The 57,671-nt window shown below is 41.9% G+C and carries 67 protein-coding genes and 1 other RNA gene (1 of these 68 running past the window's edge); 20 read left to right on the forward strand and 48 right to left on the reverse strand.

What is annotated here, in order from left to right:
• From TI10_RS25840 to TI10_RS04955, 6 genes are all read left to right on the forward strand, one after another.
• Positions 1-961: phage tail protein (locus TI10_RS25840; RefSeq protein WP_244161517.1), on the forward strand; the 961-nt coding region annotated here is incomplete at its 5' end.
• A gap of 351 nt (positions 962-1,312) precedes the next feature.
• A complete protein-coding gene (locus TI10_RS04935) occupies positions 1,313-2,140 on the forward strand; it encodes a phage tail protein (protein ID WP_049582181.1) in 828 nt (275 codons plus the stop codon).
• Positions 2,141-2,195: 55 nt separating this feature from the next.
• Positions 2,196-2,630, forward strand: coding sequence for a tail fiber assembly protein (locus TI10_RS04940; protein ID WP_049582182.1), 435 nt, complete (start codon positions 2,196-2,198; stop codon positions 2,628-2,630).
• A 576-nt stretch (positions 2,631-3,206) separates the two neighbouring features.
• Positions 3,207-4,025, forward strand: a complete 819-nt coding sequence (locus tag TI10_RS04945; protein ID WP_049582183.1) for a phage tail protein — start codon at positions 3,207-3,209, stop codon at positions 4,023-4,025.
• Between the two features lies 1 nt (position 4,026).
• A complete protein-coding gene (locus tag TI10_RS04950; protein WP_049582184.1) occupies positions 4,027-4,461 on the forward strand; it encodes a tail fiber assembly protein in 435 nt (144 codons plus the stop codon).
• A 346-nt stretch (positions 4,462-4,807) separates the two neighbouring features.
• A complete protein-coding gene (locus tag TI10_RS04955) occupies positions 4,808-5,635 on the forward strand; it encodes a phage tail protein (protein ID WP_049582185.1) in 828 nt (275 codons plus the stop codon).
• A 119-nt stretch (positions 5,636-5,754) separates the two neighbouring features.
• Here TI10_RS04955 and TI10_RS26780 read toward each other — a convergent pair whose 3' ends face one another.
• Complete coding sequence (locus TI10_RS26780; RefSeq protein ID WP_155416462.1) at positions 5,755-6,030, reverse strand: hypothetical protein; 276 nt, start codon at positions 6,028-6,030, stop codon at positions 5,755-5,757.
• On the opposite strand from TI10_RS26780, the gene TI10_RS25845 reads away from it, so the two are divergent.
• Positions 6,029-6,859 (forward strand): phage tail protein, encoded by an 831-nt coding sequence (locus TI10_RS25845; protein WP_244161518.1) that lies wholly within the window; start codon positions 6,029-6,031, stop codon positions 6,857-6,859. The genes TI10_RS26780 and TI10_RS25845 overlap by 2 nt on opposite strands.
• 580 nt (positions 6,860-7,439) lie before the next feature.
• Entirely contained in the window at positions 7,440-7,700 is a 261-nt protein-coding gene (locus TI10_RS04970) for a YfhL family 4Fe-4S dicluster ferredoxin (protein ID WP_049582186.1), read from the forward strand.
• A gap of 2 nt (positions 7,701-7,702) precedes the next feature.
• Here the strand turns inward: TI10_RS04970 and acpS are convergent, their stop codons facing one another.
• From acpS to rpoE, 11 genes are all read right to left on the reverse strand, one after another.
• Positions 7,703-8,083 carry a holo-ACP synthase gene (acpS, locus tag TI10_RS04975; RefSeq protein WP_049582187.1) on the reverse strand — a complete coding sequence of 127 codons (381 nt, stop codon included), beginning with the start codon at positions 8,081-8,083 and terminating at the stop codon, positions 7,703-7,705.
• On the reverse strand, positions 8,083-8,814 hold the full coding sequence (pdxJ, locus tag TI10_RS04980; RefSeq protein WP_049582188.1) for a pyridoxine 5'-phosphate synthase: 732 nt from the start codon (positions 8,812-8,814) through the stop codon (positions 8,083-8,085). Before pdxJ ends, acpS begins: the two co-directional genes overlap by 1 nt.
• Positions 8,815-8,883: 69 nt before the next feature.
• On the reverse strand, positions 8,884-9,609 hold the full coding sequence (gene recO / locus TI10_RS04985) for a DNA repair protein RecO (protein WP_049582189.1): 726 nt from the start codon (positions 9,607-9,609) through the stop codon (positions 8,884-8,886).
• 10 nt (positions 9,610-9,619) lie between these two features.
• A complete protein-coding gene (gene era, locus TI10_RS04990) occupies positions 9,620-10,528 on the reverse strand; it encodes a GTPase Era (protein WP_049582190.1) in 909 nt (302 codons plus the stop codon).
• A complete protein-coding gene (gene rnc / locus TI10_RS04995) occupies positions 10,525-11,205 on the reverse strand; it encodes a ribonuclease III (RefSeq protein ID WP_049582191.1) in 681 nt (226 codons plus the stop codon). Before rnc ends, era begins: the two co-directional genes overlap by 4 nt.
• Before the next feature lie 176 nt (positions 11,206-11,381).
• Complete coding sequence (lepB, locus tag TI10_RS05000; RefSeq protein ID WP_049582192.1) at positions 11,382-12,362, reverse strand: signal peptidase I; 981 nt, start codon at positions 12,360-12,362, stop codon at positions 11,382-11,384.
• A gap of 20 nt (positions 12,363-12,382) precedes the next feature.
• Entirely contained in the window at positions 12,383-14,179 is a 1,797-nt protein-coding gene (gene lepA, locus TI10_RS05005) for a translation elongation factor 4 (RefSeq protein WP_049582801.1), read from the reverse strand.
• A 193-nt stretch (positions 14,180-14,372) separates the two neighbouring features.
• On the reverse strand, positions 14,373-14,837 hold the full coding sequence (gene rseC, locus TI10_RS05010) for a SoxR-reducing system protein RseC (protein WP_049582193.1): 465 nt from the start codon (positions 14,835-14,837) through the stop codon (positions 14,373-14,375).
• Positions 14,837-15,793, reverse strand: a complete 957-nt coding sequence (rseB, locus tag TI10_RS05015) for a sigma-E factor regulatory protein RseB (protein WP_049582194.1) — start codon at positions 15,791-15,793, stop codon at positions 14,837-14,839. Before rseB ends, rseC begins: the two co-directional genes overlap by 1 nt.
• A gap of 5 nt (positions 15,794-15,798) precedes the next feature.
• Positions 15,799-16,449 (reverse strand): anti-sigma-E factor RseA, encoded by a 651-nt coding sequence (gene rseA, locus TI10_RS05020; protein WP_049582195.1) that lies wholly within the window; start codon positions 16,447-16,449, stop codon positions 15,799-15,801.
• 39 nt (positions 16,450-16,488) lie between these two features.
• Complete coding sequence (gene rpoE, locus TI10_RS05025) at positions 16,489-17,058, reverse strand: RNA polymerase sigma factor RpoE (RefSeq protein WP_049582196.1); 570 nt, start codon at positions 17,056-17,058, stop codon at positions 16,489-16,491.
• Positions 17,059-17,261: 203 nt separating this feature from the next.
• Between rpoE and nadB the strand changes: the two genes are divergently transcribed.
• The gene (gene nadB, locus TI10_RS05030) at positions 17,262-18,866 is read left to right on the forward strand and encodes an L-aspartate oxidase (RefSeq protein WP_049582197.1); all 1,605 of its coding nucleotides are present in this window, start codon (positions 17,262-17,264) and stop codon (positions 18,864-18,866) included.
• Positions 18,867-18,935: 69 nt separating this feature from the next.
• On the opposite strand, the gene trmN is transcribed toward nadB, so the two are convergent.
• Positions 18,936-19,685, reverse strand: coding sequence for a tRNA(1)(Val) (adenine(37)-N(6))-methyltransferase TrmN (trmN, locus tag TI10_RS05035; protein ID WP_049582198.1), 750 nt, complete (start codon positions 19,683-19,685; stop codon positions 18,936-18,938).
• Positions 19,686-19,823: 138 nt separating this feature from the next.
• Here trmN and srmB point away from each other — a divergent pair, with 138 nt between their 5' ends.
• Positions 19,824-21,161 (forward strand): ATP-dependent RNA helicase SrmB, encoded by a 1,338-nt coding sequence (gene srmB, locus TI10_RS05040; RefSeq protein ID WP_049582199.1) that lies wholly within the window; start codon positions 19,824-19,826, stop codon positions 21,159-21,161.
• A gap of 444 nt (positions 21,162-21,605) precedes the next feature.
• Here srmB and TI10_RS05045 read toward each other — a convergent pair whose 3' ends face one another.
• The 3 genes from TI10_RS05045 to TI10_RS05055 all read right to left on the reverse strand — a co-directional run bounded on the left by TI10_RS05045 (position 21,606) and on the right by TI10_RS05055 (position 24,418).
• Complete coding sequence (locus tag TI10_RS05045; RefSeq protein ID WP_049582200.1) at positions 21,606-22,403, reverse strand: hypothetical protein; 798 nt, start codon at positions 22,401-22,403, stop codon at positions 21,606-21,608.
• A 395-nt stretch (positions 22,404-22,798) separates the two neighbouring features.
• Positions 22,799-23,386 carry an ankyrin repeat domain-containing protein gene (locus TI10_RS05050; protein ID WP_049582201.1) on the reverse strand — a complete coding sequence of 196 codons (588 nt, stop codon included), beginning with the start codon at positions 23,384-23,386 and terminating at the stop codon, positions 22,799-22,801.
• Positions 23,387-23,401: 15 nt separating this feature from the next.
• Complete coding sequence (locus TI10_RS05055) at positions 23,402-24,418, reverse strand: phospholipase (RefSeq protein WP_049582202.1); 1,017 nt, start codon at positions 24,416-24,418, stop codon at positions 23,402-23,404.
• Between the two features lie 646 nt (positions 24,419-25,064).
• On the opposite strand from TI10_RS05055, the gene ung reads away from it, so the two are divergent.
• The gene (gene ung / locus TI10_RS05060; protein WP_049582203.1) at positions 25,065-25,745 is read left to right on the forward strand and encodes a uracil-DNA glycosylase; all 681 of its coding nucleotides are present in this window, start codon (positions 25,065-25,067) and stop codon (positions 25,743-25,745) included.
• Positions 25,746-25,796: 51 nt separating this feature from the next.
• Here ung and grpE read toward each other — a convergent pair whose 3' ends face one another.
• On the reverse strand, positions 25,797-26,378 hold the full coding sequence (grpE, locus tag TI10_RS05065; RefSeq protein WP_049582204.1) for a nucleotide exchange factor GrpE: 582 nt from the start codon (positions 26,376-26,378) through the stop codon (positions 25,797-25,799).
• 125 nt (positions 26,379-26,503) lie between these two features.
• Between grpE and nadK the strand changes: the two genes are divergently transcribed.
• The 3 genes from nadK (at position 26,504) to bamE (ending at position 29,594) form a co-directional block, all read left to right on the forward strand.
• On the forward strand, positions 26,504-27,382 hold the full coding sequence (gene nadK / locus TI10_RS05070; RefSeq protein ID WP_049582205.1) for an NAD(+) kinase: 879 nt from the start codon (positions 26,504-26,506) through the stop codon (positions 27,380-27,382).
• Positions 27,383-27,471: 89 nt separating this feature from the next.
• Positions 27,472-29,133 (forward strand): DNA repair protein RecN, encoded by a 1,662-nt coding sequence (gene recN / locus TI10_RS05075; protein WP_049582206.1) that lies wholly within the window; start codon positions 27,472-27,474, stop codon positions 29,131-29,133.
• Positions 29,134-29,246: 113 nt separating this feature from the next.
• Positions 29,247-29,594 (forward strand): outer membrane protein assembly factor BamE, encoded by a 348-nt coding sequence (bamE, locus tag TI10_RS05080; protein ID WP_049582207.1) that lies wholly within the window; start codon positions 29,247-29,249, stop codon positions 29,592-29,594.
• Between the two features lie 59 nt (positions 29,595-29,653).
• On the opposite strand, the gene TI10_RS05085 is transcribed toward bamE, so the two are convergent.
• Complete coding sequence (locus TI10_RS05085) at positions 29,654-29,947, reverse strand: RnfH family protein (protein ID WP_049582208.1); 294 nt, start codon at positions 29,945-29,947, stop codon at positions 29,654-29,656.
• Complete coding sequence (locus TI10_RS05090; protein WP_049582209.1) at positions 29,940-30,374, reverse strand: type II toxin-antitoxin system RatA family toxin; 435 nt, start codon at positions 30,372-30,374, stop codon at positions 29,940-29,942. The genes TI10_RS05085 and TI10_RS05090 overlap by 8 nt, the downstream gene beginning before the upstream one ends.
• Positions 30,375-30,530: 156 nt before the next feature.
• Here TI10_RS05090 and smpB point away from each other — a divergent pair, with 156 nt between their 5' ends.
• The 3 genes from smpB to TI10_RS05105 all read left to right on the forward strand — a co-directional run bounded on the left by smpB (position 30,531) and on the right by TI10_RS05105 (position 32,550).
• On the forward strand, positions 30,531-31,013 hold the full coding sequence (smpB, locus tag TI10_RS05095; protein ID WP_015833415.1) for an SsrA-binding protein SmpB: 483 nt from the start codon (positions 30,531-30,533) through the stop codon (positions 31,011-31,013).
• A 50-nt stretch (positions 31,014-31,063) separates the two neighbouring features.
• Positions 31,064-31,427, forward strand: a transfer-messenger RNA (tmRNA) gene (gene ssrA / locus TI10_RS23475).
• 838 nt (positions 31,428-32,265) lie between these two features.
• On the forward strand, positions 32,266-32,550 hold the full coding sequence (locus TI10_RS05105) for a SymE family type I addiction module toxin (RefSeq protein ID WP_112876389.1): 285 nt from the start codon (positions 32,266-32,268) through the stop codon (positions 32,548-32,550).
• Between the two features lie 138 nt (positions 32,551-32,688).
• Here the strand turns inward: TI10_RS05105 and TI10_RS05110 are convergent, their stop codons facing one another.
• The 5 genes from TI10_RS05110 to TI10_RS05130 are packed head-to-tail and all read right to left on the reverse strand — an operon-like array spanning position 32,689 to position 36,678.
• Positions 32,689-33,144 carry a tail fiber assembly protein gene (locus tag TI10_RS05110; RefSeq protein ID WP_049582211.1) on the reverse strand — a complete coding sequence of 152 codons (456 nt, stop codon included), beginning with the start codon at positions 33,142-33,144 and terminating at the stop codon, positions 32,689-32,691.
• Positions 33,145-34,488, reverse strand: coding sequence for a phage tail protein (locus tag TI10_RS23135; protein WP_053093421.1), 1,344 nt, complete (start codon positions 34,486-34,488; stop codon positions 33,145-33,147).
• Positions 34,475-35,080 (reverse strand): DUF2612 domain-containing protein, encoded by a 606-nt coding sequence (locus TI10_RS05120; protein ID WP_049582212.1) that lies wholly within the window; start codon positions 35,078-35,080, stop codon positions 34,475-34,477. Before TI10_RS05120 ends, TI10_RS23135 begins: the two co-directional genes overlap by 14 nt.
• Positions 35,081-36,322 carry a baseplate J/gp47 family protein gene (locus TI10_RS05125; RefSeq protein ID WP_049582213.1) on the reverse strand — a complete coding sequence of 414 codons (1,242 nt, stop codon included), beginning with the start codon at positions 36,320-36,322 and terminating at the stop codon, positions 35,081-35,083.
• The gene (locus TI10_RS05130; RefSeq protein WP_049582214.1) at positions 36,322-36,678 is read right to left on the reverse strand and encodes a hypothetical protein; all 357 of its coding nucleotides are present in this window, start codon (positions 36,676-36,678) and stop codon (positions 36,322-36,324) included. Before TI10_RS05130 ends, TI10_RS05125 begins: the two co-directional genes overlap by 1 nt.
• Positions 36,679-36,761: 83 nt before the next feature.
• Between TI10_RS05130 and TI10_RS05135 the strand changes: the two genes are divergently transcribed.
• Complete coding sequence (locus tag TI10_RS05135; RefSeq protein WP_049582215.1) at positions 36,762-37,064, forward strand: type II toxin-antitoxin system HigB family toxin; 303 nt, start codon at positions 36,762-36,764, stop codon at positions 37,062-37,064.
• 3 nt (positions 37,065-37,067) lie between these two features.
• A complete protein-coding gene (locus tag TI10_RS05140; protein ID WP_049582216.1) occupies positions 37,068-37,439 on the forward strand; it encodes a helix-turn-helix domain-containing protein in 372 nt (123 codons plus the stop codon).
• Positions 37,440-37,495: 56 nt separating this feature from the next.
• Here TI10_RS05140 and TI10_RS05145 read toward each other — a convergent pair whose 3' ends face one another.
• The 22 genes from TI10_RS05145 to TI10_RS05255 form a co-directional block, all read right to left on the reverse strand.
• A complete protein-coding gene (locus TI10_RS05145; RefSeq protein WP_049582218.1) occupies positions 37,496-37,951 on the reverse strand; it encodes a hypothetical protein in 456 nt (151 codons plus the stop codon).
• A gap of 4 nt (positions 37,952-37,955) precedes the next feature.
• Complete coding sequence (locus TI10_RS05150; protein ID WP_074524842.1) at positions 37,956-38,648, reverse strand: Gp138 family membrane-puncturing spike protein; 693 nt, start codon at positions 38,646-38,648, stop codon at positions 37,956-37,958.
• Positions 38,620-39,504: a baseplate hub protein gene (locus tag TI10_RS05155; RefSeq protein WP_049582219.1), complete on the reverse strand. Its 885-nt coding sequence runs from the start codon at positions 39,502-39,504 to the stop codon at positions 38,620-38,622. The genes TI10_RS05150 and TI10_RS05155 overlap by 29 nt, the downstream gene beginning before the upstream one ends.
• Positions 39,501-39,806: a phage baseplate plug family protein gene (locus TI10_RS05160; protein ID WP_049582220.1), complete on the reverse strand. Its 306-nt coding sequence runs from the start codon at positions 39,804-39,806 to the stop codon at positions 39,501-39,503. Before TI10_RS05160 ends, TI10_RS05155 begins: the two co-directional genes overlap by 4 nt.
• The gene (locus TI10_RS05165) at positions 39,803-40,624 is read right to left on the reverse strand and encodes a phage baseplate protein (RefSeq protein ID WP_049582221.1); all 822 of its coding nucleotides are present in this window, start codon (positions 40,622-40,624) and stop codon (positions 39,803-39,805) included. Before TI10_RS05165 ends, TI10_RS05160 begins: the two co-directional genes overlap by 4 nt.
• On the reverse strand, positions 40,624-42,759 hold the full coding sequence (locus TI10_RS05170; protein WP_049582222.1) for a lytic transglycosylase domain-containing protein: 2,136 nt from the start codon (positions 42,757-42,759) through the stop codon (positions 40,624-40,626). Before TI10_RS05170 ends, TI10_RS05165 begins: the two co-directional genes overlap by 1 nt.
• A 208-nt stretch (positions 42,760-42,967) precedes the next feature.
• Positions 42,968-43,375, reverse strand: a complete 408-nt coding sequence (locus tag TI10_RS05180) for a hypothetical protein (protein ID WP_049582224.1) — start codon at positions 43,373-43,375, stop codon at positions 42,968-42,970.
• Positions 43,375-43,812: a phage tail fiber protein gene (locus TI10_RS05185; protein WP_036770760.1), complete on the reverse strand. Its 438-nt coding sequence runs from the start codon at positions 43,810-43,812 to the stop codon at positions 43,375-43,377. The genes TI10_RS05180 and TI10_RS05185 overlap by 1 nt, the downstream gene beginning before the upstream one ends.
• A complete protein-coding gene (locus TI10_RS05190) occupies positions 43,812-45,299 on the reverse strand; it encodes a DUF3383 domain-containing protein (protein ID WP_049582225.1) in 1,488 nt (495 codons plus the stop codon). The genes TI10_RS05185 and TI10_RS05190 overlap by 1 nt, the downstream gene beginning before the upstream one ends.
• Positions 45,280-45,822, reverse strand: a complete 543-nt coding sequence (locus TI10_RS05195; protein ID WP_080984995.1) for a phage neck terminator protein — start codon at positions 45,820-45,822, stop codon at positions 45,280-45,282. The genes TI10_RS05190 and TI10_RS05195 overlap by 20 nt, the downstream gene beginning before the upstream one ends.
• 2 nt (positions 45,823-45,824) lie before the next feature.
• Positions 45,825-46,193, reverse strand: coding sequence for a hypothetical protein (locus TI10_RS05200; protein WP_049582226.1), 369 nt, complete (start codon positions 46,191-46,193; stop codon positions 45,825-45,827).
• On the reverse strand, positions 46,190-46,648 hold the full coding sequence (locus tag TI10_RS05205; RefSeq protein WP_049582227.1) for a hypothetical protein: 459 nt from the start codon (positions 46,646-46,648) through the stop codon (positions 46,190-46,192). Before TI10_RS05205 ends, TI10_RS05200 begins: the two co-directional genes overlap by 4 nt.
• Positions 46,648-47,097 (reverse strand): DUF4054 domain-containing protein, encoded by a 450-nt coding sequence (locus TI10_RS05210; protein WP_049582228.1) that lies wholly within the window; start codon positions 47,095-47,097, stop codon positions 46,648-46,650. The genes TI10_RS05205 and TI10_RS05210 overlap by 1 nt, the downstream gene beginning before the upstream one ends.
• 4 nt (positions 47,098-47,101) lie before the next feature.
• A complete protein-coding gene (locus TI10_RS05215) occupies positions 47,102-47,428 on the reverse strand; it encodes a hypothetical protein (RefSeq protein ID WP_049582229.1) in 327 nt (108 codons plus the stop codon).
• Positions 47,429-48,463, reverse strand: a complete 1,035-nt coding sequence (locus TI10_RS05220; RefSeq protein WP_049582230.1) for a major capsid family protein — start codon at positions 48,461-48,463, stop codon at positions 47,429-47,431.
• Positions 48,463-48,939 carry a structural cement protein Gp24 gene (locus tag TI10_RS05225; protein WP_049582231.1) on the reverse strand — a complete coding sequence of 159 codons (477 nt, stop codon included), beginning with the start codon at positions 48,937-48,939 and terminating at the stop codon, positions 48,463-48,465. The genes TI10_RS05220 and TI10_RS05225 overlap by 1 nt, the downstream gene beginning before the upstream one ends.
• A 2-nt stretch (positions 48,940-48,941) precedes the next feature.
• A complete protein-coding gene (locus TI10_RS05230; RefSeq protein WP_049582232.1) occupies positions 48,942-50,267 on the reverse strand; it encodes a DUF2213 domain-containing protein in 1,326 nt (441 codons plus the stop codon).
• A gap of 17 nt (positions 50,268-50,284) precedes the next feature.
• Positions 50,285-50,977 carry a phage head morphogenesis protein gene (locus TI10_RS05235; protein ID WP_049582805.1) on the reverse strand — a complete coding sequence of 231 codons (693 nt, stop codon included), beginning with the start codon at positions 50,975-50,977 and terminating at the stop codon, positions 50,285-50,287.
• 58 nt (positions 50,978-51,035) lie between these two features.
• The gene (locus TI10_RS05240) at positions 51,036-52,793 is read right to left on the reverse strand and encodes a DUF1073 domain-containing protein (RefSeq protein ID WP_240000890.1); all 1,758 of its coding nucleotides are present in this window, start codon (positions 52,791-52,793) and stop codon (positions 51,036-51,038) included.
• On the reverse strand, positions 52,793-54,028 hold the full coding sequence (locus TI10_RS05245; protein ID WP_049582807.1) for a PBSX family phage terminase large subunit: 1,236 nt from the start codon (positions 54,026-54,028) through the stop codon (positions 52,793-52,795). The genes TI10_RS05240 and TI10_RS05245 overlap by 1 nt, the downstream gene beginning before the upstream one ends.
• Before the next feature lie 11 nt (positions 54,029-54,039).
• Positions 54,040-54,756, reverse strand: a complete 717-nt coding sequence (locus tag TI10_RS05250; RefSeq protein ID WP_049582233.1) for a terminase small subunit — start codon at positions 54,754-54,756, stop codon at positions 54,040-54,042.
• Between the two features lie 78 nt (positions 54,757-54,834).
• A complete protein-coding gene (locus TI10_RS05255; RefSeq protein ID WP_049582234.1) occupies positions 54,835-55,152 on the reverse strand; it encodes a hypothetical protein in 318 nt (105 codons plus the stop codon).
• A gap of 300 nt (positions 55,153-55,452) precedes the next feature.
• On the opposite strand from TI10_RS05255, the gene TI10_RS05260 reads away from it, so the two are divergent.
• Positions 55,453-56,556 (forward strand): beta family protein, encoded by a 1,104-nt coding sequence (locus TI10_RS05260; RefSeq protein ID WP_049582235.1) that lies wholly within the window; start codon positions 55,453-55,455, stop codon positions 56,554-56,556.
• Here the strand turns inward: TI10_RS05260 and TI10_RS05265 are convergent.
• Positions 56,516-57,094: a sce7726 family protein gene (locus TI10_RS05265; protein WP_049582237.1), complete on the reverse strand. Its 579-nt coding sequence runs from the start codon at positions 57,092-57,094 to the stop codon at positions 56,516-56,518. The genes TI10_RS05260 and TI10_RS05265 overlap by 41 nt on opposite strands.
• Positions 57,095-57,601: 507 nt before the next feature.
• Positions 57,602-57,671 carry the final stretch of a lysis protein gene (locus tag TI10_RS24850; RefSeq protein WP_049582808.1) on the reverse strand. Its footprint extends 392 nt past the window's final position, so the window shows 70 of its 462 coding nt (coding positions 393-462); its start codon lies beyond the right edge, outside the window; its stop codon occupies positions 57,602-57,604.

Raw genomic sequence — 57,671 nt, forward strand, 5'->3', positions numbered from 1 at the left:
TATTATTCAGCTTACAGATGTGGTTGGTAATAGTAATTCACTCGCTGCAACTCAAAAGCTTGTTTCTGATGTCAATGATAATGCTAACAATAGATTAGCCAAAAACCAAAATGGGGCGGATATTCCCAATAAAAATGAGTTTGTGAAAAATCTCGACTTATTGGAAACCGTCAATTTGGCGAAAAATGCTGTGCCGAATAGTAGGACAATTAATGGTAAATCGCTGACTGGAGATATCAATTTAGGGGCTGGCGATGTGGGAGCATTTAGGCTCGGATTAACAGGAAAATATTCTGTTGATAACCAAGTCCCGTGGAATGTAGATTCAGGATCATATGACCTACTGCATCCGAAATTTAGTGATCATGTTGTGCACTTCTATAATGGCGTTGGAAGTTGTCCGGCTTTTCAGTTGAAAGTGCATTACAAAAACGGCGGTATTGCTTATCGCTCGGCGCGTGATAATTATGGATTTGAAGAAGATTGGACTAGCATTTATACAACCAAAAACAAACCTACTGTAAATGAACTTGGTTTATCAGAAACCGTAGCATTGGCGAGAAATGCGGTTCCTAATAGCAGGAGAATTAACGGCAAAGCGTTAACTGAAGACATCAATCTGGTAGCCGGAGATGTGGGGGCGTATTCACGTGCGGAAGTTGACGAACGATATCAAAAGAAAGGCTCTAATCAGAGATGGCAGAAAATAGGAACCAGCAGAGATAGCGGAAGTAGCATATTACTAAGTCAGGACATAAGAGGAAGATGTATATATTTACGTACTGGTAACCCTGGTATATTTTTACCTTTACAAATGCCTCCGATCGATAATATTTTGGTTGGTACTGGATATGGATCAAAAGGGTGGCTTGTTGTGCATTCGTCAGATGGCGGATTGAGATTATCTATAGTAAACAAAGAAGATTGCCCTGATATCATAGAAATTTATATTGCTGACTAGAATTATGGGCTGCATGGCAGCCCTTTTCCCATTTATTTTTTAGGAGATAATTTATCCCCCTATTTGATAAAGATATTTATCGAACAAACACAAAACAAATATAACAATCCAAATAAGATAAAATAATTTCCAAATGTAAAATATAAACATTTCGAATATGTTTTAGATTACAAGATGTTAAGCGATTTATTGCCAGCAATTATACACAAATAATTAATCATTTGATTAATATAATCTTACCATCCTCTTTTTGGGGTAGACTATAATTGAAATTAATCTCGATAAATTACCTGTACTATAACTCAACATGTTAATTACAGAAGAATATTATTTTACTTAAGGAAAGTACATATGAATCTAAAGAATGATTTTAAGGCGTTTTCTATTGGTAATAACGCTAATGTAGTGAGCCAAGAAAGATACGAAGAAAGTCAGAATTTACAAACTGGGTTTCCCCCAGAAAATATTACCACTCATATATTAAATAAAGCATTACGCCAGTCGTCCACAATAGCCTCTGTTGTAGCTGATTTTATTGCGACAGAATCTGGCAGTGATGTCTTAGATGATGGTAATACAGCCAAACTTACTACACAATTAAATAAAGCGTTAGAAAAAAAAATTACCACAAAAATTCCCGATGCCTCATTAACACAGAAAGGTGTTGTTCAGCTTACCAATGTGGTTGGCAATAGTAATACACTGGCTGTAACTCAGAAGCTTGCCTCCGATATAAATGATAATGCTAATAAAAGACTAGAGAAAACGCAAAACGGCGCAGATATCCCCAATAAAAATGCATTTGTGAAAAACCTGGGACTAAATGAAGCCGCAAAACGGGAAGTGGGAACTGGAGTTAATCAAATTCCAGATATGTCGTCTTTCGGCGCAAACTTGGTTCAGAATGGTTGGCAAAAATTACCTTCAGGTTTAATTGAAATGTGGGGAATAGCACTAGTTTCTCTCGGTGGAAATCCTAATGGCGGATATGTTAATAACTTTCCAATACCATTCCCAAATAAATGTTTTAGCATCACATTAACTCACAATGATTGGGACCCCGGAGCAGCAGGAATATTCGGGGCATCTGTAGTAAGTCAGAGTCAGTTCAAATGTTACAGAAGTTCTACCCCTCATACGCCTAATGTTTATACCTATTTTAGGGCAATAGGATATTAATTAAAAAAAATTAATTTACCATAATGATTATTTAACTAAAATTGGCAAAAAAATCATGAACGATAAAAACTATGTATTCAGTGCATTAAATAAAGCATTTTACCCACTATCATTACAACAGGATTATATTCAAGCAGGTTCATGGCCAAATGATCCTATATCTGTAACTGATGACATATTCCATCAATTTTCAGGAATACCGCCAGAAGGAAAAATACTTTCTTCTGGCGAAGATGGTCTTCCTTGTTGGGAAGATATCCCACCTCCAACAAAAGAGGAATTGATATCGATAGCAGAAGCCCAAAGAGCACAATTCATATCTCTTGCAAATGAGAAAATAACGCCGCTGGCCGATGCTGTCGAACTTGATATAGCTACAAATGAAGAAACACTATTACTTAAAGAGTGGAAAACATATCGTGTGATGCTTAATCGAATTGATACTTCAACAGCCGCGGAAATTGATTGGCCAATTTTACCATTATCGTAATTAACAAAAAGGCCGGGAATAGGATAATACCCGGTCTTTATCATTTTATTGATTCTGGTATTTTATAGCCACTCAATATCAACAATCATTAAAATATTAAACCAATTCAGTCATACCACATAACGCCCCAGAGAATAAATGAGATTTTATTTATTAAAACATTTATTTTAGCCTCCTCAATAAGATATAACCCAATATTGAACCCCAGGAAGCATAGCGAACTATGTAATCAGGGTGAGCGAGAACAGCCAACAAAGAAGCAACTTGAAAGATGACGGATATACAAATAATTAGAACAAATAGACTTAAATAATAACAATCACTCAACCTTCTCAGACCATAAATTAAATTAATAAAAATCATTTTCAAATATAAAATGCAAACATTTCAGATTACAAATCATTAACATATTCATTACCACCAATTATATAAAAATAGTTAACCCTATAAGCTATAAGAATATTCCATTATTCTTTTTTCTAACTAAACTGTAGCTGGCGTGAATAGGGAAAAATTATTTTTATAAAAATTCACTATATTGTTTATAAAATGCAGTACTTAATTGGAGAAAAATATATGAGTCAAAAGAATGATTTTAAGGCTTTTTCTGTTAGTGACAATGCAAATATAGTGAAGCAAGAAGCATATGAAAAAGAACAAAAATTGCAAACTGGGTTTCCAACAGGAGATATTACCGCTGAACTATTAAATAAGGCATTACGTCAGTCGTCAACCATATCCACTGTCGTCGCTAATTTTATCGCAACACAATCTGGCGAAGACGTTCTGGATAATGGGGATATAGACAAACTAACCACCCAATTTAAGAAATCCTTAGAACAAAAAAACACAACAGAAATTCGAGATGCCTCATTAACAGAAAAAGGAATTATTCAGCTCACAGATCAAATAGGCGACAGTAATACACTCGCTGCAACTCAGAAGCTTGTTTCTGATGTAAGTAATAATGCTCTGGCAAAAGACCAAAACGGCGCAGACATTCCTAATAAAGCTGAGTTTATAAAGAACCTTGGTTTATCAGATTCAACAAATATAACAATAGGGAATGGTGAAAATCAGGTACCTAATATGTCGTTTTTCACCTCTAACCTGAATCAGGTCGGATGGCAGAAATTACCTTCAGGTTTAATTGAAATGTGGGGAATAGCATCAGTTAAAGGCAATGCTTATGCCGAATCTGGTGCTTTAAATCACTTTCCAATCCCATTCCCGAATAAATGTCTCAACGTCACGTTAACTCACGTTGGTAATGCACCTCAACATGCCGGCATATTTTCAATAATGACGGTCAATAATAGCCAATTCCAATGTTTTAGCAGCATTCCAAATTTACAAATTCCTGTAGCAGCATTTTATAGAGCAATAGGGTATTAATATGAATGATAAAAACTATGTATTTAGCGCATTAAATAAAGCATTTTATCCGCTATCATTACAGCAGGATTACATTGAAGCAGACTCATGGCCAAACGATCCCATATCTGTAACTGATGACATATTCCATAAGTTCTCTGGAATACCACCAGAAGGAAAAATACTCTCCTCTGGCGAAGATAGTCTTCCTTGTTGGGAAGATATTCCACCACAGACAAAAGAGGAATTGATATCTATAGCCGAAAGCCAAAAAGCGCAATTTATATCTCTTGCAAATGAAAAAATAACGCCGCTTGCTGATGCGGTCGAACTTGATATAGCAACAGACGAAGAAATGCTATTACTCAAAGAATGGAAAAAATACCGCGTGATGCTTAATCGGGTTGATACGTCAAACGCACCAGAAATTGACTGGCCAATTACGCCATTATCGTAATTAACAAACAGACCGGGATTCAGGCAGAACCCGGTCTTTATCATTTTATTATTGCCAATACTACAGCGGTAAATATCCTGTCATCATATAAGCTATCCTCCGCCAATATTTTTTAGCTTATGCGATATTAGTGAATCATATGTCATTGAAATTTACTTTCCAGAACAAACCTTTCAACATGGAAATTATTTATTACTAAAATATATGAAAAATAATTAACCCCATAAGATATAAAAACATTTAATTATTATTTTTTATCTCTAGACTATGAGCGATAGTAAATTATCTTTACAATAATTTAAAAAATCACCTATAAAACCCACTATTGAATTTTAGGGAAATATATATGAATCTCAAGAATGATTTTAAAGCGTTTTCTGTTAGAGATGGTGCTAATGTGGTGGCTCAAAATTTATATGAAGAGCTTCCAGAATTACAGTCTGGATTTCCGCCAAGAGATCTTACCACTCATATATTAAATAAGGCATTACGTCAGTCATCAACAATATCATCGGTTGTAGCTGATTTTATTTCAACAGAATCTGGTAGTGATGTTTTGGATGATGGTAATATCGCCAAACTCACGGCACAATTAAATAAAGCATTAGAGAAAAAAATCACAACAAAAATTTCTGATGCCTCATTAACACAAAAAGGTATTGTTCAACTCACAGATGGAATTGGCAATAGTAATACATTGGCTGCAACACAGAAGCTTGTCTCCGATATAAATAATAATGCCAATAACAGACTAGAAAAAACGCAAAACGGCGCAGATATTCCTGATAAAAATGAGTTTGTGAAAAACTTAGGTTTAGATAAAGCTGCAAACCTGAAAGTAGGCAATGGAATTAATCAGATTCCAGATATGTCGTTTTTCACCGCAGACTTGGTTAAGAATGGCTGGCAAAAATTGCCTTCGGGTTTAATTATCATGTGGGGATTAGCACAAGTTTATAACCATAGCAGCCCTCAATCTGGGTATTTAAATAACTTTCCAATCCCATTTCCAAATCAATGCGTTAGCATCACATTGACTCACCGTGGTAATGATCCTCAAGCAGCAGGTATATTCTCATCAACGATAGAAAATAAGAATCAGTTTCGGTGTTATAAAAATCTTAATTACCATAAACTCACTACTTTTACATTTTTTATGGCAATAGGATATTAATTAAAAAAATTATTTTTATTATTTAATTAAAACTGGCAAAGAATTATGAATAACAAAAACCATGTATTCAGTGCATTAAATAAAGCATTTTATCCGCTATCATTACAGCAAGATTATATTCAAGCAAGCTGATGGCCAAATGACCCTATATCTGTAACTGATGATATATTCCATAAGTTCTCAGGAATACCGCCAGAAGGAAAAATACTCTCCTCTGGCGAAGATAATCTTCCTTGTTGGGAAGATATTCCACCACCGACAAAAGAGGAATTGATATCCATAGCATAAAGCCAAAAAGCACAATTTATATTTCTTGCAAATGAAAAAATAACGCCGCTTGCTGATGCGGTCGAACTTGATATAAACAAAACATTAAATATTAGGAAAATTGACATGAGTCACAAGAATGATTTTAAAGCATTTTCTATTAAAGATGGTGCTAATGTGGTGGATCAATATTTATATGAAAATAGTCCAGAGTTGCAGACTGGATTTCCACCAGATGGTTTTATCCCCCATATATTAAATAAGGCATTACGTCAGTCATCAACAATATCATCTGTTGTAGCTGATTTTATTGCGACAGAATCTGGCAGTGATGTTTTGGATGATGGTAATATCACCAAACTCACTGCACAATTAAATAAAGCATTAGAGAAAAAAACCTCAACAAAAATTCCTGATGCCTCATTAACACAAAAAGGTATTGTTCAATTCACAGATATCATTGGCAATAGTAATACACTGGCCGCAACTCAGAAACTTGTTTCCGATATAAATGATAATGCTAACGGCAGATTGGCCAAAAACCAAAATGGCGCAGACATTCCTAACAAAAATGAGTTTGTGAAAAATCTCGGTTTATTGGAATTATTATTGGCAGGTACTCCTTTGTTTACACAAGGGGATAATTTTATGACCTTTAAAATTCCATTTTTTAGTGGATTAAAAAGAAAATATCTCTTATTCCAATCTGTATATGCAAAGGCTCCAAATTTAGCTAACGAGGGGAAATTCACTATCACATACCCAATTGCATACTCTTATGAACCTCATGCTATACTTTCCAGCATGGGAGGATATATCAGTGGCGGTAACTATGGCGAAGGAGCTGATATATTAAAAATCAACAAAGAAAATCTAGTAATAATATCACATTGGCAGTCTCGCAATACAACCTTTCCGCCTGTACGCATATTTGTAGTAGGGGTATCAGATAATTAACTTTCAACATTCATAGTTGTTATCTATCTCAGATTTTAGAATTATTTTGATAAAGCATCGGAATTTGATTGGTCAATTGCGCCATTATCGTAATTAACAAAAAGACCGGGATTAAAGTAATACCCGGTCTTTATCATTTTATTTATTCTAATACTATATATCCTTCATCTTTCAAGTTTCTGCTTTGTTGGCTGCTTTCACTTACCCCAGTCACATAGTTATCTATGCTCCTGGGGATGCGTTCACTTGCCGCCGCGCTGCAAATTGAAATCTATTGGGTATAGGTTGTAAATATTCTGTTACTATTCAAGCTATTTTCTCTCAAGACCTATTAACTACATAATATTGGAAATTTTACACGTCCTCGACATATTTCCTATATAGCTAACTGAATAATAAAGTTCACATATAAGCGTTTTCTAAGATAGAAAAAATTTCATATATTATGGTTTTTTATTGCCATATTTAGTTTTTCAATGTAGTTTATGCCGTATAAAAATACAATAGGTGTGTAAGAGTAAGAAATTAAAACTGACGATAACACACTGGTATAAAATGAAAAATAAACTAAGTTATTAAAATGTCGTTATTAATCAAAAAGAGCTGTATCAATTGTGATATGTGTGAACCCGAATGTCCCAATCAGGCGATATCGATGGGAGATGAAATTTATGAGATTGATGCCGACCGTTGTACTGAATGCATCGGTCATTATGATACGCCAACCTGTCAATCAGTCTGTCCGATAAATAATACTATTATCACCGATCCAGACCGACAGGAAACAGAAGAACAATTGTGGGATAAATTTGTATTACTGCATCATGCAGATAAAATCTGAAATTAACGCTCAAGAATAACAGTCGCACAGGCATAGCGGCGCTCATCGGCCAATGTCACATGCAAGGAGGTCGCCCCTAATTGCTTTGCTAACGCGGCCGCCGCGCCATAGAGCCGCAAAATCGGTTTTCCCAGTGCGTCATTGACCACTTCAAATTGGTTAAATGCCAGCCCATTACGGATACCGGTTCCCAATGCCTTTGCTGCGGCTTCTTTTACCGCAAAACGTTTAGCCAAAAAACGAACCGGTTTTTCATGTTGCTGATATTGTTCCCATTCTAATTCACTGAGAATGCGTTTTGCCAAGCGCTCGCCTGAGCGCTCGACAACCCCTTCAATACGGGCAATTTCAACAATATCTGTACCTAACCCAATAATAGCCATTAACGGCGAGCTTTCCGCATTTGAGTTTTCATATCTGCCACAGCCGCAGTCAAACCACTGAATACCGCCCGTCCAATAATGGCATGACCAATATTCAACTCATAAATTTCTGGCAGAGCAGCAATACGTTGTACATTATGATATGTCAGCCCATGACCGGCATTAACCGTCAACCCAATACTCGCTGCATAAGTCGCGGCGTCTTTAATACGATGAAATTCTTTTTCCTGTTCTACTTCATTTTCTGCATCGGCATAAGCACCTGTATGAATTTCAATGAAAGGTGCGCCAACTTCACTAGCCGCATCAATTTGTCGATGTTCCGCATCAATAAATAGCGAGACAAGAATACCCGCATCAGATAGACGCTTAACCGCCGCAGCAACCTTATCTTTCTGACCAATAACATCTAAGCCCCCTTCTGTTGTCACTTCCTGCCGTTTTTCAGGCACCAAACAGCAAAATTCAGGTTTAATACGACAGGCAATATCTACCATTTCATCTGTCACGGCCATCTCAAGATTCATCCGAGTCTGGATGGTTTTTTTCAACAGTTCTACATCTCGATCGGTAATATGACGGCGATCTTCACGTAAATGAATGGTGATACCATCTGCTCCCGCCTGTTCCGCAACAAAAGCCGCTTGAACCGGATCAGGATAATTGGTGCCGCGCGCATTGCGCACCGTCGCAATATGATCGATATTCACGCCTAATAATACTTCAGCCATATTTATCTCCTGTAGTCATATTAGAATATGACAAGTTTACACTTTCCATCTTGAAGAGAAACAAATTCATTAGTTTTCTTTCTGCTCTGGCTTCTGGCGTACAAGCTGCCGGAATAATTCGCGACTTTTTAGCGGTTTACCACCGAGATAAGGTTTTAATGCAATTCTCGTGAAGCGCTTTGCTGCCTTTAATGTCGCAGAATCAGGAAATTCACGGGTCGCCAATGATTTTAATTCGCGCCCGGTAAAACTGTAATGATCAACAACCAAGCTAGCGATAAAACCTTTTTCTTCTCTATAACGGTAGGTCATCATGTCAGCTACAGGTTCACCACTGCCCGCACAATGAAGATAATCAACGCCATAACCAAGATTTGCCAGCAACGCCAGTTCAAACCGACGTAATGCATATTCCGGCGTATGTTCACTGGCAGCAAGAACCTGCAAACATTGGAGATAATCAAAGAATAAGGCGGGATAAGCCGTTCCTTGTTCAAGCACTCTTGACAACAATTCATTGATATATAAACCGCTGTACAACACACTGCCGGTAAGAGGAAGGGCCAGAGAGATAGGATCTGCATCACGCAGAGTTTTAATTGCCCCTCGCCCACTCCAACGAACCAGCAATGGAGTAAAGGGCTGCAAGCAGCCTTTCAAATTGGAACGACGGCTACGCGCGCCTTTTGCCAACACGCTAATTCGCCCTTCATTTTCAGTGAACAGATCCAGTAACAGGCTGGTTTCACTGTAAGGACGCCCATGCAGAACAAAAACACGTTGCCAACCGTCCACAGGTGATGCCTTATTTCAAATCATCGACGTAGCCCAAGCTACGTAACGCTCGCTCATCATCAGCCCACCCCGCTTTAACTTTAACCCACAGTTCTAAGTGGATTTTTACATCAAACAGCCTTTCCATATCCTGACGGGCTTCAATACCAATGGTCTTGATCTTACTGCCTTTATTGCCAATAACCATTTTCTTCTGGCCTTCACGCTCAACCAGAATCAAACCGTGGATCTTGTAACCACCGCGCTCATTCGCCACAAACTGCTCAATTTCAACCGTGACAGAATACGGCAGTTCATCACCAAGAAAACGCATAAGCTTTTCTCGGATAATCTCAGAAGCCATAAATCGCTGAGAACGGTCAGTAATATAATCTTCCGGGAAATGGTGAGTCGCTTTCGGGATATATCCGCGCACAATTTTGGCAATCGTATCGACATTCATGCCTTTTTCAGCGCTCATCGGGACAACATCAAGAAAACTCATCTGTTTACTGAGAAAACCAATATGCGGCAACAAACTGGTTTTATCGGTTACGTTATCTACTTTATTGATAGCCAGTAAAACCGGACAACGCAGATTACGCAATTTGTTCAGTACCATTTCGTCATCCGGGGTCCAATGAGTCCCTTCGACAACAAAAATAACTAACTCCACATCACCGATAGAACTGCTAGCTGCCCGGTTCATCAGCCGGTTAATCGCCCGTTTTTCTTCAATATGTAATCCAGGCGTATCCACATAAATAGTCTGATACGCACCTTCTGTATGGATACCCATAATACGGTGACGAGTCGTCTGCGGTTTACGGGAAGTGATAGATACTTTCTGACCTAAAAGCTGATTTAGCAGCGTGGATTTCCCCACATTAGGCCGTCCAACTATTGCAACGAATCCGCAATAGGTTTCTTGTTCGCTCATTCAAGCTCCAGTTGTTTTAATGCTTGCTCAGCCGCTGCCTGTTCCGCTTTGCGGCGGCTGGAGCCTGTTCCTTTAACCGGCTGATCAATACCACTCACTTGACAGTGAATAGTAAACTCTTGGTCGTGAGCTTCACCACGAACCATAACAACCAGATATGATGGCAGGGGCAGATGATGCCCTTGCAAATATTCCTGTAAACGAGTTTTTGGATCTTTCTGTTTATCACCAGGACTGATTTCATTTAGGCGGGTTTCGTACCATCTCAAGATAATTCTTTCAACCATCTGGATGTCGCTATCAAGGAAAATCGCGCCAATCAGCGCTTCAACCGTATCAGCCAGTATTGATTCACGACGGTAACCGCCGCTTTTCAATTCTCCCGGCCCCAGGCGAAGGCATTCACCTAATTCAAATTCCCTTGCCAACTCAGCCAGCGTATTACCACGCACCAATGTGGCACGCATGCGGCTCATATCTCCCTCATCAACACGAGGAAAACGATGATACAACGCATTGGCAATAACAAAACTCAGGATTGAGTCACCAAGAAATTCCAGCCGTTCGTTATGTTTACTGCTTGCACTACGATGAGTTAATGCTTGTATCAGCAGATCATGCTGATCAAAAGTGTACCCCAGCTTACGCTGCAATCTGTTAATTACGATGGGATTCATGTGCTACCAATATCGGTCAGAATTCGTCAAGTAAAAACGCACACGCAACAGACCTGTTACAGAAATCCCTGACAAAACTGTTGCGTTTGCACTGGCTCCTTGTAGGAGCCAGTCATTAAGTTTGAAAGGACATTCTACACTGCGAGTAAAATTAATGCTTCGCTAATATAAAAATATTAATTAATTCCACCAATACGGCTGAAGCGAACTCCGGTAGGCCATTCCCCTTCCTGTTTTTCAAAACTCATCCAGATGGCTGAAGCGCGACCGACCAGATTTTTCTCCGGGACAAAGCCCCATACACGGCTATCAGCGCTATTATCACGGTTATCACCCATCATAAAATAGTGGCCTTCGGGCACAATCCACATTCCCTCCGGCAAGCCAGGTTGACGGAAATTAGGTACCGATAGTACACCCGGTATCTCCAAAATATGGTGGGTTACCGCGTCCAGATTCTCAATCCGTTCACCCTGCCGCATACTGTAAGGCGGCAACGTTTCTTCAACAGGGATTTGGAAAACGCCTACCTTTTTCAAACTTTCACCCTTGGAATCGACACCATACTGCTGCATTGTCCATTCACTCGGGAATAGTGAACCGTAAGAAACCGGTAATTCTTCCTGACAATTCCCTGTTTTGCTGCAATTAGAAAAAATACGCAACTCTTTCTTCGCCGGATCATAAATAATTTTATCGCCCGGTAAACCCACCACCCGTTTGATATAGTCAAAACTCGGATCTAGCGGGTATTTAAATACAGCAACATCACCACGCTTTGGTTTGCCAGTCTTAATCAATGTTGTTTGAGTGATGGGATCTTTCAATCCGTATGAATATTTCTCTACCAGAATGAAATCGCCAATCAATAAAGTCGGCATCATGGAACCCGATGGGATCTGAAAAGGCTCATAAACAAAGGAGCGCAGGATCAGAACCACGGCTAACACAGGAAAAATAGATGAACAAGTATCCACCCATGTCGGCTTGTTAATAGTCTCAGCCAGATGCTCCTGATCCATTGTACCTTCAGTCAACTCTTGCAATCGGGCAAGTTTTTTCTTGCGCGCTGGTGCCCATTTGAAACGATCAATACACCAAATAATGCCGGTGACTAACGTTGCCAGCGTTAGGATCAGGGCAAAAGTGTTAGCCATTTAGACTCCTTACAAGCTTATTAATTGTCTTTACCAACATGAAGAATGGCTAAGAAAGCTTCCTGTGGCAACTCAACGTTACCCACCTGTTTCATTCGTTTCTTACCCTCTTTCTGTTTCTGCAATAGCTTTTTCTTACGGCTGACGTCACCACCATAACACTTCGCCAAGACGTTTTTACGCAATTGCTTCACTGTTGAGCGAGCAATAATATGATTACCAATCGCAGCCTGAATTGCGATATCGAACTGCTGACGAGGAATAAGTTCTTTCATCTTCTCCACCAGCTCCCGGCCACGGTACTGTGCATTGCCACGGTGAGTAATCAACGCCAATGCATCAACTCGTTCACCGTTAATCAATACATCCACACGAACCATATCAGATGACTGGAAACGAGTGAAATTATAATCCAGAGAAGCATAACCGCGAGAGGTAGATTTCAATCGATCGAAGAAGTCCAAAACCACTTCTGCCATCGGTATTTCGTAAGTCAGTGCAACCTGTTTACCGTGGTAAACCATATTGGTTTGCACACCGCGTTTTTCAACACATAATGTAATGACGTTCCCCAAGTACTCCTGAGGCAACAGCATATGACACTCAGCAATGGGTTCACGCAGCTCTTCAATATTATTCAGCGGCGGTAATTTAGAGGGGCTATCCACATAGAGAGTATCGTGGCTAGTTGTCTCCACTTCATAAACAACCGTCGGCGCCGTTGTAATAAGGTCGAGATCATATTCACGTTCCAGACGTTCTTGAATAATCTCCATATGCAACAGACCAAGGAAGCCGCAACGGAAACCAAAACCCAATGCAGAAGAACTTTCTGGCTCATAAAATAGCGAAGCGTCATTCAGGCTCAATTTACCTAATGCATCGCGGAATGCTTCATAGTCATCAGAACTGACAGGGAACAACCCTGCATAAACCTGTGGCTTCACTTTTTTAAAGCCCGGAAGCGGTTTTTCCGCAGGTTGACGAGCCAATGTCAAGGTATCCCCGACAGGCGCGCCAAGAATGTCTTTAATCGCACAAACTAACCAGCCCACTTCGCCACAACCTAACACATCGCGATCAACACGCTTAGGAGTGAAAATGCCAAGGCGATCGGCGTTATATACCTGACCGGTACTCATTACCTTAATTTTATCACCCTTACGCAAGGTACCGTTTTTAATCCGCACCAGGGAGACAACACCAAGGTAATTATCAAACCATGAGTCAATGATAAGCGCCTGTAATGGCGCATCAGGATCGCCTTCCGGCGCTGGAATCTCTTTAACCAAGCGCTCAATGACGTCTTGTACGCCAACACCCGTTTTGGCTGAACAGCGTACTGCATCAGTAGCATCAATACCGACAATATCTTCGATCTCTTCCGCTACGCGCTCAGGCTCTGCCGCTGGCAAATCGATTTTGTTCAGCACTGGAACAACTTCTAGATCCATATCCAACGCGGTATAACAGTTAGCCAGCGTCTGGGCTTCCACTCCCTGTCCCGCATCAACCACCAGCAACGCCCCTTCGCAGGCAGCTAGTGAACGGGAAACTTCATATGAGAAATCAACGTGCCCCGGCGTATCGATAAAGTTTAATTGATAAAGTTGCCCATCATTCGCCTTGTAATCCAAGGTAACACTTTGGGCCTTAATGGTGATACCACGCTCACGCTCAAGATCCATTGAATCTAGCACTTGCTCTGCCATCTCACGATCTGTTAAGCCGCCACAAATTTGAATAATACGGTCAGATAACGTCGACTTACCGTGGTCAATGTGAGCAATAATGGAGAAATTTCGTATTTGCTTCATTATAAATATTTTTCTGCCTTGATATTTCTGAATCATTCGCCTAATGGACACACAGAGGGACATAAAGCGACAGTTTATTAGGTCGGCCACCGGCCTGAAAGGCTGTATTCTACATGCCAAATCTACGAAAACCTAGTCATGCCTGCGGCTTTAAGGTACGAATTATTAGACGTTTTGGACGATTAAAATAGATTTATTCTCGATGCTGAATGTGAATGGCATCAGGAGGCAAGCCGATTTGTAAAACGACAGGTTGATATTCCTGCCGATTATCCCAGTAAGCGGCGATTCTGCGGGCAAAGAAGAATCCTAATGCACCTCCTAAAACACCACCACAAAATACCCACAATTGATTGGTTACCCATAACTGAAAAAGTGCGCCGCCAAGGAATAACCCAATAAGTGGGGTCAGATAAACCAACAACGCCGAACGTAGTAAGCTTCCTTCCGGGATACCAACTTCTACTTTTTGCCCCGGTTGCAACGGTTGTAAAATCTCAAGTTCAAGCTGATGTATGCCATCAGGCCCTAATTTATTGAGTAAATAAGAACCACATGTTGCTCGCGCCTGACAACTGCCACAACCAGAAGAGGAACCATAACGTAATAATGCCCGTCCCTGTTGCCAGTGAATTACTGTTGCCCACTCTTTGACCATCAGCCAGCTCCTATAAATGCGACGCCAGCAGCAATACGCTTAGCGGTTGCCAATGGCAATTCACCAATAATTGTCACCTCATTTGCTCCACGTATCACACTATAAATCGTTCGGGGTCCACCACGGAGAGGATATTCCAACTTACCGGTTTTATCCGTGTTAGTCACATTCACAGAAAAGCTAAACAAGCCATCACTGAACATAATAGATTCAAGCGAGTCACTATTTGACAATTTACGACGGTTACGCGAAACCTCAACGAAACCAGCCGGTAATTTACCCACTTTCCAATTGAATACGACCTTCTCTGACGGTGGAATGACCAACATTGGCGGCATATTCAAACGCGTAATCACACTCATTGCATCATTGATATCCCCACCGATGGTGGAAGAAACAACCCTAAATTGCTCAAGCGCCTCACTATCACGATCAAGTAAGTCAATACGTAATGGTAAATGAGTTTCTTCGTCGATCAGTAAAATATAATTATAACGCACTTCATCTTTGGAGGTGATGCGTACAACCCGACAAGGCCTGTCACCGATATGGGTTCGACCAGCATCAATAAAATTGTAATATTTTTTCAACTGATTAAAGTCAGCAAAAATGACGGCCGGCAAATAATCAATAATGTGATTACCGCTAAGACTGAAAGCATCCAATCCAGGTTCAAAATAACTGATCTCATTACCTCGCTGGACAATCTCTCTACGAGAACCATCCATCTGCATAATCTGAGCAATTGGAATATCATTGATAACGGCGTGGCGATAACGAACGGAGACGATCGACTGCTGGTTAAGATTAATAAAAGCAAGCTCGTAAGTCAGAGACTGAGTAGCATTACTCATCTCCTGCAACAAAACCTCAGCGCTGCTGAGCTGCGCCGAGGCTTGTAACGGAGCAAACAAACAACCCGCCAGCAAACAGACGGAAAACCAAATATGTTTCATTACTGCTATTGCGTTCCTAAAGATTGCGTTCCGGGAACCGGAATCGCAACCTGTGATGGAATTCCCCGTTCGTCATTTTGCTTAAAATGCACACGGCGATCGAGTTCATATTGTTGCAGCATGATGTTAATACGTTTATTACGCTCCTGCATTTGAATGCGTTGATCACTACCAAACATATCGTCACCGGAAGGCACTCCCAAACTCACCGGAGAAGCCGATCCCATCATTGGCAAAGTATTAAATGCAGGCGTATCAGATTGATATTCAAGATCCTCAGCACTATGACTGTTGTACTGCTGCACACCAACCAATACTGCCAGCGAAACACAGGCTGCGACACTCACCTGGACCATTTGACTCGCCCAAGGGCGGAGTTTTTGCCAGAATGGCATTTTTTGCCAGCTCTCTGGTTGAGGCTGAGATTCAGGAATAGCCCCAGGAGCGGAATGAACCGGCTCTTTTTCAAGCGCCAATGCAACCCGACTAGCAATATCCAGATGCAATACTTCTGTCACATCACCGCGCAATGTGTCACGGATCAAGTGGTAATTTTCCCAGCGTTTCTGCATTACAGAATCTTTAGACAAAATACTAACGACTTCACTATCAAGAGTTTCGCCATCCATCAACGCGGAAAGTTTTTCTCTTTGCATGCCAAAGTACCCTTCAGTATTGTTCCACTATTTTTAATTTTAAATCAGTGGTTGAATGTTATCATCAATGGCTTCCCTTGCACGGAAGATGCGGGAACGAACCGTACCAACCGGACAACCCATAATAGTAGCTATTTCTTCATAGCTTAACCCATCTAATTCCCTCAGCGTTATTGCTATTCGCAAATCTTCGGGAAGAGATTCAATGGTACGGAAAACCACCTGCCTCAATTCTTCTGACAACATTAAATTCTCAGGGTTCGAAATTTCTTTTAATGCGCTCGAAATTTCGTAATTTTCTGCGTCACTGGCATCCAAATCACTGGATGGCGGACGGCGCCCTTGAGCGGTCAGATAATTCTTCGCAGTATTTACTGCTATACGATACAACCAAGTATAAAAAGCACTATCGCCACGAAACGAAGCCAATGCCCGATAGGCTTTAATAAATGCCTCCTGAGCAACGTCAGGAACATCACCCTGCGGAATATAGCGGGATAAGAGACTCGCCACTTTATGCTGATATCTGACTACCAGTAGGTTAAACGCCTTTTGGTCACCTTTCTGCGCTCGCTCGACCAGCATTTGATCCGTTAACTGCTCGCTCATCCGAGGTTAAATCTCCCGAAGCAAAGCTCCACATTGATATTTACTGAACCAACCATGATGTCCTATTCCTGAGCAAGCATGGCTTTGAGTAATAAAATTCTGCGAAGTTCAATTTTTGTCATCATTTTGTTGCAATCATAGCTTTGATCATATCTGATAGGCTAACATGATTTTTACCCATCTTCATTCATACATCATCAATTATGCAATCATTATTCTCTCAACATTACAGCGATGTACTTATTATCGGCAGCGGCGTCGCCGGCCTATCTCTGGCTTTACGGCTAGCCTCACAATATCAAGTCACTGTATTAAGTAAGAGTATTCTTAGCGAAGGCGCCTCCTATTATGCGCAGGGTGGTATCGCCGCTGTATTTGATAAAACAGACAGTATCGCATCTCATGTTGAAGATACCCTTATCGCCGGAGCAGGGCTTTGCGATAAAAACGCTGTTGAGTTTATCACCAGCAATGCCCGCCATTGCGTACAATGGTTGATTGATCAAGGTGTCATGTTTGATACAGAAACCAGCGAAGATGGAGAAAAACAATATCATCTGACCCGCGAAGGCGGTCATAGCCATCGGCGTATTCTGCATCATGCGGATACAACCGGCAAAGAAGTAGAAACCACGCTGGTTGATAAAGCGATATCTCATCCGAATATTACGGTAAGAGAGCGCTGCAATGCGGTTGATTTAATTACGTCAAATAAAGCCCGGTTAGATGGTAGTAATCGAGTCGTCGGCGCTTATATCTGGAACCGTCAACAAGAACAGGTGGAAACTTATCGCGCTAAGGTCGTGGTACTGGCAACAGGCGGTGCGGCTAAAGTCTATCAATATACGACAAATCCCGATATCTCATCCGGTGATGGCGTTGCAATGGCATGGCGCGCGGGTTGCCGTATCGCCAATCTGGAATTTAACCAGTTTCATCCGACCTGTCTTTTCCATCCACTGGCGCGCAATTTCCTGTTGACAGAAGCCCTGCGAGGTGAAGGAGCATATCTGAAACGACCTGATGGTAGCCGTTTTATGCTTGATTTCGATGAACGTGCTGAACTAGCCCCTCGCGATATCGTAGCACGAGCGATTGACCATGAAATGAAACGCCTTGGCGCCGACTGCATGTTTCTGGATATCAGCCATAAACCAGCGGATTTCATTATCCAGCACTTTCCGATGATTTATGAAAAATTGCTGACACTGGGCTTTGATCTAACAAAAGAACCGATTCCAATCGTTCCTGCCGCGCATTACACCTGTGGCGGTATTGTTGTCGATCATCAAGGACATACTGACCTCAACAACTTATACGCTATCGGTGAAGTCAGCTATACAGGTCTGCACGGCGCAAACCGTATGGCATCTAACTCACTGCTGGAGTGCCTGGTGTATGGCTGGTCTGCTGCGGAAAATATCCAACAACAGATCGAAACAATAGAAGAAGTACCGCTACTCCCCTTCTGGGATGAGAGCCGGGTTGACAATTCAGATGAACAGGTCGTCATTCAGCATAACTGGCACGAATTACGTCTATTTATGTGGGATTACGTCGGCATTGTGCGTACAACCAAGCGCCTGGAACGAGCGCTGCGCCGTATTAATATGCTACAACAAGAGATTCACGACTATTACTCCAATTTCAGGATTTCCAACAATCTGCTGGAATTACGAAATTTGGTGCAAGTCGCTGAATTAATCGTGCGTTGTGCGTTAGAAAGGAAAGAGAGCCGAGGCCTGCATTTCACACTGGATTATCCCGATTTACTGCCAGAATCAAAACCAACGATTTTGACACCCTGATTTTTGCCGGCAAAACCTCTGCATAACCACGCTCCGGCGTGGTTTTCTCAATAATTCAATAAATATAATTCAATAATAAAGATAGAAATCCGTCACCCATTGCTGAAATTCTTGCGTATATGCGCCATCTGGCTGACGAATAGTCAATTCACTGATTAAGCCCGTTTTTTCCTGACGGGAAAATGCCAATAACATCCGATGCAACGGCTTGCCTTGCCTGTCGCGAATATTGACCCGATGATGGGAAAACCAGCCCAGACGACATGCCATTATTTCAAATGCCTCGCCAATGGCATATGGCAATACCACACAAAACAGACCACCCGGCGTAATCAACTTCTCCGCGTATTGTAATAACCGCTGGTGAGTCAGCGACCCCGTATAACGAGCCTGTTCCCTTGCCTCATTTCGACAAGCAACAGCCGGTTCAAAATAGGGTGGATTACTGACAATTAAGTCATAACATTGTGAATACTGCTCAGAGAAATCACCAATATCCTGCTGATAAACAGCTATTTTTCTCTGCCACGGAGATTGCTCTGCATTATCCTGTGCCTGCAATGCGGCCTCTATATCCAGCTCCACTGCATCAATTTTGGTATTTTCATCCGTACGCTGTGCCAGCATCAACGCAATGAGCCCGCTGCCACAGCCAATATCTAAAATCGCTTTTTTGTCACTCACTGGAGCCCATACCCCCAATAAAACTCCATCAGTTCCAACTTTCATCGCACAGCGATCATGACCAACAAAAAATTGCTTGAAAGTAAATCCATCTCGGCGTAAAGGTCGTTCCTGTTTCAAATTAATAACCTGCATCTATTTAGCACAAAAAATTTCGCCATAGGATAAGGGTTATTATGTTTCGGTAAAAGCTATCTACCTTAATTGACTGCTTTAATAGATGAACAATACGCCCAACCTGTTTATAATCGGCGGCCTAAACAGAGGTATATAATGACTGCAACAAACTTTTCTGAACTTGAGCTTGATGAACGCCTGCTTGACGCCCTGAATGATAAAGGTTACTCCCGCCCAACAGCAATTCAGGCTGCGGCTATTCCAGCAGCAATGGACGGGCGTGATGTATTAGGATCAGCGCCTACCGGTACCGGCAAAACCGCAGCTTACCTGCTGCCAGCTATGCAACATTTATTGGATTTTCCACGCAAAAAATCTGGACCACCACGTATTTTGATCCTGACGCCTACCCGTGAACTGGCTATGCAAGTGGCAGATCAAGCAAAAGAATTCGCTGCGCATACCAATTTGGATATCGCTACCATTACTGGCGGCGTAGCCTATATGAATCACGCAGAAATTTTCAGCGAAAATCAAGATATTGTCGTCGCCACTACAGGCCGTCTGCTGCAATATATCAAGGAAGAAAACTTTGATTGCCGGGCAGTTGAAACACTAATCCTTGATGAAGCCGATCGTATGCTGGATATGGGTTTTGCCAACGATATTGAAACCATAGCGGGTGAAACCCGTTGGCGCAAACAGACCATGTTGTTCTCTGCGACGCTGGAAGGGGAAGCCATTCGTGATTTTGCTGAACGCTTACTGGAAGATCCAGTTGAGATTGATGCTGAACCATCACGTCGTGAACGCAAAAAAATCCAGCAATTTTACTACCGTGCAGATAATTTGGCACACAAAACAGCCCTACTTTGCCATTTACTGAAACAACCTGATGTCACTAAATCTATTATTTTTGTTCGCAAACGTGAACGTGTACACGAACTTGTGGATGAATTGCATCAAGCCGGCATTAAAGCCCGGTTTCTTGAAGGGGAAATGGTACAGGCTAAAAGGACGGAAGCGGTCAAGCTCCTGAATGATGGCAGTGTCACTGTTCTGGTTGCAACAGATGTTGCTGCCCGTGGATTAGATATTGATGATATCAGCCATGTTTTCAATTTCGATTTACCGCGCACCGCTGATGTTTATCTACACCGTATTGGTCGGACGGCTCGTGCAGGTCGCAAAGGTACTGCAATTACCTTAGTGGAAGCGCATGATCATCCTTTATTAGGCAAAATCAGTCGCTATCTGAATGAGCCACTAAAGTCGCGGATGGTTGATGAACTTCGCCCAACAACCAAAACACCAAGTGACAAAGCCCGCAATAAGCCTTCGAAAAAAGTATTGGCTAAACGCAAAGAGAAAAAGAAAGCGGAAGAATCAAAGAAAAAAGTCAAAATACGTCATCGAGATAGCAAAAATATCGGTAAACGCCGTAAACCTTCTGGTAATGGAAAACCAGAAACCCCAGCCAGTAGCGATGAGTGAATCTTTAAACGGGCCGATTGGCCCGTTACATTAATTTTTATCCAAAAACCTGATGCCCTTCGAATATATTTCCAAACTGAAAGTACCGATATTTAATATTCATAAATATATCAGATTATTCCCTAACAATATCATACCAATGTAAGTTTTTTATAAGCAAAAAAATCTGTCATCGCCACAGTTATTATGTAAGTAATTTTTTACCTGAAAACTTCGTTACGAACATAAAAATAATTAAATAGCTTTAAATAAGTTTTCTAGATCTATTTTATTTTCACTTTCTTAAAAATTACACTTTATTTTATGACTAATAAAGTCATTATGAGATTTTGTATATTATGATTCAATATTTAAACTCTATTCAAACTCTCTTAAAATGAAACGAAAACCTATTCAAGGCATATTAAATCCTCTTCATTAGATTCAAACATGCCATATAAAAATCTAATCGCATTTATAAACAATAATACCTTCAATTGTTGCGATTTTATTATTTTTCATATATCGAAACATATAGTTTAATCCAATAAAAGGGGATGTCAGATCTTTACCAAAAGCATAAAGAGAATATCTTGCATCATTATTATTTATATCCGTCGTTGTCTCACCGATATCAGAACTCTTTTTAAACTCAACCATTCTATTACCGATAGAAAACCCAATAGTAAAATCAAAAATCCCAGTTTCGAGATTTAACTTTCCAGATGTTTCTATTCTTTGCAATATATTAGTACCTACATTCAATAAAGTTGGTTGAGAAGCATCTACAAACTTACATTCTTTAATTCCACCTTTACCTTTTGGCAAGGTACCATATGCAGTAAGGGGCTTACCAACAATATAATGAATAGGATATTCGATTCTTACTATTTCGTTTGTTCCTCCCCAATCAAGACGATACATTCCCATCACCCAACGCCCTATCGTATAATCATTATTAAACGCATCGACTTCAACAGATTTTTTAAGATCTGACAATAAAGTGAGAGAATAATCAGAGCCTGACATACATAATTTCATGAAAGAAAGCTCTCCTACCGAAGATATTTTAACGTCATTAATACTTCCCGTTACTCCCCCCATTTCATGTCCAAAGCCACCTGTAGCTTCAAAAGACAACATAACCTCATCTTTACTAAGAAATGAATCATTATTCTTTATCTCGCCTGAAAGGAATAATGAAGCTGAGCTAATCAGTATCGTTGATGTAATAAATAAGTCTTTCAGCAAAATTTCCAGCATTAATTTTTCCTCTGAGTTTACAAACCCTAATCAGTTTATATTTTTCCCTTCAATTATAAAATACCCTAGTCTTTTCATAAACCCAGTATCAATAATATCTATGCATTTCTCATTGAGTTTGATGAAGGTAAAATATAATTTAAAATCATATACATGTATAGTAATTTCCTTCAATTTTCTATCAATAATTGATATCTTCAATCACATAAGAACTCATCACATACGATGTCTGGGTAAATTATTAGTTTTCTCACCAAAAATTACAATGATGGCAGATTTTGCACATCAAAGTGCATTATAAATAAATCTCCATCTGTTAGCATCAATACTCAAATAGTTACTTATTTATTTGATATTTAAATAACAAATAACGGGCCAAATAGCCCGTTTTTATCTTACTTCAAATAATACCGGTTGATTTGCTGAGCTTTCAGCCAATGATTGACTTTTTCATATTCCGCTTGCATCTCACAGCTCCGCGCTTTTAGCGGTGTGAGATTGAAATACATCTGGAACGTTGATTGCTGCTTGTTTTGCAATTTAGGATCAGCGCCTGACTTCAACAATATCAGCACCAGTTCTGGCGAATTAATTTTGGCTGCAATATGTAACGGAGTATCTCCAATCCGATTAGCCTGATTAGGATTAGCGCCGGCAGCCAACAATAATTCAACCTGCATTTTTCTCCCTACCTGAACCGCAACTTGTAAAGGTGTCGCTAAGGTTACAGGATGCATAATATTCACATCAGGCGCCACTGATAATAAAGATTTGAGATAATCAGAGTTGCCAATTTTCGCAGCCGTATGTAAAGCACTTTCTTGTTGTAAACCAAGTTGAGTAGGATCAGCGCCTTCCTTCAGTAAATTATTAACATCATCCATTCGCTGATTGAATATCGCCCATTGTAACGGAGTTATATTTTCTTCACTCCGCTGACAATCCAGTTCCGATTCAGGCTCAATTACTTCGCCAATTTTCATCGCGCCTCTCTTTAATTATGCGGAAACACTCAAATCAGGTGCATTAAGCATGACTAGAGATTCTTCTTGCGGTTCATCATTTAAAGATGACCAAGGTTTGTATATCGTTAATAATTCCAGCATCTTTTTAAGAGAATGTGCTTTTAGTCCACGTATCAGATTATGAGGAAACCCTTGATCTGATTCTCCTGAATTATCATTATATTTCAGTAAGATTTTATGTCCTATCGGCTGAGATACGGGCAGTTTCTGTTGTAATACATCAAGCAAATCATGTTCCACAACATAATGACGTACTAATCCATTTTCAGCGATAGCCCTCCCCTCTTGAGGTGAAAGACCTAAATTTTTCATCATATTGTCAGAAACACCGGCTGAATTAAATATTACCGCAGGCTTTCCAACTGATAATGCGGCTGTTGCGGCTAATCCCCCTCCCAAAGAGTGCCCGGTAAATAATAAGTTTTCCCCAAATGCCATTCTGGCGGTACGAGCTAAATCAATGGCTTGATGATATTGAGCTTCATCAAATCCAAAACCTTGTCGTAAATTAGTTAATATATCCTTCAAATCATTAGTGCCCACAAAAGCAACTATATAGAGATCGTCATTCCGATAAATACCTGCCTGAAAACCCGTTGTCTCATCCCTTAAATTTGCCGGTTCTATTCCTGCCTTTAATAATTCACCATCAGAAAGACGAACATAATCACCTATTCCCATCGTGGTGCGTATGTAGACATCATCAGAAATTAAGGTCAACATATAATCAATTTCATGAGATTGCTTACCACTAATTTGTTCAGACTTAATTCCTGTGATTGATTTTAAATTAATGTTAATATTTTGTTCATTAATTAATGATTGATAGACTCTATTACTTTGTTTAGTTGTTTCAGAGAGGGAAAAAACTTCTGTGGTCGCTTTTTCAATATTCTGGCCTGGAACAGAAGACGGTGTAACAAGTTGAAGATTATTTAAAACGGGAAAACTTGAATCGACTGATAGATTCATTTCAATTGATAAACTCATAAAATTCCCCTAAAGATAGCTGAAAATAATCGACGATCTAATTAGTACAACTAATCTATCGGCAGGGGATGCTATTAAGTTAAATCAATGTTTAAATTTTGTTAATAAAATTAATCAATTGTGATTCTTCTCCCTAATAACAGAGAAATTTCTACCTATTATTTGTCAATAAATAGCCAGAAAAGAGTCAAAGGAACTGACTACTTACAACAAATACTGTTTTAGCTTCATACAATATTCAAACGATCCAGCTTATCCTTAACCACAATCTGGCCCTTCACTGTGTTGAATACCTTTAATCATTTCTATCTCTACGTTCGCACAATAAACCAAATTATCAATGAGTTATCTTAATTATTGGGTCAAGCCAATATGTCCGATTCCTATATACCCGCACAAATGAGGATACTCATTGATTCAGAACAGTTAATTTCATATAGTTACTATAAAACATATTGCTACCTTATGTTTTAAATAAGTTTCTATAGCTAACCACAAAGCAATTCTTTGGATAAACTTTCAAAAATACTTTACAGCATTGAAATAGTTATCAAAAAGTTAGTTTTAGTGTGCATCAAAGGTTTTCCTCTGATTTTGTAATCGGTAAGCTAATATCCATTTGGTAATCATATAAAAAGGATTTGCTATGCCCGCACCTCTCACATGGCACGACGTAATCGGTAACGAGAAAAAACAACCTTACTTTCTCGACACACTGGCCTATGTCGCAAAAGAACGTCAGGCAGGTAAAACTATTTATCCGCCACAACAAGATGTATTTAATGCATTCCGCTACACCGAATTGGCTGATATTAAGGTGGTAATACTTGGGCAAGACCCTTACCACGGCCCTAATCAAGCACACGGCCTCTCTTTTTCTGTGCAACCGGGTATCCCTGCACCACCGTCACTGGTTAATATGTACAAAGAACTGGCATCCGATATACCTGACTTTCAGTATCCAAATCATGGCTGCCTAATCAGTTGGGCTAAACAAGGAGTGTTACTACTCAATACCGTACTCACCGTAGAACGTGGTAATGCACACTCCCACGCGAATCTGGGGTGGGAAACTTTCACGGATAAAGTCATTGCCGCTATCAACGAGCACCGTTCAGGCGTCGTTTTTCTGCTTTGGGGGTCCCATGCTCAGAAAAAGGGCTACTTTATTGATGCTAATAAACACCATGTTCTCAAAGCGCCTCATCCATCGCCGTTATCGGCCCACAGAGGGTTCTTTGGCTGCAAACACTTTTCAAAAGCCAATGCATTGCTAGAAAAACAAGGCATCGCACCAATTAACTGGACACCTGAGTTGCCACAGTAAAGAAATGCCGCCCCTGTTGGAGCGGCATTGATACTTATTACTGAACTAAAATTACTTCGATACGGCTACCATTGCCGGGCGCAACAAACGGCCATTTAAGGTATACCCTTTCTGCATGACCATCATGACATGATTCGGTTCATGCTGATCGGATTCCATCATGGTCATGGCCTGATGAATTTCAGGATTAAAAGGAATATTTGTGTCGCCAACAACTTCAATACCAAATTTCCCCACAGCCCCAAGGAAAGACTTCAACGTCAGCTCGATGCCTTCAACCATAGGCGCTATTTCGGTATTAGTACGATCTACTGCCTCCAAAGCGCGCTCAAGATTATCAATCACTGGTAGCAGTTCATTGGCAAACCTTTCTAACGCAAACTTATGGGCTTTTTCCACATCTTGTTCAGTACGACGACGGATATTTTCAACTTCAGCCTTAGCACGCAAAATGGCATCACGTTCACGCTGTTGCGCCTGCTTGAGCTGTTCTTCCAACTCTGCGACACGCGAATCAACAACGCTTTCAGTCTCTGATGCTTCTGCTTTATCCGCACTGTTTTGCTGTTCAGATACAACTTCCATATCTTCCGAGACTTGCTCGTCAGGCATTTTTTGTTCTTTACTACTCATGAATATCTCCGCGTATTTGGCATTAATCTCGCTACTTAGCCTATTATGGGGATCTAAACTAGGGATTCAAGGGAACCCGCCATATTGTGAGGATAAAACCTCTTGCTAGGAAGGAAATTACAACGATGAATAAAAGATTCAAATGCATAGGTATTGTTGGTCATCCTCGCCACCCAGAAGCACTTGCTACTCATGAGATGCTGTATCATTGGTTAAAATCCAAAGGTTACTCTGTCATTATTGATCGTCAAGTCGCCAAAGACATTGGTTTAAAAGATGCACAGACTGGTGGTCTGACCGAAATTGGTAAACAAGCTGATTTAGCTGTCGTCGTTGGTGGCGACGGCAATATGTTGGGTGCTGCCCGGGTCCTTTCCCGTTATGACATTAAAGTCATTGGCATAAACAGAGGCAATCTAGGTTTTCTGACGGACTTAGATCCTGATAATGCCCTACAGCAACTTTCTGAAGTATTAGATGGTGAATACCGAAATGAACACCGCTTCCTGCTAGAAGCCCAAGTCAGAAGAAACGGCCAAAAACCCCGTATTAGTACCGCAATCAACGAAGTCGTGCTCCATCCAGGGAAAGTGGCGCATATGATTGAATTCGAAGTCTATATTGATGAACGTTTTGCCTTTTCCCAACGTTCTGACGGACTGATTATCGCAACGCCAACTGGTTCCACAGCTTACTCACTTTCCGCAGGTGGGCCAATTCTGACTCCAAATCTGGATGCTATCGTCCTGGTGCCAATGTTTCCACATACATTGTCTTCCCGGCCATTGGTCATCAGTAGTGAAAGCAGCATCAGGCTGAAATTTTCCCAAAATAGCAACGACTATGAAGTTAGTTGTGATAGCCAAATAGTTCTGCCTATACAGGATGGAGAAGATGTAATTATTAGCCGCAGTAAACAGAAACTCAATCTCATTCATCCTAAAGACTATAATTACTTCAACACATTAAGTACAAAACTAAGCTGGTCTAAAAAAATGTTCTAAAAAAATTAGGCTTCACTACTTTACTGTATAAAAAACCAGTTTATACTGTATGAAGATACAGAGGTGTTTTTATACACAGGAGAAGTGTGATGATTACCCAGTTAACCATTAACAATTTTGCCATTGTTCGTGAGCTTGAAATAGACTTCCAGCCAGGTATGACAGCCATCACGGGTGAAACCGGCGCGGGTAAATCCATCGCAATTGATGCATTAGGGTTATGTTTGGGTAATCGTGGCGAGGCCAATATGGTACGTAGCGGGGCTTCTCGTGCTGATATTTGCGCCCGCTTTTCTCTTTCTGATACGCCTTCTGCTCGTCAATGGTTAGAAGCACACCAACTGGATGACAGTAATGAATGCTTACTACGCCGCACAATAACGTCAGATGGCCGCTCCAGAGGCTTTATTAATGGCACTGCCGTACCGATTTCCCAATTACGTGAACTAGGTACCCACCTTATTCAAATTCACGGTCAACACGCTCATCAATTACTATTGAATAATGGTCACCAAAAACGCCTGCTTGATACTTACGCTAATCAATCCAACCTACAAAATGAAATGAAACAGGCATATCAGCAATGGCACCAAAGCTGTCAGGATCTGGCTCGATTCCAACAACAGGCGCTTGAACGTCAATCTCGTCAACAGTTACTGGAGTATCACTTAAAAGAGCTCAATGAGTTGGCGCCGCAACCAGGTGAATATCAGGAACAAGATAATGAATATAAACGGCTAGCAAACCGTGGTCAGTTACTCTCTGTCAGCCAAACCGCACTCCAATTACTCAGTGACAACGATGAACAAAATATTATCAGCCTATTGAATTACGCCAAACACGAACTGACAGAACTCATCACTATGGATGATAAATTCAGTCAACTACTCACTATGTTGGAAGAAGCATCCATTCAGATTAATGAAGTCAGCGATGAACTCCGCCACTACGGTGATCAACTGGATATGGACCCAAATCGTCTCTTTGAACTGGAACAAAAAATTTCACAACAAATTAGAGTGGCCCGTAAACACCACGTTGCACCGGAAGAACTTCCTTCACTGCATCAACAACTACTGGAAGAACAACAATTGTTGGCGCAACAAGAAGATGACTGTACCCACCTTAGTGAGCAAGTTAATAAACACTATAAACAAGCACTGGAAGTTGCAGAAAAATTGCATCTGGTTCGTCAGCAATATGCCAAAGAACTAAGTGGGCTCATTACTCACAGTATGCATCAACTCGCTATGCCTCATGGTCGCTTTACCATTGATGTCTCTTTTGCACCTGAACATCTAAATGCCGATGGTTCAGATAAAGTTGAATTTAATGTCACCACTAACCCCGGTCAGCCACATCAAGCTCTCGCAAAAGTCGCTTCAGGTGGTGAACTTTCCCGTATTGCACTGGCGATTCAGGTTATAACAGCTAAGAAAATGGAAACTTCCGCCTTGATTTTCGATGAAGTGGATGTCGGTATCAGCGGTCCGACAGCCGCAATCGTCGGCCGTATGTTACGTGAATTAGGCGAATCTACGCAGGTTATGTGTGTCACTCACCTGCCTCAAGTAGCCGGTTGCGGTCACCAACATTTTTATGTCAGTAAACAGACTGACGGTGAAGAAACTGAAACCCAAATGCAGCTGCTGGATAAAAAAGCCAGATTACAAGAGCTGGCGCGGCTTCTCGCAGGCAGTGAAGTGACAAAAAATACCCTGGCAAACGCCAAAGAGCTGCTAGCAGCGTAATTTGACACAACTTTTGCGTATATTTAGGGTCATAGCTAAAGCTTGTAAAGGTTTTCAATCTCGTCAAGGTCTATTATTATCAACACCCTGACTCCTAAAGGAATGTAATTACCATGCGCTGTAAAATGTTGACTGCCGCTGCTGTATCATTTGTCATGCTGACTGCGGGTTGCTCTACGTTGGAACGGGCTGTTTATCGCCCTGACATTAATCAGGGGAACTACCTAACACCTGCTAGTGTATCAAAAATCCACAAGGGAATGACCCAGCAACAGGTAGCTTACACATTAGGAACACCAATGTTACAAGACCCGTTTGGGACTCAAACGTGGTTTTATGTATTTCGTCAACAACCTGGGCACGAAAAAGTGACTCAGCAAACTCTGACACTGACATTTGACAGTAATGGTGTACTGACTGACATTAAAAACGAAAACTCACTTACCGAAGATCTCCAATAACCAAAGAGATATAAATAGACAGTCAGTCAAAAAAATAGATGGCTGACTGTCTATGGTCATTATTGAGCATTATTTTTAGCCCGCTCAGCACGCTTACGACGCATTTCTTTTGGATCAGCCAATAATGGGCGGTAAATTTCCACCCTATCACCTTCTTCCAAAATATCCGTCAACTTGACAGGGCGGCTATAAACTCCGATTTTATTCTTTTGCAGATCAATATCATTACGCAAAGTCAGCAAGCCTGATGCAACTATTGCCTGTTCAACAGTTGCGCCTTGAGCTAATTTCACCGTACGCAGATATTGGCGATCAGGCAATGCATAAACGACTTCAATATTGATATCAGACACGATAAACCTCGCGTGCACGCAGGGTAAAAGCTTGCACCATACTTCCAGCCAATTCCTTAAATATCTTACCGAAAGCCAGTTCAATCAGTTTATTAGTGAATTCAAAATCAAGGTGCAACTCAACTTTACAGGCACTTTCACTCAGTGGTATAAACTGCCAGCCTCCCATCAACTTACGAAACGGCCCGTCTACCAGTTGCATATTGATACTTTGATTATCGGCCAGAATATTCCGGGTAACAAAAGTCTTGCTTATACCCGCTTTTGAAACATCGACTGATGCGGTCATTTCATTACTGCTAACACTCAACACCCGACTACCGACACATCCCGGTAAAAAATCCGGGTAAGAACCGATATCATTGACCAATCTGTACATTTGTTCCACGCTGAATGGTACTAACGCAGAGCGACTAATCTGTGGCATATAATTTCCTGTAAGGCTTAATTGTAGTGAATAATATCACCTATACGTGATCAAAGAAAAATCTGTCAGCGTATAATGCAATAAACACTCATTAATCAGCAAATATGCGCGGGAAAAGATTTCTTTCACCAAAGCATTCAGTATAATGCATACACTATGACAAAGAAAAAAGCACACAAACCCGGTTCGGCAACCATTGCCATGAATAGACGAGCTCGTCACGAATACTTCATTGAAGAAGAATTTGAAGCGGGTCTCTCGTTACAAGGATGGGAAGTCAAATCACTGCGCGCTGGTAAAGCCAACATCAGCGACAGTTACGTTTTGCTCAAAGATGGCGACGCTTATCTTTTTGGCGCCACCATCACCCCGTTAAATGTAGCTTCTTCCCATGTCGTCTGTGATCCAATGCGTTCACGCAAACTCTTACTTAACCAGCGCGAACTTGACTCATTATACGGTCGAGTTAATCGTGAAGGTTATACCGTTGTTGCCTTATCTCTCTATTGGAAAAACGCCTGGTGCAAGGTCAAAATTGGCGTAGCAAAGGGTAAAAAGGCACACGACAAACGTTCGGACATTAAAGAACGTGAATGGAAATTAGACAAAGCACGTATTATGAAGAATGCTGGGCGATAAATTCTGGCATTATAGTTTAATATTCTGATATACTTGCTTTTAAGACACTTGGGGCTGATTCTGGATTCGACGGGATTCGCGAAACCCAAGGTGCATGCCGAGGGGCGGTTGGCCTCGTAAAAAGCCGCAAAAAAATAGTCGCAAACGACGAAAAATACGCACTGGCAGCTTAATAACCTGCGCAGAGCCCTCTCTCCCTAGCCTCCGCTCTTAGGACGGGGATCAAGAGAGGTCAAACCCAAAAGAGATCGCGTGGATGCCTTGCCTGGGGTTGAAGCGTTAAACCTAATCAGGCTAGTTTGTTAGTGGCGTGTCTATCCGCAGCTGGCAAGCGAATGTAAAGATTAGACTAAGCATGTAGTACCAAGGATGTAGGAATTTCGGACGCGGGTTCAACTCCCGCCAGCTCCACCAAATTAGTAGGGACAGTGATAGGACAACAGCTTTAAAAACAGCGAGTTAGCAAAGTTGATTGGACACTGACCGGACGATGAAGGGACACAAAAGAATACGCAAAGGAGCCGCGGAGCTTTTGGAAAAACCAACCATAATTAGGTTGGTTTTTTTATGCCCGTAGCACAGCAACCAACTCCTCACAGTCAGGTGTTAATACTATACTCATTAACAAGGGCCAACACCTCTATCATAATGCGTAGTGCAAAATAAAATGCTTCATCAGATCTCTGCTTCATATGGCATTATTTATAAATCCAGCACCTGATACCACCAGCTTCTGATGCACACATGTAACTCAACTTCATATACAATCGCCTTAGTAATCGGTATTTCTGGTGTGGCATATCCTATGTTCATGGAGTTCGGTTTGTGCCACTTAAACGGTCATTTTATTTACCAATGTCACCCTATCGGCGAAATGGCTATACTATGATGTGCCGATAAACAGTTTATATTTGTGGAGTAATTTTGAAACGTATACCGCCAGAATTGTTTAAGTCTGAAATGAAACGAAAAGGCTGGACGCGCCGCGAACTGGCTATACGGTGGGGCAAATCAGAAACATGGATCAGCAAAATAGTGAATAATATAGAACGGGATCAACACTGGAATGATGCCCTCAATGGACTACCTGAAAACGAAAAGTCTAGGTAAACTATAGGTCACATTTTTATTGCAGAAAAGTGACCTATCGTTCATAATCCAACATTGAGAGACTATTTTCACTGACGCAGAGCTACCGGGCTGCAACCCGATAACCCTGCTTACCACAACTAACTATATAAGGTAGTTAATTATGGCTAAACGCGATAATAAAACAATTCAGCGAATTTCCCAAGCTGAACGTTTTGGCAAGGTAGCTAAAAACGGTATTTCTTTAAAAGGAAAATGGTTACAGGAGGCGGGATTTACCTTCGGAATGCCACTAAAAATCCGGGTGATGCCGGACTGTATTGTTATTACCGCCCAGAACACCCAGGAACTCTGGCAATGCCTGGAAGGACTGAGTATTGAGCCATTTAACCCCAATGCTGCTATTGACTGGATTAAGTATTATCCTGGTGGGTTGATGATTATCTAATAGACTAAAGCATAAATGGACTACACCTTTAAATGTTGGATGGTTATCCAACATTTTGATGACGATTCAATCAGAGTAGTGCAGAAAAACCACATTTGATTAGACTTATCTAGCTATTGGGGGTCGGTTCAATTGGCCCTAATTCCATGATTCTAAGGGTTTTTCGGGCCAGTTAATATCTGAGGCTGAATTAACATCAACGCGGTTCAATAATACTCTATATTTTTTTAACTCTGCTAACAGCGATTTTTCCTCATCACTCGACATCCCCAAATCTACAGCATCTTGTAACGGAGCGATCTGTTTACTTACAGTGAGCATAAGTTGCTGTTTCTTATGTTCTGCTTGCTGCTGCTGTTCCCGTCTGAGCTTTATTTTATCACTTTCTGATATTATCCACTTTTCACTATCCCATTTGTGGTAAACAGATGGCGCTTGTTTTGTAAGAATGGGATAACCGTCTTTATCACTGACGATAGCAAAACCGCGCGATTGACCGTCAAGTAATTCATTATGTTTTTCTGCTGTTATTTCAACACACTCTTCATGAGCTTCATTATAAAAAACACATTCTTTTCTGGAAAAATAGACCATTTATACCCCCCAAAATAATATATGTACAACTTTGCCTGGATTCTCATCATTGTTGGGAGTGCCTGCTTGATATTCAAATGTCGATAGTGTTGCATTACGTACTAATGTGTGACCAGTTGATGTATTGATACTCGACATGCTTGCAATATAGCCAAAAAGCTTATTTTTAAAAGAAATTGGATAATTTACCTTTATCCATGATTGTTGAGCTGATGGGACTTTAACCCATTGAATAATTATCCCCGTATCTCCACATTGCCACCAACCATTTTCGGATTTTATAGCTGTATTTTGTAATGCAAGAGTACCACTTTTCTCAGGCGTTAATATATTGTAACGCCGCTGATTTTTGGGATCGTCAGAATAGATATGCAACAATTTCCCTTCAGAACCGTTAATTCCCAATACATACCCATCTTTCGATTTGAAACGCAATTTAGGAAAAGGAGTTTTACTGTCAATCAGTAAACTGCCAACAGTTGCGGTTTTATTGCTAGAAATACGCAAGAAAGTATTATCGCTCTCAGATTTAGCATAACTTCCCACATCTTCAGCATTCAAACTAATATCCCCAGCCAACGGCTTCCCGTTAATTTTCCGACTACTCGGCACGGCACTTTTCGCCAATTCTACCGTTTCCGATAAACCGATATTTTTTACAAATTCAGTTTTATTGAAGATGTCAGCGCCATTTTGATTTTTAGCGAGTTTACTATTTGCATTATCATTTACATCGGAAGCAAGTTTCTGAGTTGCTGCAAGTATATTACTGTTGCCTGTTTTGTCAGTAAGCTGAATAATTCCTTTTTGGGCTAATGTGGCATCGGGAATAAAATCTTGAGTTGCAAGCTCTCCCAGTCCTAAATTATTACGCGCTGTCGCTTTGTTATTAATATCAGATAAGTTATTGGCTTTCTGTAGAAATAACCCGTTAGGATCTGCTAACAGATTTTTCCAACCGGAAGCTAATGTACTATCCGGATCTGTATTGTTATCTTCTACCCCATTCCACCAAATTTTACTTCCATCATAACTGGCAACAATAGCCCCTTTAGGATAACCATCAGTGGCAGCGCTAAAATCAGCATCATACGAATACAGGCCACCAGACATTGAATAACGTATTGCGGCAGTAATATCATTCAATATCCCGTTCATATCCTTGCCAGATGGGGCAATTCCACCAGCAGATATTGCTGTCATCGTTAACGGGGGAAAACCGCTCTGATATGTAGCTATGCCTTTCGCCAAACTATTTTCAGTAGACTTTGTTGCAATTTCGTTATAATTCCCATCTTTTGCGAACGGAACAGTAATAAGAATAGGCTTTTCAGTTGATTTCACTTGTTGGTATCCTTTGAACGATTGAGACACTAACACCTGCCGGATATGGCAGCGCTCCTGATGTTTGAACAATTGCTAATTCTGCTGTTGATAGCTGAAATTCAAATACATAACTCATCTTCATATTTCCATCATCAGTGATATATGCGCGTCCGCTATCGCTAAACATATAAACAAGCATTCTGTTGATGTTTGGTATAGTGCAATCAGATATATTTGACATGGCTTTCATCATAATCAGCTTTCGATACATCTGATCTGATAGTTCAATAGTTTTTGTTTTTGATTCCCCGGCGTAAAATGGCGCCTGGTCAAATGGATTTGGATCTGTTGTTGTCGGGACGCCCAGCAAAGCTTCACCAAAGCCCAAATATTTTGCATTTTCATTAACAGTCAGCCGCCTGCTAACATTCACTATTTTTCCCCACACATCCAGCCCATACGTGTTTGCCGTGTCAATATTCCAAATCAGGTCGTAAAATGTATTAATAAATTCATTAGAGGAAACAGCAGCATTGAAACTTCGAATAAGTGAGTTGAGTTTTGGGCTAGCGGCATACTGAGCAAGAATAGTTGCTTCCACATTTTCCATTTATGAGCCTACTAATTTCACGAATATATTATCTGTGTCAAGCGTTGGGATTTCATCAATACCAAAACTAATTGATGTTGAATAAGTAGTACCGTCACGGCTAAGTGTAATGCTGTAAATATCAACACTTGATGTATCTATGTTATAAACGCCTGAATAATATCTACCAGCAAATAATGTAGATGCTATTCTTGCTCGCGTTCCACCATCTTCACCGTTAAATGCTTGCGCTATAGCTGATTTAACTTGCGTTTCAATATCAGCAGGAAGGTAATCGCTATCAGCAAGTGAGACGTCAACATAAACACGAATGGGCGTCGGTATCACATATTTAATTTCATATTCAGGGTAAGGCTGAACATAGTTTTCATCATCCACAATGGTGTGAGTTGTATTCCCGTTCGTAGGAATACCTGGAGGCTTTTTCTTCCAGATTGCTCTAGCGACATCCTCAGTCTTTCCCCCATACACAGCAATATAAAGAGAGTTTGGCGCTATTTTGTATTTTGATACCCCGACTGTTTTTACTACCGAAGTATCATTTGAAATAACGTATGAATCTGCTACCCCATTTACTGCTAATATTGCCGCATAAATGGCATGTAATGAGTTTGTCGCATTTTTAGCAACAGATTGTTTACGACGATACTCAAAATTAGCACGAGTTTCCTCATCTGTGCCAGGTACGCCAGCACTCGCATTACTGATACCAGACCAGCCTGGTACCGAGCTATAAATCGTGTTCAAATCATCAATTTGGCATGCTAACGGCCCTGTTGTTGAGTTTTGGAAAACAACATCAACAGAGCCGCTGTCAGGGATCTTAGCCTCTGTTATTGAATGATAAAGATACCCTTTTTTATCTTGAGCAATACTACCAATTGGAATAACTGTATTAACGAACCCAGTGCATGTTGCTGTTACCGTTGTTCCCGATGCTGGAATTCGGTCTAAAAAATAAATCCGCCCAATGGCATCTTGGAAACGTCCGGTTGCATAATCCGGGTTAATTTGATTGACGATAGCAAGTAACTGATCGTTCTTGTCAGCAATGACAGCCGTATCACTCATTGCCATTTGACCCTGCGGTGTTGTTAAACTGGTACTCATTGCACCGCCCATTGCGGTAGCTAAATCATTTAGCCGCCCATTTAAAATATCAACTTCGTCGGGTACAGTTAGACCTGTCTTTGTAAAGGTTACACTTGGAACACTTGTTGTCAGTACTACAGAGTTAGTCATCAGAAATTTACCACCGTTGATTGATTATTCATGTCCGTTATTGTCATCGTGCCCGCAATAGTTCTTTCGTTCCCGTTTATAACCTTACAAATGGCAGATTGAACATAAGGTAGCTTCACTGCTTCTTGTTGCATTTTGCTGTTGATTAGTTGAGTTCCCGGCCAATGTCCCAAAATTCGCTGGTAATAAGGAATACCCAATGTTGTGTCGTACCAACACTCACCCAGATATGTACTACAGGCACAAGCGACATCCTGAGCCACAGCATAAGGGTTATCAGTAATAGCGATATTTCCAGAATCATCTAACGTTAAATCCCATGATTTGATATCAAGAAGAAATGAGTGAGTTTGCATTTTCGATCCTTATAGAAATAAAAAAACCGCAATTAGCGGCATAAACAGTTGCTTTTGTCCCAAATTGGGACTAATATAACTTTATGAAAATCATCTCAGTCAGTACATTAAAACAGTTCTGGGAAACGTATCCCGATGCTGAACAACAGTTAAAAGCATGGTTTGACGAGGCCAAGAAAGCAACTTGGAAAACCCCTGCTGAAATTAAAGCCCAGTACCGCAATGCGAGTATTCTAAAAAACAATCGCGTGGTATTTAACATTAAAGGGAATAGCTACCGCCTGATAGTTTCCATCTTTTACCCCGCTGGCTGGGTGTACGTAAAATTCATTGGCACACATAAGCAATACGATGCTATAGATGCCAATACCGTAGAACCGGAGTAAATCATGCATATTAAACCCATCCGCACCGAACAAGACTATCAAGCAGCATTGAAGGCTGTTTCGCCACTTTTTGATAACCAACCAGAAATCGGTTCTCCTGAATTTGATTACATAGAAGTCATGGTTTTGCTGATTGAAGCATATGAGACTGAGCATTTTCCGATTGACCCGCCAGACCCGATTGAAGCTATAAAATTCAGAATGGAACAATCTGGGTTAACAGCAAAAGACCTGGTACCCGCCATCGGTAAAGTCAATCGTGTATACGAAATACTTAATCGCAAACGTAGCCTTACGCTACCGATGGTATGGAATTTACATAAAATGTTCGGAATACCAGCGGAAAGCTTAATCAAACCCGCTAAACACGCTTAGCATGATGGCTCAGATTTGAGCCATCCTTGGCCTGGAGGTTTAAAAACCAACAGATTCTATATTTTTCCCGCTGCTTTTAACGTGTTGTAGCTAGGAAGATAACGCTTTGGATTAACGACACATAGCTGCTGAAAAACGGATGAAGCCTCTTCTCCCTGAGACAACATTGCTTCATCACGGTTCTCATAGTAATACCGGATAACATTCATTACTTGTTTCTCGTTTAGCATCAATTTTATTCCTTGATTTACAGCATTTTCCTTTTGAGCTTTATATACCGGGCTTTCAATCGAGTAACTTCCTGTTCGTAACAGGACCTCTTCTGCGGGAGTAGAAGGATCTATATAGTTCAGTCCTGCACTCGCGGCATACTGCTGGAATATAGACTGGGACATACACATAGCGGAAATCTTTTCCTGCCGAGAAATGTCACTGTTTTCTGCCCCGGCGCTAAACACGCTGGCAAACAAAGCCCCCGCAACAATAATATTTAATGTTAGATTTCTACACATATTTTTATTCCGGTTTGTTGGTTTTTGAACCTCCAGATTTTACACCGCCATGAATGTGCGATGAAAGTCTAACCCCATCTCCTGTAATTTCACCCTTCGCTGTTACGGTTCCACCGAATGTTGCATTTCCACCGTTACCACCACCACCTTGAATAACCGCACCATTTAATATAATAGATGGTGAGTTCATTGTGATTGAATTTGACGAAGTAATTTCCGTTGTCGGTGCGACTACGTTAATTTTATTCGGTGAAACAATATTTATCTGATTATCTGAAAATTCAATATATTGTTGTGGCTCTGCGTTTAAAACACCCCCCAGATAAATTGCATCTGAATAATTATGTGTTCTTTTTGAACCTGGCAATGCCGGTGCTTTTGTTGCTCTGACGCTACTGATATCACGATCACAGATAGCAATTAGACCAATATCACCAATCACTGGATTCATAATGACAGCACTGTTACCACGCTGGAGGCGAAATATTGGAACATTATAGATTATTCCATTCTCGATTTTTCTCCCGGTTCCCGTCATATTATGCACCATCGGCTTGACATCTACGGTTTTCCCATTCGATTTAATGATAAGACCCAAAGTGATAAAAACATGCTGACTAAGAAATTGCCTCATAACAAAATCAAGGGTATTCGCCTCACTATAAAAATCAGCCGGCTTTGTTGTTAATTTTGGCATTGTTGTCACCCTCCTCTTTTACGGGAGTACCATTAAATGATGTGTGCCACTGACCACCATCAAGCCAGGATGTAAGATAGTGCTCCGCCCCTGTTATCAGATAAGTGCCGCTAGCATTCGGTAAAGAGGTTTCTATTTGTATCTTACGACCTAAAATAATTTCATTACTGAAAAGAATAGTTGCTGTTATTCCCACGCCAGTAAATATGGGATAGCCAATCAACCCATATTTGGAAGACGTAAATAACAATTTTTCAACTTTCGGTTGACCATGCGGCCAAATAGTCACTTTATCAATCCTGAAGTCAGTGTCTATATCTAACGCATTTGCGGCTTGCTGGATTTGATTAACAACATTTCCAGTAAAATTAGGATTTGAGATAACACCTTTGGCGCCATAGTTTTCAACCGTTAGATCGGCTTTTTTAGCCATCGCAGTAATAATATCGACAATATCGACATCTCCCGATGCAGTGAACGGTTCAACTTCCTTTGCTCTCAGGCCAAACATCACACTGGCTGTTATCGTCAGGGGGGTGTCAGGTAACTGATTAAAATCTGCATAAGCATCACTGATAAAACCCTCGAATATGGCATTACCATCCGCCCATACACGCATTAAGTTGAATTTTGCACTACCAATCCAGATCCCTCGATAGCTCAACGTTGCCATTTGACTGGTTGTTAACCCCCAGATTTGTAATGTTATTTGTGTCCCTGATATGCCGCCCCACGCCGCTATGTTGACATAAGCGCGTGCATTTTCGATAGTCAGTATATTGTTACCGCTATCATCAAATGTCTTGCCGTCAACTAGCTGAAATTCAACTTTGATATTGCGTTGCTTGTACGTCATGGAGTCACCTCTCTTGGGAAAAGGTAATATAATTTGTAGCGCTGCCCTAACCCTTCCCAAAGGGGATCAGATGAACCATCCAGATCAGCAAAAAACAACTCACCCTGGAATCGTAAGTAACTGTAACGAACCATTTTATTGCAGTTGAGACACACAACTCCCTGCAATACAGGTTTATCATTTACAGTTAAGTCCATATATAAACCGGTGCTACGTTGATTGAGACGTATCATGCATGACTGCTCATTCAATGTCACCGTGAACTCTTGAGCCTTGGCCGCCCTGAGCGCTATTTCAATCACGTCAATTTCCTCGATAATTCTTCTACTGCATCATTGAGGTGGTTAGTGGCACTCAATACAGAATCATTTAACGGACCGGTAATCGTCTCTGTCGCACGCTGGAAGCCGGATGAAACTTTATCGGCAACTTGTGTTGCAGCACTGGAAACCGATTTTTTTAATCCGGTCAGGGCCTTTTTGACATCGGATAATGTGGCGTGTTTTGTTGCACCTGTTTTTTGTTCAGTGTTTTTGCTTGGACCTTTAGCCGTCTCATTCTTTGTTGTATTTGACTTATTAGCAACATTGCTGCTCATCGTCACTTCAGCAATGTCTTGTACGGCTTGGAAAACTGCGGTCACAATCAGCAATGTGACGCCGTTATCCTGCTTTATCCGATAATCGTACTTAATCAAATCGTAACTTGTGTAAGTGGTATCGGGTGTTTCGATATCGTAAATTTCGGCACTGGATACCATCTTATCTAACGCTTCAAGAACATCAGAACGCGAAGTTAGGGTGAGGTTTGTTAAGTTAGGCACAGAACCAGAAAAACCGGTCCATCCTTCAAATGAAAATGTCACATGAACTTCACCGGGCCGCTGCACTTTGTTGTACGATGTGTAGCCACCTTTCTCTATCGGTGCAGTGGTGATAGATGCCTCTCGTGTGACTTCTACTGCAATGAATGAGGTGGGCGTAAACGGCTTATCACCAACGTTCTGTCCGGATGCATAATAAATACCATACCCTGGGGATATCATACTGTTAACAGCAGACAGCAGATTGCCGCTACGGAACGCGCTAAGTACCGTTGTTTGATTGAGAGAAAATGCCATTATCCGGTTACCCCCGTTGAATAGCTTGTTGCCAGCGTTGATCCACCTATTTTCTGTCGGGCATCGTCAACCACGCCTTTTACGTTGTTAGCGTTAGAGCTGACTTGAATAGTTCCGATATGGTAACTCTCAGAAACAGAGGAGGTTCGGTTGTTATTTACCGTATTCGAATAACGTTGTGCCGCCACATGAGCGCCAGGTTGCGGCATATTCGCCAAGACTTTTGGAATATAATCGCGGGTTTCTTTTGGTGCGGCACCCAGTCCTTTACGAAGAACATTTCCCTGTCCCCAGTTATAAGCCGCCAGCGCTTTACTCAAATCGCCATCAAACATTCTCATTAGCTGAGATAAATATTTTGCCGCAGCCTCCGAAGATTTCACCGGATCAAAGACGTCATCATCCTTTAACCCAAAATTTCTAGCTGTACCTGGCATAAATTGAAATAAGCCCCTGGCACCTGCTTTGGATACAGCATACTGATTACCTCCCGATTCCGTCATGGCAACACTACGTAACAAACCCTCCGGTAACCCGAACTGCTGCTCAAGCTGCGCTAATTTCGGTGATAGCCAACCCAGTAATTTCATGCCGGTAGTATTTGATGTATTATCAAAGGATGACATTTCATCTGTCACAGCTTGAGGGATCAACAAATCAATTAACTTATTAATTGAATCGGTCAGCTTATCTAACGCGGTTTTTAACCAATTATTGCTGTATTCCAGCCGCTGCTGTCGTTCATCTTCTGCCCGAATAATCCGGTCGTTTTCGCTGCGTTTTTCTTCCTCTTTGACTTCTTTAACTACGGTCTTATCTGGCTTAGAGGCTTTGCCCTCCAGTTTTGCCTGATAAGCTTCATATTCTTTTTTACTAAAAAAAGGCGTCCAGTCGCTTGCCAGATAAACCCCATACGAATCCAGTGTATTTTTGGCCTCCTCTCCGACAATCGAAGTCGCGACTGACTCTACAGGATCATATAACGCATACCCGATAGCGCCATATATCCCAGCTTTCCCTATAGCCCCTTTGCCTAGCAATCCGCCGCCACCTTTCCCCATTTTCAGCATGGATGAAGCCGCGCGATAAATTCCCCATAGCCATCCCGCAAACTTCAACCCAATCAGACCAATGATGACATTACTCCAACCGCCTACCGCATCCGCAGCCTGATTAGCGACTGAAATAATAACACTCATCTTATCGAGAAAACCGCTGACCGCTTTTTTAATCTCTTCCGGATGCTTATTCATCCAATCGGCTAAATCCTTCAGCCAGATATTGAATTGATTGATGTATGGCAAAAGGGCATTAAACAGAATGTAGCCTGTTTTCTCAAAACTCTGGCTTATCTCTGTCCACTGTTCACGGAAACGACGCGCAGCGACAACAGATTTATCATCTACACCTGAATTGGCTGTAAATTTATCCACATCTTTGAGTGCATGACCGGATGAGAACCACTGCTGCGCGGCGTAACCGAATCCCAGTTCACCGCCATAAGCTTGTTGTTGATCTTTATTGAGCCTGGGAAAAACACCGGTCAGCTTGCGCATGATGGATTCGGTACTTTCTGAGGTAATATCAATATCCACACCCGCTTGTGACGCCGTTTTTAACAGCGTCTCAAGAGCCGGATCAAGCGCAACACCTGATTTTAACCGGGCTTTGGCATCATTAATGCGTGAAAATGCCCCGACAATCTCATTTGCGCTCACCCCGAATGCTTGACCCGCTTTTGTCCAGCCATCAAGCGCCTTAGCCGACATGCCGAATGCATCAGCAGCAGTACTTAACTGATTGAGATTGCCGGTAAAGCTGGTCACAAAACTTTTCAGTCCACCGAGTGAGACCGTAACACCCGCCAAAGCCAGGATCTGACCCTTTATGCTGGAAAAGAAAGAGGCGGCTTTCTTTCCTGCCGTCTCCATTTCTTTTGCCACTTTTTCAGTTTTCTTGCCGGTTTTGTCTAATGATTTACTGGTTTTCTTTTCGCCATCATTAAACGAGTCAACCAGTTTTTGCATCACCTGAGCCAAACCACCGATCCCGGCAATTACCGCGGTTTCACCTGCACTAAATTCAGTCGCGTCCAGTCCCAGAGTTATAACAAGTTCATCTATAATGTTTGCCATCAGTTTTTACCCTGCTGTAAAACGTAAGCATTGTGATTATCGACCTGAACAATCTCAATTAACTGCCAAAGATCCTCCACGCCATAAACTGTATCCAGCTCATGGAGTGTCGCTCTTCCTGATGAGATAACGGTCGCTATTGTGCCTGGGACATTTGTATAACTGACGATACCGAATGGCTTTGAGATACTGGAATAGCGCGGCGGGATTACGATTGGTCGGCGGTTTTGAAAAAACCCACGTGTAACTTAAGCACCTCTGCACGCAATTTCAGCCGGGTAACAATTTCTTCAATGTCACTGTCGATCAGTTCACGCTTGATTTTTTTATCTGCCGGGTTCGGGACCATCTGTACACAGCCCATCAGTTCATCAAGTAGTGGCCTGGCTTCATCAGGAGCAATGCGAGAAATTGCTTTCAATCCAACCACCGCTAATGCAGCCATGCCTAAATCCCGAAAATTATCGGGGATATCCAACCCTTCTCTCCCCATTGCCATCAATGCACGAATAGCCCACCATTCAGCCTGTGAAGCGGGCATTTCCTGAATGTAAAAAAGCTTTCCTTTGTCGCGGTTATCATCATTCATAGTGATGAAGGTTTCTTTACGTGCCATTAGCTATATGCCTCACCTGTTATTGATTCCCACTCAATGACGGCCTGTGCCGCTTGTAAAACCTTTCCTGCGTCCGGCATAGTTTTCCATTGCTTCAGAACGCCGTTCACCAATGTGTATTTACGCCCGATGGCCGGAAGAATAACCGTCGCATTACATCTGAACACAGCAACGCTAGTACGTGATGTCGTCGCCCAAGTATCAAAAATGGTGCGACTTTCCGAATCAGGCATAATATGGATCGTCTGATTGATATTGCCGTAGATAAAACCCGCTGACAGTTTACCGTCCGCCCCACGTACCGTTTCAGCCAAATCTAACGCCTCAGTTTCGAAAATGTTATCTGCCGCAAATCCCTGTAATTGCACACCAGACGGATATAAATTAGTGACTGTCAGGGTAATGACCGCATCAGCAGAAGTGATTGTGTCTGACATTATTGAACCTCCGTAGATGCCATTTCGAATTTCTGAATACTGCCACCGTCGCAATACCACAGTGTACAGCTTGGGCTGGTGCGATTTGCACGCATAGAAGCAGACATTTCCCCGATATACAAGTAATAACCCTTCGCGATTATTGACGTTGAAACATCAGTTCCCACGGCGTTAATAATTTCCAGCTTTTGTGCAGCCGATAATGTTACGCCTGATCGGATACCGCCCCACAACTTAAACCGCTGGATAACATCACTCATTGAGGCTTCCACCAGCGCACGGCCAGCCGTGTTATAAGGGATAGTCTTGTTGGATTTGAACAAGGCAATAACCGCACCTTGCAAGTTCGCATTCAACCAGATTTGACCACAGAAGGAATCTAACCACTTAAAATCACCGGTTATTGTGCCATCAGCCCAATAATTTTCGGTGATGTTATTGGCGGCATAATTGCCATAGAAGTTATATCCATTAGCAATCAATGCATCATAAACATCAGAATCGATCACATCCGGACTGAGGCCATTCAATTCTCTGAATTTAAACGGAACACGCCCCTCCGTTCGCTCAAAATCCAGTACTGCCGCATAACCTAATACCGCTGCCGGTTTCATATTATCAGAGCAGAAAACAGGAACGACACTCCCGTAGCGATTAATACCAATAATTTTATGGGCGAGAGTTTCCTGGCTGCCTTTCACTTTTGCCGTGCCGCTTGTTGTCCAGGCAACATAGAAATAGCGATATGCCTGACTACTAGCCCACGCGGATAATGCAAGATGCTGTTCATCTGTGCATTCAAATACCGTCGTAAAACCGGCCCATTGCTGAGACTGCGTTTTAATCACGGCAAATAGATCAGGAACCGCCGACACCGTAGCCCCCTGAGAAACCGTTGCCCCTAGTGCGCCAGTGAACTTAAGAGCCTCGGCCCCATCACCAGTACCATAGGTGATACTTGTATCTTCCGGTTTAATGCTGCCAGAGGCAACATTGATGATGAAAGCTTTACGGGTGGTATCGAACACAACCGTTACTGCCTTACCAATTGCTGTTTCAATGCTCTTTGCTGCATCCGCAAAGGATTTAACCCCATCAAGATTGATTGCGGCATTTATTGCTGCACCATTGATATTGAGTTTCAACGTACCGGACATTTTTTGCAGATCGGTAATGGCTACCCCATTAAAAGAACCTGAACGTAACCAGGCCGATACTGCCGCTCGATTAAATCGCGAAAACAGTAATTGGCCGGGTGTCTTTGTACAGTTGTTGTACCCTGAAAAATAAATAGCCGCCATGCTATATTCTTCGGATGCACCACCGAAATATGCCGCCACATCTTCTTTAGTCGAGAATGACAACACCGCACCAACGGGTGCATATATATTATCTGTCAGTAATAATCCATTGAGATCAACAGCATTACCCGCTGCCGACAGCACCCCCGGATTAATTCTCACGTCTTTACTGATTGGAATTGCCATGAATAGACTCCACTGTTTTAGTATTCAGCGTAATACTGTCGAAAAATAGTTGCTCTGTTGTCACAACGGGGTTGATTTGAGCGGTAAATTCAAATGTCCAACGCGACTCATATTGCTGTTCACCATTAATCATCGTCGTCTGAATCGGATCGCTTGCATAGAGCGGTACCATATCGATACCTGATCTCTTGAATAGCTCACTTGCATGTTCAGTACGCACTGTCGTTGCAATAATGTAAGCATCCTCATGAGCGAACTGACCGTAACAGTCAATTTGACATGTCCAGCGTGTCGTCCGAGTGATTAGATTCTCCCCCATACCTGCCGCTGCTGGTGCGTTATAGATCACTACACTTGTTGATAAACCAGTGCTGTTCAATGGTGTCATAACAATAAAATCACTATCCGGCATCGGTGAGCGATTTATTTGAGACAAAATAACGCTACGCTTAGGTATTAAGGCCATTAAAAAACCGCGTAATGCGGTTGTTATATCGTCTTGTGTTACACTTATCGTTGCCACTATTACTCCCCACGCTGCAATGTAACAGCGAATTTGCACCAATCCGGCCACGCTTCCAAAATCTGCACTATCAACCACACTTCACCATTAATAATCAGCAGATCACCCCCTTGCTGCCTGGGGCGGTTGACAGCATTAAAATTGCCATTCACATAAGCCGCTTTGAGTATGCCCTGAATATTCAAACCGTTTGTATGTTGCAGATCAGTAAAAGTAAGTGGCTGGATTTGTGCGGTAACGGGTGTTGTAATGTATTTCGGGATTTGCTTGCCACTGGGTGCTATATCATATCCCACACTTACCCGTATCTCTCCAGGCGAGTGAGGATTAACAACCCCAACAGCACCAGATACAATATGGTGCAGGTTCATTCGTTCCCCTCATCAACCACATAATCAACACTATTTAGCATATGTTTTGTGTGACGTAACGGCGCATCAAATCCCTTTTTAGCTATAGTTGATTTTTCATTAGCCGGTGAAGTGAAAGAACGAATGGATTGCTGAATTTGCCCCTTAATAACTTCCCCGGTCATTCGTAATGCCACATCTCCGCTCATACCATTATCCCTCAGACACTGTGCGACAGTATCACCCCATTCATTAGCATGTTCGTTGATAGTGTTACGAAAAAACGGGCGGGGCCGCCTGTTGCGACTCGGATCACCAATCTCATTACTGATTGCCACCATTGCAACCGAAGTGCCATCGGGATAAGTCACATTTTTGAAAAAACCAGCCCGCAATTTTTTGCCTTCACCCACTCTTTTAGCTAATTGCTTTAAGTAGCGTTTTGCTGCATCACCCCCCTTGATACTGCTCGACATTAGCGCCTCCATTGAGTCCGTGGATAGTAATATGACGGATAGTGAGAGGGAGAGCTGCCGGGGATGTAACGCATAGTTCTGTATTGCGCTGTTGCCTGCCAGTACATAGCCCCGTATTTCGTCTGCAAGAACCAAGCAGCACGTTCACTCACAGCGCCCATATCAGCCGAAACGGAAACAGGCCCCTCGCTTGCGCTGCTAACCCGCCCCACGAGCGGATTGGCCGCTGTTCCGCTAGCAGATAAACGATTAAGTTCAGCAATATGAGCAACAAGTATATTCAGTAACATTGCGCGTTGCTCAAGATCACTAACTGGGCTTTGGGCCGTATTGTTAAGATAGAGTGTTGCTTCAGTAAAATAGGTATCCAGCAGAACATCACTGACAGAAGAAAACTCTGGGTAACGAATGCGAAACTTCACGACATCAAAAACAACAACAAAGCCCATTAGCTTAATCCTCTTCTTTTCGCTGCTCGATATTCTTACCCGGCTTTTTGGGATCGATAGGCTCCAACCCGTTCTTTAACTCGGCTTTTTCCTCAGCTTCCGTCCGGGCCTCTTTGAGCTTTTCCTGAGCAAAAATAAGCCCATTTTTGACTAATTTCGTATCGGCATGGAGTTCCAGATATTTGTCAAAAAATGCTTTATCAACATCATATGTCAATCCATAACCACCAATAATTGTTGATGAATTTATCCCGTTTAGCGTCACGCGATTCTCATCAATTTCAATCGTTAACCCGTGGGGCAATTTACACCCCACAATGACTGTCGCCATTTAAACCCCCAACATTTGTGCAATAGCGTGTGGATAACGAATAATCGCCCCCCACGTACCGGCTGATTTCTTTTGTTTAAAACTGGATGAACTCACAACAACCGCGTGTGCCCGCATTTTTTCAGTAAATGAGGCATAAGCCGTTTTTTCACCATCAAGCGTATCGGCAATCAATTGAACCAGCTCCCCTGCTTCTGTACTGTATTCAACCGCCGTTTCAATCGTCAGATTCGGAAAATTCTTTTTCAACTGATCGGTAACATTAACGTTGTATTGGTTGGTTTTTGTCAGATTGACTTCCGCTGTTGGCGACATACAAAGTTTCAATGGATCTGTTCGCTCCACCAGCCCTTCTGTCTGTTTTGTAAGCTGTTTGAATAGACGTTGGGAAATATCGTCATAAATTGCCTGCCCGTCTTTGGTTTCCCACGTTGTACCATTGGATTTTCCGTTTGCCGCCGGTATTACCGGCGCACTTAACCCCGGATCATTCAACAGTCCATAGTTTTTAAGTCCCGCAATACCATAGAAATAAGACTTATTCATAAACTTGTTTAGGGTTAATGCGCTTGCGGTATTAAGTTGCGCCGCTCGATTGATACGGGCCGTACCGTACATATCCAGCTCACGCTCCCCCCAGACAGTAAATGTTTGGAAATGATAGCTCTGGCGTTCCACCCAGTTCACGTTAGCATCTGACATGCCATTATTGCTGTGATCACCGTATGAGCTCACTTCACCTGTTGATTCTTCAACTGGGAACTGGGTTGTCAGCGTTGTCCAGTCACCTTTTTTATTTTCACCGATAATTTCAGCCGCTCTCATCGGCGTGACCAACACACGAACCAACTCAGGATCGAGATAGTTAGTCAAATACACAGGAACCCCGGCGTTACTCACGGTCACCATAGCAGGCTGTGCATCCATAGCGAATGTATAGTTATTAGCATATTGGGGATTTAAGTAATCGACGGCCTGTGGTACTACAATGCCGTATTCCCCTTTAATATATTGAAAATCTGCGTGTCGTTTCATTAGCTCCAGGTCCCCATTTTGACTAATTCACCCGCACCAGCAGCGGTACCAGCAACGAATTTGGTTTCGATAAAATCAGTGATAGTTTTTCCCGCTGCGGCGGTCTGTACCTCACCCGTTTTTAAGGATGCGTAAATCTTATCCCCAACTTTTGCGGGCGTACTTGTTCGTACCGTAAAATCACCCGCAGTAAATAAAGTGACTTCACGTCCGGGTTGGATCAGCATAGATGCTTCACCCAGCCAAAGAGTGATAGATGCTTGTCCGTCACGCCCCACAAAACCAGACGGAGCACCCGCCCCCTTGTTCGAGACGACACCATCAATCACCCAAGCAAAACGCCCAACAGTCACACCGTCCTTACCCGCAATCAGTGCGCCTTCCCCTGCCAGCAAAATGGCGTTAGGGTTAGTACTGGCAAATGCCCCCTCAATACCGGGGGCTGGATAGTGATTAATTTTGTTCGGAAAACCCATAGTTAAACCCTCACTAATTTAGATGCGGTGGGAAAACGTTTTTCAAAAGAATCTATAGCCGCAGAATCCATTGCCAGGCGGGCTTTCGGTTTTGCTGACTCGGCTATACTGATCTGCATTTTCACTAAAGAACGATAAGCGGACGGATGAACGCCGGTTGTATCAACACCCACCTCATCAAGCGCAACTCTGTAAATTTCGTCAGCAGAATCCATTGCTACTACATCACCGATGAGGGGTTTAACCTCAGCCTCAGCAATGCGAATAACATTAATGCGATTCACTGTATCTTTCTCTATCTTCCGAGTAGCTGCACAAATAGCCGCATCCATTGCGGGCTTACTAACACTATCCTCTTCCTTTGGTTCTGGTTCATTATCGGGATCATCGTCCTGCGCAGGCGTGCCTGAAATTAACGCCCGGATTTTTTCCAAGTCTTCCTCTGGCAATTTACCCGCAAGCAGTTCGAGCACTTGCGCACAGATATCATCATCCTGCGCGGGTGGCTCCGCTGGCTCCTGTGTCTCCGCATCATCAGCAACAGCTTCAATGATTGAGGCAAGCTCCGCTGAGTCGATTTCCATATCCTGAGCCAGAAGGGTACCGAATTTATTTTTCGCCGCTTCCGCTATACTTTTCGCGCTATCACCCGCTTTCAGTAATGAGGCAATTTCTTTCGGTGCGGCATCTTGTGCTAATTTCGGCTGCAAGTATGCCCCCAGCGCTGCACGTACAGCGACAGCCACCATTTTTTTATTTAACTTCATGTGTTTTAACTCCAGAGGGAGGGAATCGCAGACAACAACATCTGCACCGGCTCGCCCTTCTTCAACAAGAGCGACATGGTTCCCGACGATATCGCGCATAACACCATCATGATGAATTCCGTCATACGTGCCGGGGGTCATATCAGCTACGTAGTGATACGCCGCTGACAATTCTTTTTGTTCATCCGATTCAATACCCGCTATAGATTCAGCATCCCAAATTGCCAAGCTGTTTTTCAGGTATGTACCATCGAACATGGAATTTGATCCCGTTGTACCGACAATCAATTCTGTTGAAGGTTTGGCCGCCGTGACGGGAATGTGTTTTTTCAATAACGGCAGGTTATTGAAGGTTGCAGCCCCTTTTTTTATTTCATCAGGGTCACGCAACAGTTTGTACATACGATTAGGATCGAGTCCTAATCTTTGCCAGTTCGGGATTTTTCTTCCGTAATACGATGATACCGTCGCCTTAGAGATAGGACTTTCAGCAACATGCAAACGCCCGTCTCTGTCGTATGAGCGTACAGAAGCCCGATCTAACGCCAGACCGTGATTCATAATATTTCTCGGATTAATTAGTTGTTTAGTTTAGGAATGACGACCTGCCAACCACACCCGCAATTGATTTCCTCACCAGGCATGATCCATTTTCCGTCAATATAAAGCCCTTTTGATAAATCGAACTCTTTACCATCCGCTTTCAAGTGTGATTGACGAAATTTTTTTGCTGCACGACTGTGCCGCCAGATACCCGTTTTAAAACCGATTGAACGCTGCCGGGCAGATTGCATAACAGAAGTCGCTTTGTTGTTCTGGTCACGAGCAATCAGTGCTGCGCGGCGCTTAGTCATGCCGTAACGCTCTTGCAAGGCTTTTGTCAGCGTTCCAAGATCACTCCCTCTTGCTACGGATTGCATTACTAGCGTTTCAACTTGCAACAAATATTGCCGTGGAATACTTTTAATCAACCCAACATTCTCACCAATAACCGCCTGTAGCGCGTTATTCATTTCTGTCGTCATCGTGAAGGGTATCGAAATATGTGCAGCATCTAACGCATGGATTAACGAGGCATCCATGTTATCCATTGATAAAGCCGCGAATTTTTTCGCCAGTTTGTCAGCTAAAGCATCAAACCGCTTTAACCAACGCCGGGTTAATTTTCGCATTGCTGAACGCATCAACATCGCCGGGCTAGCATCCATTGCCATTGCTGCACCGCTGTTCTTATAGTTGGCGGATACCCAGTAAATCACTGAGTTATTCATCTCATCCACCAGCTTATATAGCTGCCTGCTGTACCATACCCGAACGCCCGCATTAGGTTTAATTTGCCGGAGCACTTGGTTTCTCGTTGGTTTCCTCATGTATTGAGCCTGCCGTTATTCCAGTGAATAGTTTTTTGGCATCATCTTCATCAATTGGAAACGCTGTAGTCACTATCGCTATGGCGCTTTCAAGTGAGAGTAATCCCTCCGCATATTTTGTAACTACATCCACGATACTGGATACCTGAGCACCGTTCAGGGATTCTTTTGCCATTCCTTGACTATCATGATCTGATTTATGTTCTGTATTACTGATATCGTCATCATCATTAAATGAGTCCTTAACATCCTCGCTGTCGTTTTCGATATCATTAATCTCAAGGGAGTGATACGGGCTGTTTTCATCATTGGCTAGACGTTCGCGGGCTTCATCTGTACTAATCACATTTGCAGCAATTAATACTGAATCAGTATCTGCATCGGTCTTACGTATGTTGGCTTTTTGTTCATCAGTCATTTGATATAGCGGTTCGAATGTAAAGCTAATATCAGGATCAATTTCGCCAAATTCGGATAATTGAATAATATCAATCATTCGTGCCAGCCCATCTTTCACCAACATTTGCAAGGTAGCAATAAAGTCATAGAAAACACGGATTTCCCCATCAGATGACGCATTTAGCCCACTCGGTGTGATACCGGTAAAAATAACTAACGGTATGCTACTGACTGAACTCATATGTTCCTGAGACTGGGCTTGCAGTGAATCAAGGCCGCTCAGCGGTGTATTGAACTGGAAAAACTCCTCTTCATTATCCAGCATCATTACTCCTCGGTTATCACGCATCTTATTAAACAATTCTGCACGATAAATTAACTGATCGGGACTATTCGTCTGTCCTTGTAATGTAGATTGAAGATTGGTTTTAAATCCAGACACAGAGAATGAATGGATCAAATCAGATACGCTATCACGTGTCCTATACCAGTTTTGTACATAAGATTCTGCAATCTGAGTCAGTGATAAGCCGCCGAAATTATACGCAGGTTTAAGCATATCGGTTAATGGCCGGGTGATAAATGTAATCAAACGACTGTCATGTACAGTCTTTGCCATCACATACCAACTTGACGGCTTATAGAAGTCATTGCTCAACGGGTTGTTAGCGTTATAAATCCCCGGATATGTCCATATTGGTTCAATAACGTTAAAACCAATAAGACTTCCTTTTGTGATTTTTTTAGGTGACAGAAATAATCTAGACTCAAGTTCAACCGGATCGGTTGCAGCAAGCACACCTTTTGATGTTCGCACGTCAATATAAATCTGACCGCGCCCAAAAAAGCCATCATGCTCAATGGCCTTTTTTAACCGTTCACGAACGTGGAATTTTTCAATAGCCTCATTAAGCACTTTGATTTTATCGGATTTGTCATCATCCCCCACTGATGTTAGCTTTATCCACTTACGAGTCATTTCTCCTGCAATGGTGCCTACCATTTTCCGATATTCGGGTAATTGTGACAGTTGGGCCAGATAAGGATAACCGGGAAAACCCACATCTCCCGATATACCACCTGTCCCCGTCACATATTCATAAGGCGTAGAATCCATTGCCATTAATGCGGACAACTGTTCAGTGGGAACAACACCAGGAGGGGGCCTGTACGGTTCAATAGGCCGAGCTATTTTTCGCTCTGTTATCGATCCGACAGTATCCGGATGTATATTCATCGGCTGAGGCGCTGATTGATCAATAGCCTGTTCAACTGGCAAAGCCTCCGCTTTCTTTTTATGTCTGAATCTGAAAAACATTAAATTCGCCCCAACAGATTTTTAGATATACGAAGTGGGTTGTTTTTACCTGTGATATAACCATCCAGCGAATAACGTACCGCATCCCAACAATGGTTATGTTTGTCGAGCACCACCGGCAGGACTTCACCGGTCAGACGGTCGGTCTTGTATGAATAGAGTCTTGCCTCATCAATCATGTGCTTACAGCGTTCATGAATAATGATTTCTTCAAAGCCTTTAAGGTAAGTGATCCCGTCTTCGACACTTCCGGGCCATTTTGTGGCGCCGTCAATGATGAACCCCTGACGCGACAAGTAACTGATTGTTTCAGGTCGGCTGCAATCACCATGAATAGGCCACTTTCTAGCCTCTGGAATTGAGTCATAGAACTGGGGCATCTCGTCCAATTCAACTCCGACGCCATAGGCTTCATATTCAATATATAGTTTGGTACCGATAATGAAGCAGCGAATTAATGTTGACGGGTCATTCGCGAAACCAAAGTCAGCCCCATAGAAAAGTCGATCAGCTTCTAGCCATAGCTCATCAGAAAATGCTTCAACCCGGTACTTGCCAGAGAAAATAACCGCTTCACTGAGTGCTTTTGGCAATCCAAGCCAAATATGCTCATACGCTTCATAGTCGATGCGTTTGCAATATTCCATCTCTTGTCGGAGTACGTCAGGGAAAAAAGCGTTATCGCAATAGTTAACTTTTCGAATAATCACACCACCATCGGGCGGATCTTCCTGATGCCGGATCATCAGTTTGTATGTCGGGTCTTCCTCCTCGCGAGGATTAAAAGAAACCCAGACTTCGGATTTATTGGCGCGAACTGTCGGACCGAGGATATCCCAACTATCTTGTGATACCGTTTGAGCTTCCTCTACCCAACAGATCTTAATGCCATGCATCGACTTGATGCTTTGAATATTGTTTCGAAGACCTTTAAACGTGAAACGAGTGCCATTCCGACCTTCTATCTCGTTATTCTTGACTTTGTAGAAGTGGGACAGCCCAAGATCAATAACTTGTGCCTCAAGCAGCGCAAGGACGGAATCGTTAATAGAGTTTTGGAATTCGCGCGCGCAGAGAATCGTCATTGGTTCTATTACGCCCAACAATACCAGCGCACGAGCAATCTCTACCGATTTACCGCCACCCCGCCCGCCATACGTCCAACGCCAACGGACAGAACCTAATGCACGGTCATATAAAACCTCTGTCGCCCAGTCACTACTAAAGGCGTACAGAACACCATCAATTATGACCGGGCTATCTGTTTTCCCTCGCGGAGCTTCTCCATGTGAGAAGCCCACACATCAGCCGGGCAATTCGCAGGGGTCACAATGCAGACTTTTCCGTAACTCAGTCCAGCAAGATCGACATTGACCTCAGCCTTATTGCTGCTCATGTCGATACCGGTAAGCTGCGCAGCGTTCTTAATATTCGGCGCAACTTGTCCGAATTTCTTATCTGCTAACGCTTCTTTCCCGGCGCGAAATGACAATTCAGCTAAATGTCCAGCATTGAATGAAACAAGTAACGCCGCTTCGTTTCTCAGTTCTCGAATGCGGGCTTTTATTTCAGGTCTGCGCATCAATATGGATGATTGAGAATCAGCGCGAGCCGGAGAGTAACCCGCGCATATTGCCGCCTCTTTCATCGGCATACCCGCCGCTATATTCTGAGCAAACTGTTCGTATTGCGGTTTTAGAATCCCTGCGGTTCCCTGCGAACTTTCTGCGAACTTCTCAAGTTCATGTATATTGCTAACACTGCCTATTGTCTGACTTTGCGCCTGGTTCGCATCAGGTTCGCACTGCGTACTTTCAACAATAGTGCGAACCCACTCCTCAGTCTTTGCCCTCTTGCGGATTGCGGCATCACTAATACCGTGTTGTTTGGCAATCTCCCTGATTGAGAGAAGGCCAAAACGGTAATCACGCTCTATTCTCTCCCAGTCAGTATTTTTTGCCATCTCTTTACCTTAAAATAAAAAAACCACCGTGAAAGGTGGTCAACATGCAATATTTATTCAATAACAAAGAATCATCACTCAGTTATTGCTTAATTCGGCTTTCCGTCTGATATTTACCATTCGAACATAAAAATCATGCATATATTTATAATTTTCTTCACGTTTATCAATAGCCTCAAAAGGCTTAAGCCACTCATCAACCTGAGATTTGCACGTAATAAAAGCATCATTCACTAACTTCTCAGGCAGTATGTCTGCTGATAATTTAGGAAGAACATAATCATTTAGACATGTTGTCATAGGATCTGCGTATTGGGTTTCCGAGTACCCAATACAAGGTAAAATAAAAACAATCAGCAATCCGATAAGTTTTACGCAATTGAATATTTTTAACATCACTTCCTCCTTGCATGGGAGGATTATACATTAGGATTATCACTAGTATGCGATAGATACAAAACGCCACCACGAGATGTGATGGCATGGGGATATTCCTGTAGCTACTCAGGGAATGGACACAGAAATAAGAATTTATCGTTAGAAAATTATGTTAGTGAGGAAACATGAATAACATCACGATTATTAATTCATATCTTCATCTATATTAAGAAAATACGATCCAGCTCTCTATGTGTTATCTAACGAAAGGTAATAGACTGTCTATTCTTTAACCTTATCAAAATTAGGAGATAAACAGTGCTTGAAACAATTTCATATATCCCTATCTTAAAGACCAAAAGAGCTGAATTTAATGCATTAAATCAACTCGACACTTTTACGAAATCAAAGATTATTCCTCTATTAGAAATTGAGCCAGTTCCCATAGACCCTGACACAGATATCCCAGATAAAACATATAATGAAATGTTAAATGGGTTTGAGAGAAAAATTCTTTCTGGGTGTGATGGTATTCCTATAGTATTTTTAGATGGGATTTTAATCGAAGAGCAATTTATTGCTTCAACAGACACATATCCAATTGAAAATGCGATAATCCAAGCAAGAAACGCTGGGTTTAGAGTGATTCCGGTAACATCTCCGACCAGATCAGTTGATTATAAACAATCTATCAGCACCCTTGTGCAGAGCGAAATTTGCTTCAGATTAACAACCACTGATTTAGTCAATCCTCAGCTAATTACTGATTATATCCATGAATTACAAATTACCCCTGAGCATATTGATGTAATTATCGATCTACGAGATATGCTATCAGAAAGTGATGTCAGCTCAGGGCATAGCAAAATACTTGCGTTGGGCTTGATTAATAACTTTAGCAACCTCCAGAGATTCCGTTCTATATCATTAGCATCAGGATCTTTCCCTATTGATTTGAGCGGCATATCATTAGGAACTTACTCTCAAACTCGCTTGGAATGGACATTGTGGCAAGCTCTTCACTCTAGCGGACAGTTATTAAGAAACGTCATTTATAGTGACTATGGTATACAGCACCCTGATTATTCTCGCCTTGCAACTCGATTCCCCAGTGTTACCGCCAGTGTTCGATATACTGCCGATAGTGATTTTTTAGTATTTAGAGGGCAAGTTGCGAATCGATATGGCTATGAACAGTATGGCGCTCATAGTAAAGCAATTGTGACCCACCCTGAATACTCAGGAAATTCATTCTCTACGGGTGATAAAGATATTGATAATTACGCGAGAGAATACACGCAATACCTTCAAGATCCTGAGGGAAATCACAAATTTGGCAGTCCAGAAGTTTGGAGGAGAATTGGACAAAACCACCATATTACTAAGGTAGTCTCTCAGCTCTCCAATTTGTACGGGCTTTAAGCTTTTTCCTGACCAAATCACGAAGCTCATCTGTATCTACAGTTTCTGCTAATTTATTCCATAACACACGCCGTGGTTTGCTTTTTAGACCACGGTCTTTACCTAAATCAGAGAAAATTTCCAGCATTTCCTCTTTCCATAGCAACATAGAAAGGGATACTTTATCTATAGACGGATTAAGGCGATTGTGGCGCTCAGTATGTAAATGTATACCATTTCTTGTACCTTGCGTTACTATCTTAACTCCCCACCAATCAGGAATAATCTCCATTGCTGGCTTAGAGTGAGTTTCAGAAACAACAAGAGTTACCTTATCCATAACCGATGAATAATATTGAATCTGTAATGGTAAACGGAGCAAGTTATCACTTTTACTTTTGATTTCATAACCATGCATAAGTCCATTAATCACCGTAATATCAGCACGGCTTGCTCCGAGACTCATTGTAAACTCGTCAATAATCAATGTATCTGGATCTTTGTGATGCTCCTTCAGTATCTTAGAATGAACAGCACGCCGCACGTCTATGTCTTTCATTATCTTGTCTTTCTTTCCAAGGTGTTAATGTAACCGTTTTTGAGGCCAGGAACTTTAAACGCTAACTAAATATATAGCACTATTTTTTTCTTCGTCCTCTGACGTAAAGCCGATTTTAAGAAAAAATTCCAATACTCAGTTAATGCACTGCCCCCTAACATACTCCAGCCACCCCAGTATCATTTGCTCTGAGGTGGCAATGTGTTCTATTCCTCAATTAGAAGGAGCTGCCTCTGGATGCGGTATCTTATCCTGCCAGTGTTCTTTTATCACTTCACTCATACGTTTCATCCAGTCCGCCAGTTTTAATTGCTGTCTCTTTCTCTGATTTCAGTTTAGGGACATTAGTAAACGCCATTTTTGCAATGTATTTACCGAATTCGTCTTTGCTGATGATAAGCGTTTGATCAAGGATCGTCTCTGAATTGTTGTGCTATACATAGTATTTACTGAGTCGTGTTTGCGTTTCCCTGTCTTTCTCGAAGTAAATCAGATCAACTTCTGTTTTCATTTTGTCACCTTGTAACATTCAGTTTTTATGTAATCCTGCAAATATCTTAATTTTGCTCGGTCATTG

The sequence above is a fragment of the Photorhabdus luminescens subsp. luminescens genome (assembly GCF_001083805.1).
Taxonomy (GTDB): Bacteria; Pseudomonadota; Gammaproteobacteria; order Enterobacterales; family Enterobacteriaceae; genus Photorhabdus; species Photorhabdus luminescens.

Bases quoted from the DNA above. Each gene is read 5' to 3' on its own strand.
- TI10_RS25845 (WP_244161518.1), top strand. From the start codon at position 6,029: ATGAGTCACAAGAATGATTTTAAAGCATTTTCTATTAAAGATGGTGCT.
- pdxJ (WP_049582188.1), bottom strand. From the start codon at position 8,814: ATGGCTGAAGTATTATTAGGCGTGAATATCGATCATATTGCGACGGTG.
- TI10_RS05240 (WP_240000890.1), bottom strand. From the start codon at position 52,793: ATGTTTTTCAGATTCAGACATAAAAAGAAAGCGGAGGCTTTGCCAGTT.
- TI10_RS05045 (WP_049582200.1), bottom strand. From the start codon at position 22,403: ATGCTGGAAATTTTGCTGAAAGACTTATTTATTACATCAACGATACTG.
- TI10_RS04935 (WP_049582181.1), top strand. From the start codon at position 1,313: ATGAATCTAAAGAATGATTTTAAGGCGTTTTCTATTGGTAATAACGCT.
- rseA (WP_049582195.1), bottom strand. From the start codon at position 16,449: ATGCAAAGAGAAAAACTTTCCGCGTTGATGGATGGCGAAACTCTTGAT.
- lepB (WP_049582192.1), bottom strand. From the start codon at position 12,362: ATGGCTAACACTTTTGCCCTGATCCTAACGCTGGCAACGTTAGTCACC.
- rnc (WP_049582191.1), bottom strand. From the start codon at position 11,205: ATGAATCCCATCGTAATTAACAGATTGCAGCGTAAGCTGGGGTACACT.
- TI10_RS05050 (WP_049582201.1), bottom strand. From the start codon at position 23,386: ATGAAAATTGGCGAAGTAATTGAGCCTGAATCGGAACTGGATTGTCAG.
- TI10_RS05165 (WP_049582221.1), bottom strand. From the start codon at position 40,624: ATGGCATTTTCTCTCAATCAAACAACGGTACTTAGCGCGTTCCGTAGC.
- era (WP_049582190.1), bottom strand. From the start codon at position 10,528: ATGAGCGAACAAGAAACCTATTGCGGATTCGTTGCAATAGTTGGACGG.
- TI10_RS05230 (WP_049582232.1), bottom strand. From the start codon at position 50,267: ATGAATCACGGTCTGGCGTTAGATCGGGCTTCTGTACGCTCATACGAC.
- TI10_RS05200 (WP_049582226.1), bottom strand. From the start codon at position 46,193: ATGAACCTGCACCATATTGTATCTGGTGCTGTTGGGGTTGTTAATCCT.
- rseB (WP_049582194.1), bottom strand. From the start codon at position 15,793: ATGAAACATATTTGGTTTTCCGTCTGTTTGCTGGCGGGTTGTTTGTTT.
- trmN (WP_049582198.1), bottom strand. From the start codon at position 19,685: ATGCAGGTTATTAATTTGAAACAGGAACGACCTTTACGCCGAGATGGA.
- TI10_RS05120 (WP_049582212.1), bottom strand. From the start codon at position 35,080: ATGGAAAATGTGGAAGCAACTATTCTTGCTCAGTATGCCGCTAGCCCA.
- nadB (WP_049582197.1), top strand. From the start codon at position 17,262: ATGCAATCATTATTCTCTCAACATTACAGCGATGTACTTATTATCGGC.
- lepA (WP_049582801.1), bottom strand. From the start codon at position 14,179: ATGAAGCAAATACGAAATTTCTCCATTATTGCTCACATTGACCACGGT.
- TI10_RS05145 (WP_049582218.1), bottom strand. From the start codon at position 37,951: ATGTGTAGAAATCTAACATTAAATATTATTGTTGCGGGGGCTTTGTTT.
- TI10_RS05055 (WP_049582202.1), bottom strand. From the start codon at position 24,418: ATGAGTTTATCAATTGAAATGAATCTATCAGTCGATTCAAGTTTTCCC.
- rpoE (WP_049582196.1), bottom strand. From the start codon at position 17,058: ATGAGCGAGCAGTTAACGGATCAAATGCTGGTCGAGCGAGCGCAGAAA.
- TI10_RS05135 (WP_049582215.1), top strand. From the start codon at position 36,762: ATGAAAATCATCTCAGTCAGTACATTAAAACAGTTCTGGGAAACGTAT.
- acpS (WP_049582187.1), bottom strand. From the start codon at position 8,083: ATGGCTATTATTGGGTTAGGTACAGATATTGTTGAAATTGCCCGTATT.
- TI10_RS05130 (WP_049582214.1), bottom strand. From the start codon at position 36,678: ATGCAAACTCACTCATTTCTTCTTGATATCAAATCATGGGATTTAACG.
- TI10_RS05125 (WP_049582213.1), bottom strand. From the start codon at position 36,322: ATGACTAACTCTGTAGTACTGACAACAAGTGTTCCAAGTGTAACCTTT.
- TI10_RS05265 (WP_049582237.1), bottom strand. From the start codon at position 57,094: ATGAAAGACATAGACGTGCGGCGTGCTGTTCATTCTAAGATACTGAAG.
- srmB (WP_049582199.1), top strand. From the start codon at position 19,824: ATGACTGCAACAAACTTTTCTGAACTTGAGCTTGATGAACGCCTGCTT.
- bamE (WP_049582207.1), top strand. From the start codon at position 29,247: ATGCGCTGTAAAATGTTGACTGCCGCTGCTGTATCATTTGTCATGCTG.
- recN (WP_049582206.1), top strand. From the start codon at position 27,472: ATGATTACCCAGTTAACCATTAACAATTTTGCCATTGTTCGTGAGCTT.
- TI10_RS05140 (WP_049582216.1), top strand. From the start codon at position 37,068: ATGCATATTAAACCCATCCGCACCGAACAAGACTATCAAGCAGCATTG.
- rseC (WP_049582193.1), bottom strand. From the start codon at position 14,837: ATGGTCAAAGAGTGGGCAACAGTAATTCACTGGCAACAGGGACGGGCA.
- TI10_RS05180 (WP_049582224.1), bottom strand. From the start codon at position 43,375: ATGGCACGTAAAGAAACCTTCATCACTATGAATGATGATAACCGCGAC.
- TI10_RS05210 (WP_049582228.1), bottom strand. From the start codon at position 47,097: ATGGGCTTTGTTGTTGTTTTTGATGTCGTGAAGTTTCGCATTCGTTAC.
- TI10_RS05215 (WP_049582229.1), bottom strand. From the start codon at position 47,428: ATGGCGACAGTCATTGTGGGGTGTAAATTGCCCCACGGGTTAACGATT.
- TI10_RS26780 (WP_155416462.1), bottom strand. From the start codon at position 6,030: ATGTCAATTTTCCTAATATTTAATGTTTTGTTTATATCAAGTTCGACC.
- TI10_RS04945 (WP_049582183.1), top strand. From the start codon at position 3,207: ATGAGTCAAAAGAATGATTTTAAGGCTTTTTCTGTTAGTGACAATGCA.
- TI10_RS04970 (WP_049582186.1), top strand. From the start codon at position 7,440: ATGTCGTTATTAATCAAAAAGAGCTGTATCAATTGTGATATGTGTGAA.
- TI10_RS05185 (WP_036770760.1), bottom strand. From the start codon at position 43,812: ATGTCAGACACAATCACTTCTGCTGATGCGGTCATTACCCTGACAGTC.
- TI10_RS05205 (WP_049582227.1), bottom strand. From the start codon at position 46,648: ATGTCGAGCAGTATCAAGGGGGGTGATGCAGCAAAACGCTACTTAAAG.
- ung (WP_049582203.1), top strand. From the start codon at position 25,065: ATGCCCGCACCTCTCACATGGCACGACGTAATCGGTAACGAGAAAAAA.
- TI10_RS04955 (WP_049582185.1), top strand. From the start codon at position 4,808: ATGAATCTCAAGAATGATTTTAAAGCGTTTTCTGTTAGAGATGGTGCT.
- TI10_RS05235 (WP_049582805.1), bottom strand. From the start codon at position 50,977: ATGAATAACTCAGTGATTTACTGGGTATCCGCCAACTATAAGAACAGC.
- nadK (WP_049582205.1), top strand. From the start codon at position 26,504: ATGAATAAAAGATTCAAATGCATAGGTATTGTTGGTCATCCTCGCCAC.
- TI10_RS05190 (WP_049582225.1), bottom strand. From the start codon at position 45,299: ATGGCAATTCCAATCAGTAAAGACGTGAGAATTAATCCGGGGGTGCTG.
- TI10_RS05250 (WP_049582233.1), bottom strand. From the start codon at position 54,756: ATGGCAAAAAATACTGACTGGGAGAGAATAGAGCGTGATTACCGTTTT.
- TI10_RS04940 (WP_049582182.1), top strand. From the start codon at position 2,196: ATGAACGATAAAAACTATGTATTCAGTGCATTAAATAAAGCATTTTAC.
- grpE (WP_049582204.1), bottom strand. From the start codon at position 26,378: ATGAGTAGTAAAGAACAAAAAATGCCTGACGAGCAAGTCTCGGAAGAT.
- TI10_RS05150 (WP_074524842.1), bottom strand. From the start codon at position 38,648: ATGCCAAAATTAACAACAAAGCCGGCTGATTTTTATAGTGAGGCGAAT.
- TI10_RS05225 (WP_049582231.1), bottom strand. From the start codon at position 48,939: ATGGGTTTTCCGAACAAAATTAATCACTATCCAGCCCCCGGTATTGAG.
- TI10_RS05155 (WP_049582219.1), bottom strand. From the start codon at position 39,504: ATGACGTACAAGCAACGCAATATCAAAGTTGAATTTCAGCTAGTTGAC.
- TI10_RS05170 (WP_049582222.1), bottom strand. From the start codon at position 42,759: ATGGCAAACATTATAGATGAACTTGTTATAACTCTGGGACTGGACGCG.
- TI10_RS05105 (WP_112876389.1), top strand. From the start codon at position 32,266: ATGGCTAAACGCGATAATAAAACAATTCAGCGAATTTCCCAAGCTGAA.
- TI10_RS05110 (WP_049582211.1), bottom strand. From the start codon at position 33,144: ATGGTCTATTTTTCCAGAAAAGAATGTGTTTTTTATAATGAAGCTCAT.
- smpB (WP_015833415.1), top strand. From the start codon at position 30,531: ATGACAAAGAAAAAAGCACACAAACCCGGTTCGGCAACCATTGCCATG.
- TI10_RS04950 (WP_049582184.1), top strand. From the start codon at position 4,027: ATGAATGATAAAAACTATGTATTTAGCGCATTAAATAAAGCATTTTAT.
- TI10_RS05090 (WP_049582209.1), bottom strand. From the start codon at position 30,374: ATGCCACAGATTAGTCGCTCTGCGTTAGTACCATTCAGCGTGGAACAA.
- TI10_RS05220 (WP_049582230.1), bottom strand. From the start codon at position 48,463: ATGAAACGACACGCAGATTTTCAATATATTAAAGGGGAATACGGCATT.
- TI10_RS05255 (WP_049582234.1), bottom strand. From the start codon at position 55,152: ATGTTAAAAATATTCAATTGCGTAAAACTTATCGGATTGCTGATTGTT.